Source organism: Fibrobacter sp. UWB5 (assembly GCF_002210295.1).
In the GTDB taxonomy this organism is placed as follows: Bacteria; Fibrobacterota; Fibrobacteria; order Fibrobacterales; family Fibrobacteraceae; genus Fibrobacter.
In genome coordinates this window covers 230687-275760 of the sequence record NZ_MWQH01000005.1, presented here as the reverse complement: position 1 = coordinate 275760, position 45074 = coordinate 230687, and the positions used below count along the sequence as shown (strand labels likewise).

The 45074-nt window shown below is 50.3% G+C and carries 31 protein-coding genes (1 of these 31 cut by a window edge); 16 read left to right on the top strand and 15 right to left on the bottom strand.

Going from position 1 to position 45074, the window contains the following annotated elements; all coding sequences use genetic code 11:
* From B7989_RS09470 to B7989_RS09455, 4 genes are all read left to right on the top strand, one after another.
* The coding region (locus B7989_RS09470; RefSeq protein WP_304529068.1) for an FISUMP domain-containing protein at positions 1-754 on the top strand (754 nt) is incomplete at its 5' end.
* Positions 755-1261: 507 nt separating this feature from the next.
* A complete protein-coding gene (gene glyA, locus B7989_RS09465) occupies positions 1262-2545 on the top strand; it encodes a serine hydroxymethyltransferase (RefSeq protein WP_088628253.1) in 1284 nt (427 codons plus the stop codon).
* 185 nt (positions 2546-2730) lie between these two features.
* Complete coding sequence (locus B7989_RS09460) at positions 2731-4392, top strand: carbohydrate-binding protein (protein ID WP_088628252.1); 1662 nt, start codon at positions 2731-2733, stop codon at positions 4390-4392.
* Positions 4393-4473: 81 nt separating this feature from the next.
* A complete protein-coding gene (locus B7989_RS09455; protein ID WP_088628269.1) occupies positions 4474-5304 on the top strand; it encodes an ABC transporter ATP-binding protein in 831 nt (276 codons plus the stop codon).
* Here the strand turns inward: B7989_RS09455 and B7989_RS09450 are convergent.
* The 3 genes from B7989_RS09450 to B7989_RS09440 form a co-directional block, all read right to left on the bottom strand.
* Positions 5301-7211, bottom strand: coding sequence for a BamA/TamA family outer membrane protein (locus B7989_RS09450; protein WP_088628251.1), 1911 nt, complete (start codon positions 7209-7211; stop codon positions 5301-5303). The two genes, B7989_RS09455 and B7989_RS09450, sit on opposite strands and share 4 nt — an antisense overlap.
* On the bottom strand, positions 7208-11092 hold the full coding sequence (locus tag B7989_RS09445) for a hypothetical protein (protein ID WP_088628250.1): 3885 nt from the start codon (positions 11090-11092) through the stop codon (positions 7208-7210). The genes B7989_RS09450 and B7989_RS09445 overlap by 4 nt, the downstream gene beginning before the upstream one ends.
* 150 nt (positions 11093-11242) lie before the next feature.
* Positions 11243-12808, bottom strand: coding sequence for a right-handed parallel beta-helix repeat-containing protein (locus B7989_RS09440; protein ID WP_088628249.1), 1566 nt, complete (start codon positions 12806-12808; stop codon positions 11243-11245).
* A gap of 182 nt (positions 12809-12990) precedes the next feature.
* On the opposite strand from B7989_RS09440, the gene B7989_RS09435 reads away from it, so the two are divergent.
* Positions 12991-15288, top strand: a complete 2298-nt coding sequence (locus B7989_RS09435; protein WP_088628248.1) for an ATP-dependent helicase — start codon at positions 12991-12993, stop codon at positions 15286-15288.
* Positions 15289-15363: 75 nt separating this feature from the next.
* On the top strand, positions 15364-16758 hold the full coding sequence (gene radA, locus B7989_RS09430) for a DNA repair protein RadA (protein WP_088628247.1): 1395 nt from the start codon (positions 15364-15366) through the stop codon (positions 16756-16758).
* 62 nt (positions 16759-16820) lie between these two features.
* On the opposite strand, the gene B7989_RS09425 is transcribed toward radA, so the two are convergent.
* The gene (locus B7989_RS09425) at positions 16821-18215 is read right to left on the bottom strand and encodes a pentapeptide repeat-containing protein (RefSeq protein WP_088628246.1); all 1395 of its coding nucleotides are present in this window, start codon (positions 18213-18215) and stop codon (positions 16821-16823) included.
* Between the two features lie 119 nt (positions 18216-18334).
* Here B7989_RS09425 and B7989_RS09420 point away from each other — a divergent pair, with 119 nt between their 5' ends.
* Genes B7989_RS09420 through B7989_RS09410 form a run of 3 tightly spaced genes read left to right on the top strand, consistent with a single transcriptional unit; the run spans position 18335 to position 20600 of the window.
* The gene (locus B7989_RS09420) at positions 18335-19528 is read left to right on the top strand and encodes an NAD(P)/FAD-dependent oxidoreductase (protein WP_088628268.1); all 1194 of its coding nucleotides are present in this window, start codon (positions 18335-18337) and stop codon (positions 19526-19528) included.
* Positions 19529-19532: 4 nt separating this feature from the next.
* Complete coding sequence (locus B7989_RS09415) at positions 19533-19979, top strand: SufE family protein (protein WP_088628245.1); 447 nt, start codon at positions 19533-19535, stop codon at positions 19977-19979.
* Positions 19980-20000: 21 nt separating this feature from the next.
* Complete coding sequence (locus B7989_RS09410; RefSeq protein WP_088628244.1) at positions 20001-20600, top strand: hypothetical protein; 600 nt, start codon at positions 20001-20003, stop codon at positions 20598-20600.
* 52 nt (positions 20601-20652) lie between these two features.
* Here B7989_RS09410 and tsaE read toward each other — a convergent pair whose 3' ends face one another.
* Both tsaE and nspC read right to left on the bottom strand, forming a co-directional pair.
* A complete protein-coding gene (tsaE, locus tag B7989_RS09405; protein ID WP_088628243.1) occupies positions 20653-21060 on the bottom strand; it encodes a tRNA (adenosine(37)-N6)-threonylcarbamoyltransferase complex ATPase subunit type 1 TsaE in 408 nt (135 codons plus the stop codon).
* Positions 21060-22199 (bottom strand): carboxynorspermidine decarboxylase, encoded by a 1140-nt coding sequence (gene nspC / locus B7989_RS09400; RefSeq protein ID WP_088628242.1) that lies wholly within the window; start codon positions 22197-22199, stop codon positions 21060-21062. The genes tsaE and nspC overlap by 1 nt, the downstream gene beginning before the upstream one ends.
* 82 nt (positions 22200-22281) lie before the next feature.
* Here nspC and B7989_RS09395 point away from each other — a divergent pair, with 82 nt between their 5' ends.
* Genes B7989_RS09395 through B7989_RS09385 form a run of 3 tightly spaced genes read left to right on the top strand, consistent with a single transcriptional unit; the run spans position 22282 to position 24808 of the window.
* Complete coding sequence (locus tag B7989_RS09395; RefSeq protein WP_144265013.1) at positions 22282-23070, top strand: hypothetical protein; 789 nt, start codon at positions 22282-22284, stop codon at positions 23068-23070.
* Positions 23071-23090: 20 nt separating this feature from the next.
* Positions 23091-24068 carry an iron ABC transporter permease gene (locus B7989_RS09390; RefSeq protein WP_088628240.1) on the top strand — a complete coding sequence of 326 codons (978 nt, stop codon included), beginning with the start codon at positions 23091-23093 and terminating at the stop codon, positions 24066-24068.
* A complete protein-coding gene (locus B7989_RS09385) occupies positions 24065-24808 on the top strand; it encodes an ABC transporter ATP-binding protein (protein ID WP_088628239.1) in 744 nt (247 codons plus the stop codon). Before B7989_RS09390 ends, B7989_RS09385 begins: the two co-directional genes overlap by 4 nt.
* Here the strand turns inward: B7989_RS09385 and B7989_RS09380 are convergent, their stop codons facing one another.
* The 3 genes from B7989_RS09380 to rho all read right to left on the bottom strand — a co-directional run bounded on the left by B7989_RS09380 (position 24809) and on the right by rho (position 29037).
* Complete coding sequence (locus tag B7989_RS09380; protein ID WP_088628238.1) at positions 24809-26173, bottom strand: sigma-54-dependent Fis family transcriptional regulator; 1365 nt, start codon at positions 26171-26173, stop codon at positions 24809-24811.
* A gap of 86 nt (positions 26174-26259) precedes the next feature.
* A complete protein-coding gene (gene proC / locus B7989_RS09375; RefSeq protein WP_072800764.1) occupies positions 26260-27066 on the bottom strand; it encodes a pyrroline-5-carboxylate reductase in 807 nt (268 codons plus the stop codon).
* Between the two features lie 15 nt (positions 27067-27081).
* Positions 27082-29037, bottom strand: coding sequence for a transcription termination factor Rho (gene rho, locus B7989_RS09370; RefSeq protein WP_233144345.1), 1956 nt, complete (start codon positions 29035-29037; stop codon positions 27082-27084).
* A 283-nt stretch (positions 29038-29320) separates the two neighbouring features.
* Between rho and folK the strand changes: the two genes are divergently transcribed.
* The 3 genes from folK to panC are packed head-to-tail and all read left to right on the top strand — an operon-like array spanning position 29321 to position 31333.
* Positions 29321-29830, top strand: a complete 510-nt coding sequence (folK, locus tag B7989_RS09365) for a 2-amino-4-hydroxy-6-hydroxymethyldihydropteridine diphosphokinase (RefSeq protein WP_088628237.1) — start codon at positions 29321-29323, stop codon at positions 29828-29830.
* Between the two features lies 1 nt (position 29831).
* Positions 29832-30482, top strand: a complete 651-nt coding sequence (locus tag B7989_RS09360) for a deoxynucleoside kinase (protein WP_088628236.1) — start codon at positions 29832-29834, stop codon at positions 30480-30482.
* Entirely contained in the window at positions 30482-31333 is an 852-nt protein-coding gene (gene panC / locus B7989_RS09355; protein WP_088628235.1) for a pantoate--beta-alanine ligase, read from the top strand. The genes B7989_RS09360 and panC overlap by 1 nt, the downstream gene beginning before the upstream one ends.
* A 58-nt stretch (positions 31334-31391) precedes the next feature.
* Here panC and B7989_RS09350 read toward each other — a convergent pair whose 3' ends face one another.
* Complete coding sequence (locus B7989_RS09350) at positions 31392-34469, bottom strand: CHASE2 domain-containing protein (protein WP_233144344.1); 3078 nt, start codon at positions 34467-34469, stop codon at positions 31392-31394.
* A 159-nt stretch (positions 34470-34628) separates the two neighbouring features.
* Here B7989_RS09350 and B7989_RS09345 point away from each other — a divergent pair, with 159 nt between their 5' ends.
* The gene (locus tag B7989_RS09345) at positions 34629-37658 is read left to right on the top strand and encodes a DNA translocase FtsK (RefSeq protein WP_233144343.1); all 3030 of its coding nucleotides are present in this window, start codon (positions 34629-34631) and stop codon (positions 37656-37658) included.
* 14 nt (positions 37659-37672) lie between these two features.
* On the opposite strand, the gene B7989_RS09340 is transcribed toward B7989_RS09345, so the two are convergent.
* The 5 genes in view from B7989_RS09340 to B7989_RS09320 are tightly spaced (at most 41 nt apart) and all read right to left on the bottom strand, a layout consistent with a single transcriptional unit that may run on beyond the window.
* Complete coding sequence (locus tag B7989_RS09340) at positions 37673-39133, bottom strand: PP2C family protein-serine/threonine phosphatase (protein ID WP_088628232.1); 1461 nt, start codon at positions 39131-39133, stop codon at positions 37673-37675.
* A gap of 2 nt (positions 39134-39135) precedes the next feature.
* Positions 39136-40857 carry an MATE family efflux transporter gene (locus B7989_RS09335; protein WP_088628231.1) on the bottom strand — a complete coding sequence of 574 codons (1722 nt, stop codon included), beginning with the start codon at positions 40855-40857 and terminating at the stop codon, positions 39136-39138.
* Between the two features lie 41 nt (positions 40858-40898).
* Entirely contained in the window at positions 40899-43910 is a 3012-nt protein-coding gene (locus B7989_RS09330) for an amino acid adenylation domain-containing protein (RefSeq protein ID WP_088628230.1), read from the bottom strand.
* Positions 43910-45043, bottom strand: a complete 1134-nt coding sequence (locus B7989_RS09325) for a hypothetical protein (RefSeq protein WP_088628229.1) — start codon at positions 45041-45043, stop codon at positions 43910-43912. Before B7989_RS09325 ends, B7989_RS09330 begins: the two co-directional genes overlap by 1 nt.
* Positions 45044-45074, bottom strand: partial view of an STAS domain-containing protein gene (locus B7989_RS09320; RefSeq protein ID WP_088628228.1) — the end only. Its footprint extends 269 nt past the window's final position; only the last 31 of its 300 coding nucleotides appear in the window; its start codon lies beyond the right edge, outside the window — the gene reads right to left on this strand; it ends in the stop codon at positions 45044-45046.

The following is a 45074-nucleotide window of genomic DNA, read 5'->3' as shown; positions in this document are numbered from 1 at the left end:
GCGCAATGAATATAGTAGCTTATGCTACCCTCTTATTAAACTCCTGCATAGTCCAACCATAAAGCCCTATGTGCCGCACCCCAATATGGAAAAACAGTTTGCATCAAATATTGATTATGAAACATTTGTCGATGAACGCGATGGTCAGGAATATAAGATTGTTACAATTACAATTGATAATGGTCTTGCCAAGACCCGTACATTCTTTGCAGAAAACCTGAATTTGGGAAAGCAAATTATGGCAAATGCGACTGAGTTCAGTGACTCGGTGGTGGAAAAGGTCTGCTACAACGATGATGAGTGGTATTGCGACAATGGTTTTGGAGGTCTCTATACGTGGAGCGAGGCCATGAACATCCCTAAAAAGTATGATACAGTTGCCGTTGAAAAACTCGATACAACGTATTTTGATAATGGTGAATACATTAATCAATACATTCAGGGAATATGCCCGAAGGGTTGGCATATCATGACGGAAGATGAATGGCGCCTTATTGGAGGGGGTGGCAGAGTTAATTCCAGGGCTGTATGGGGTGGGTATGACCTTTACGGTTTCTCGCTTCTTCCGGTAGGAGTTGCTATTGAGGGAGGGTTTTATTCATATGGTGAATTTGCTTATATGTGGCTCCCTGAATTGTGTAAAGAGCGAGATGATTGGGGTAAAGCATCTAGGTTAAGTAAACAAGGTATTGTGTGGGATTCTGGGTCGGAACGGTATAATTATTTATCGGTTCGCTGTACGAAGGACTATTAAACAAATAGTCTTCTAAAATGCCCTAAGGCGGAAGAAGATAAGTCGTCGAGCGAACATTCGTCGGCCGAAGGCCGAATCCATGTGAGCTTAAAGCCCCATGCGTTAAGCTGGGGCTGTAGCGAGAGTGAGGCGTAAGACGAACGGTCGTGTAAGAGTGAGACGAGCACATTTCTGGAGCCGTGGGCAGCGGTAGGCAGATTAAAGCCAGGGGTTTTAGGGGGCAGAGCCCCTTAGGCGAGGGGGTGCTGGAAGACCCGGCTATAGGTATGCTTGTATTTGGCCGAAGCGAATGTTGTTAGCAAGCGAACGAGCCACGGAATTTTCCGTGATAGTGAGCGGGTAACAACATCGCGAAGGCCATGCACATATGCCGGGGCTGCAAGCAGGGGGATTCCTCCCCCAAATAATGCCCCTTTAAGCTTGTTTTTAGAAAAATCTTTAGTCTCTCGTCTTGGGTCTCTCGTCTAAAAAGCTATATTTGCGCCGTACAAATCAAGGAGTAGCTAAATGCTCAAATCTACACTGCAACAGACCGATCCGGAAATCTACAACATCATCCAGGAAGAAGCCGAACGCCAGGAATATGGCATCGAACTCATCGCTTCCGAAAACTACACCTCCAAGGCCGTCATGGAAGCCATGGGCTCCGTGCTGACCAACAAGTACAGCGAAGGCTACGTGGGCAAGCGCTACTACGGTGGTAACGAAGTGATCGACAAGATGGAAGCTTTGGCCATCGAACGTTGCAAGAAGCTCTTTGGTTGCGACCACGTGAACATCCAGCCGCTGTCCGGTTCTCCGGCCAACGCCGCTGTCTATTTCGCCGTCCTCAAACCGGGCGACAAGGTCCTCGGCCTCAAGCTCGACCACGGTGGACACCTTTCTCACGGCCATCCGGTGAACTTCTCCGGCATGCTCTACAACTTCGTGCAGTACGAAGTCGATAAGGAAACGGGCCGCATCGACATGGACAAGGTCCGCGAAATCGCTCTCCGCGAAAAGCCGAAGATGATCCTCGCCGGTTTCTCTGCCTACAGCCGCAACCTCGACTGGAAGCGCTTCAAGGAAATCGCCGACGAAGTGGGCGCGCTCACCATGGCTGACATTTCTCACATTGCCGGTCTCATTGCCGGTAAGGCTATCGAATCTCCGGTGCCGTACTTCGACATCGTGACGACCACCACCCACAAGACTCTCCGTGGCCCGCGCTCTGCTATCATCATGTGCAAGGACCGCACCATCCAGAAGATGGTGAAGGGCGAACTCAAGGAAGTTTCTTTGGCCAAGGAAATCGACAAGGGCGTGTTCCCGGGCATGCAGGGTGGTCCGCATGACCACGTGAACGCTGGTAAGGCCGTTGCATTCCTCGAAGCTCTGCAGCCGGAATTCCAGACCTACGCCAAGAACGTCATCAAGAACGCTCAGGCTCTCTGCGCCGAAATGCAGAAGCTCGGCTACAAGGTGATTAGCGATGGTACCGACAACCACCTCATCGTGGTCGACATGACCTCCAAGGGCGTTTCCGGTAAGGAAGCTGAAGTGGCTATGGAAAAGGTCGGCATCTCCTGCAGCCGTTCTACCATCCCGTTCGATCCGCGCAAGCCGATGGATCCGTCCGGTGTCCGTCTCGGTACTGCCGCTATCACGACTCGTGGCTTCGATGAAGAAGACTCCCGCGAAGTGGCTCGCATCATCGACCGCTGCGTGAAGGCTAAGGACGACGATGCCGCTCTCGCCAAGATCCGCGAAGAAATCGTGGCTCTCTGCAAGAAGCACCCCTTGTATAAGTAATGTGTAGCGGGGCAAACGCTCCGCGCCTACTTAAGAAATTGCCCTCGGTTCAAAGCCGAGGGCTTTTTGTATGGTTTGCCGATGCGACGCTCGCTTGCGAGCTTTGTATTTATGTCCATATTTTTTTTACGGAAGGGCGTGGATTTTTGTGGCGAAATAGGTTAAATTACAAATAAGGAGTTTTTATGGAATGTTTGAAAGTTTCGCTTGGTGCGGCGTTGTCGTTTGCTGCCGTTTCTGCATTTGCAGGTCCCATCACCACGGTACCTTGGAACGGTCACCCCGGTGCAGCCACTTTCACCTTTGACGACGGTTTGCATTCGCAGACAACGAACCTGACCTTCTTGGACAATATGCCCGATGTGTCGGTGACGTTCTTTGTCTGCACGAACACGATGGACTTTTCGACCAATTCGCAGCCGCACTTGAATTATGCGAAGAAGGGTCACGAAATCGGCAACCATACGATGAACCATAAGGATTTGACCAAGGAAGGCAACCCGGGTTCTGAAATTAGCGGGGCTGCCCAGAAGTTGCGTAGCATGGGCCTTGAAGCGACCTCTTTGGCGACGCCGTATTGTGCCCAGAACGCGACGGTCAAGAATGCGATTAACCAGGAACATTTTATTAGCCGCGGTTGCGGTGGTGGCGGCCTTACGAGCTGGGACACCGAACCGGATTGGATGCAGATTGATTCTCATTACTGGCAAGGAAACGGCAGTACGGTCAACGGCTTTAAAGGAAGCCTGGACCAGGCGGCCAGCGGTAGCAAGTGGCATGTGCAGCTGAACCATGGTGTCGCTGCCAACTGGGATATTATTTCTGCAGCCGACATCAAGACGCTGATTGAATACGCCGTGCAGAAGAATCTGTGGGTGGCAAGTTTCTCGACGGTGGGCGCTTACTTGCGCGCACACTTCACTATCGATAAGGCGACCTCGACGAACACTTCGACCGGGTTTACGGTCAAGTGGACTTCTCCGCATGCGCACATGCCCAAGAGCGTGCCGCTGCGCGTCAAGATTCAGGGTGCCCAGGGCAAGACCGTGAGCCAGAAGGGCAAAGAAGTCAAGCCGAATTCCGATGGCACGTATACCATTGAATTTATGGCTCTCGAACTTGAAGTTTCTGGTGAACCGATTGAAGTCAAGCCGTTCAAGGGCGCGATTGAAATCCCGGGAACGGTCGAAGCCGAAAATTACGATACTTACGCTTACAGCGATGCTGATGGCAAGAGTGACGAAACAGGCTACCGCAGCGATGATGCTGGCATTGTGAAGGCGGGTGACGGCTACGCTCTCGGCTATACCACTGCAGACGATTACTTTGAATACACCCTCGACGTGAAGGCTGCCGGCAAGTACAAGGTGGTCATCAACGGTGCGACGGGCAATTCGACGGCATCTAGCGTGACGGTTTCCGTGGGCGACAAGAAGGTTCAAACCGAAATTCCTTCGCAAGGCGACTGGAACACTTATTCCGAAGTCGAAGCGGGCGAATTGGAACTGGCCGCAGGCAAGCAGACGCTCCGCCTGACCATCAATACCGATTACGTTAACGTGGACTGGATCAAGTTCGTGAGTGTTACGGCAACGGAATCTTCTAGCTCCGAGACACCGGAATCAAGTTCTTCGAGTACAACCGGTTTGTTGCAGAATGTGGTCTTTGCCGCGGGCCCCGCAATGGTTCGCTGCCAGGTGTTCGACATGAACGGCAAGCTGATCAAGTCCGCAAATGTAATGGCTAGCTCTACAAGCGAAGCCTGGAATAGCATGAAGGCTGGTCTCCGCGATGGCGCTTACATGATGCGCGTCGGCGACAGGGTCGTGTTCCAAGTGCGCAAATAAATAGATCAAAGAAAGAATTTTGCTCCCGAGATTAGATGACTCGGGAGCATTTTTTGATGGCTATAATTCTATATTGTGAATATGTTCGCAATCAAGGCGTGTGACATCTCGTTTACTTACCCCGGCGCGCAGGCGAAGGCGCTTGCTTCGGTGATTCTTGAAATTCCCGAAGGCAGTTTCTTTGCGCTCCTGGGCCCGAATGGGGCGGGCAAGACCACGTTTTTGCGACTCTTGTGCGGGCGATTCTCAAAGTTTTCGGGCTCGCTTGAAATTGCAGACGGTTTGCGCGGCAAGAACGGTTTTCTTGACCCTTGCGCCTGCGGAATCTTGCTTGAAAATCCGGGCGTTTACCCCAAGCTTTCGATTGCGGAATACGTGGACTATTTCGTGGGCTTTTATGCGGCGCGCAATCCCGAGTGGAATGAATCCGCTGCCCGCGAGCGAATCGCGACTCTTGCAAAAAAGCTGGAATTGCCGAGTCTTGAAACTCGCATGGGCAAGCTTTCGCTGGGTAACCGTCAGAAGGTGCAATTGCTGCGTGCCATGGCACCGTCTCCCAAGCTCTTGATTCTCGATGAACCGGTTGCAAACCTAGACCCGATGGCCCGCGAAACTGTGTGGAGCCTGCTTGCTGACTGGCGCAAAAACGAAGGCGGTACCGCTATCGTTTGCTCGCATATTCTGGCTGAAATGGAAGAAGAAGCGACCGATTTTGCCATCATCGACCGCGGACAACTTTTGAAGAGCGGGCGAGTCGCCGACCTTGCCGGCGAATCCGCGACTTTCAAAGTAGATTCTGCAGCTTCGTTAGAGCAAATCCATGCAGCCCTCGCTGCGGCTGGAATTAATGCGAATATTACGCCTGCCGCATCGAATCTCGCGAATGTCTATCGCGAAACGGTCGGCGCCTAGAACGTTTGCGACAGGTCGAAGGCGAATCGGCCGGAAGCGAAGTGTTCCAAGTTCCAATTGCTCAAATCCTTCTTGAATGCATAATCCAGGCGGAACGTCAAGAACTGCCAGCGGTAACGAATGCCGAATCCCAAGCTTTCGTCTTCTTCGGCGGCGTACTTGCCGCTTTCGCTGTCGGTTACGCGGGCCCAGTCGTAGAACTGCACAATCTGCCAGCGCTGCCAAGACTTCCACGGGAATGTCCAGCGCACTTCTTGGTTGAATCTAAAGTAAAGCGGTGTAAGGCCCGTGTGAATGTCGGTAACCTCTTTTTCTTCGCCGGTGTCTTCGTCGCGCACGGTGTATGTGCTGTCGTAGCTTGCGTAAATACTGCGGAATCGGTAACCGCGTACAGAACGCGTACCGCCCTGGTAAAAGATTCGGGCATCGTCTTCAAGGGCCTTGGCAAAGAATCTACCGACGCTTCCGCTAACGGCTCCGTAAAAGGTCCAGAATAGCGGGTGGTAAAGGTTCACCGTCATTTCGCCATAGGTGTAGGGGTCGCCTACCATGGTCGGGTTTTGAAGGTCGGCTTTCCAGTTAGAACCCGCGCCAAGTGTGGGAGCAAGTCGTATACCCTTTGTCGGGTTGAAGTAGTCGTCGGTGTAGTCAAAGGTGAGCGCTGTTTCGCCTTTCAGCTTGAAGAGCTTGTCTTCGTTCTTGTTCACGTAACGGGTATCGAATGTGCCGCGGAAACGAATGCGCTTCGTAATACCGAAGGTCAAGTCTGCGCGGTTGATGATTTCGTAACGTTCTTCCAAGCTGTCGGGGTATGCCGGCGGGTTGATTTTTTCGTGGTTCAAAGTAATGCGGTCTTCAAAGCGGATGGCCGTCGGAATAAAGCTGAACGAGGTTCCGAATAAGAGCGGGTTGGCGTAACCGACAGAGGCTTCTTGCTTGTGCTGTGCAATTTGAGCGCTTGTCGAAAATTCGTGGAAGTGACCAAAGAAATTCTTGTGCTTTGCCGAGGCGAGTGCTCCGAACCCGTAAATTTCTTCGAAGAAGAACCCGTAGCGGGTTTCGCCGGGCACGCGTTCGGTCACGTTCAGGTAAACGTCTGAAAGGCCGTCTTCCCTGAGCGAGTCGCTCATCTTGATTTGAGTAAACAGCTGGGTCGAGAAAAGCTTGTTTCTAAAGGTGTAGTACTGGTTACCATCAATGATTTCGCCTTCGGGAATGCGCCATAGGCTAGAGAGCCATGCCGTATCGGTAAGGCCTGTTTCCGAAGTGACCAAGTTCGGGTTGCGCCTGTCTTTAGTACGGCGGCTAGAAGAGGCGATGTTTCCCATCATGACTTTTGCGCCCGGATCAACGGTAATCTGCACCAGAATCTTTTTGCGCGTCGTGTCAATCATTTCGATAGAAGAAAGCGTAGAATGCAGGTAACCTTCGCGGCGGTAGGCCTTTTGAATGTCTTCCAAGTCTTCGGCAATATCGTCTTGGTTGTAAAGGTGGTCTTGGGCGATATTCAATTTCGATTCGTCAATTTCAACCCTGCGGTCTTCGGGAACAATCAACTTGACTCCGCTAAAGCGGTAACGCTCGCCATCGCGAATGGTAATGAAGTAACCGCGAATGCTGCTGTCTGCTGAAACGATGTCGCGCTGGATATCCATTGACAAATCGAGACTGTAATAACCGCGAGAATAGTAGAGCGCCTTGATGTTTTCAAGTGAAAGACGCATCATGAAGTCTTGCTTGGTCGTATCCATCTTGCCGAATTCTTCGGGAATGTCAAGCTGTTCTTCAAGCTGGAAGGTCGAGAAGGCCTTGTTACCCTTGATGTTTACGTACCACGGGTGCTTATCGTCATCGGCTGCTAGGCATACGAAGGTGAATGCTAAAAGAAGGAATAGGATCTTTTTCATTTTGAATCCTCCTTTTGCTTAGAGGGCGATTCGATGGCTTCGCAGCGTCCAAGGCCAAGAATACACGGGTTCCAGAATCGGTACATGTAGTTGATACCGACGTCTTTTTCGAGTCGGTCGTTACTTCCGGCACCGGTATTGGTCAAATACTGCTTAGATGTCAGCATACCGTTCAGGTACAAGGTTGGCGACAAATGGTTCTCGTGCGAGTAAATGTCTTCTTGGAATACGGGCAACGTGTAGTTGATGCCGAATTGGAACGACTGGTCGTAAGTGGGGCTTACGCTCTGGTCTTGAGTGTAGCCAAAGATCAAACTCAAGTCCTTAACCCAGCGGTCCAGCGAAATCGGAATCTTGAAGTAGCTGGAGTCCTTATCGCCGGTGGTGTTGTTTTCAAAGAACATCACCTTCATTTCGATATCACCAATGTAGTCGCCGCCCAAGGTCTTGTTGGCCGTTGTCGAAATCACCTTACCGATTGCCTTACCGGCAAGTTTGTTCCAGTCGGTTTCTTCGCCGTTGTCGTTTGCAATACAGCCTAGCAAAATGTTGTAGTAAATTGATGCCGCCGAGGCGTCGGTGCCGCAGTTAGACGAGGGAACCGCCTGCAGGTTCGAAATAGTTCCTTGCAAGTCTAGGTTAATCGGACAAGTCTCTTTTTCGGTCTCGTTCGTTTCGGCTGAACAGTAGGGGAGTTCCTGACTGCTGCTCACGTCGACAACGCCCTTTTGCCACGGAACATCGTTCCAAGAAATCATGAACGAATTCAAGTCGAATTCATAGATGTCCTTAACACCGATAAATCCGCTGTTCGTGTTCGTTATGTCGCCGCGTAACAGCGGACGCACCGTATTGCCAAGCACCCAAATATCCACTGTAAGCGGGAAGGTTGCAAATGGTGTTACGACAGCCATGGAATCTGTCTGAGAGTCGCTGATATGCACCGCAAGGTTAATGGGGCTTGATACAGAAATCTTTTCTTCTTTTGCGCCTTCCTTGCGCATCTTGGCGACAAAGTTGTTGAACATGGTCAAGTACTTGTCGAGAGCTGCAGGCGTAATGTCAATGTCAAAGTCGCGGTAGAACACCATCTTGTCAATTGTAATATCGCCTGTAATGGTACTGTTCTTGATGATGCCTTCTTGACTATGCGGAATCGCGAAACCGATATTTCCGCGGGCAATGGCTTCTGCATCGCCGTAAATTACGTTGTTAAACTTGTAAGAAATCTTCGGAATGTTCGCGGTCACGCGCAACTCTTCTTCGCTGTCGGTCATGGTAGAATTGATGTCTTCAAGCACAAGGTAGTGCGACTCGGTCTTGATTGAATAACGGTCGGAATGCACGTTGATAGAATCAATCTTCATGCTGTCGAGGTTGAACTGCAGCGTTCCCGAAATGACTTCGTCGTTTTCATTCTTGGTTCTTGCTTCGTAAATGTTCAAGAGACCGTCTTCCACATGGCCGCGCATGTAAATCGGGAACTGCACCTTTGTTCTAGGCGGTTCGTATATGGTGGAATCCAAGCTCATGTCTGCGGTAATTCCGGTAAGTCCCTTTCGCAGATCGGCCGCAATGTCCACATGCAAGTCGGTATTCTTGATTTCGCTGACCGTTCCCGGAATGAACCAAGAACCGTTTGCGTCTACAGTTCCCTTGAATAACAGGTCGTTGTCAATAAAGCCTTCGGCCCAAACCGTGCCGCCGTTGTCACTGCCATGCGAGAAACTGACGTGACGCTTGTCGCTAAACACGTTGTTGATAATCACCTGCGTGTTGCCGGTCCAGCCGCCGCCACCGATGTCCAGGTATGCGTTCAGTTCAACCTTGTCGTTTTCGGCAAACACGTTCAGCTTTCGAATGTTGAACAGGTCGGGCGGAATCTTTCGGAATTTGATGTCGGCAAAACTCAGGTTTCCAATGAGCTTGTTGCCTTGGTTGTATGTGAGGTCACCGTTCAGCATGCCTGAGGTGAGCGTGCTGTCGTTAAAGCTTTCAAGCAGTAGCGGAATACTGAAGTCGTGCGAAGAAATGTTTGCGAATAGCACTTCTACAGGTAGGAAGGTCGTGGGCTTGAAGTCCGGGTTCGAATCGTTAGGCAACACGAATACGGTTGTTGCAGTAACGGAGTTTCGGTTATGGATGGCCTTGAAGTGGTCGATGAACAGCGTGTCTCCGTTGGCGCGGAGAGATGTTTCGAGCCCGACGTTGAAAGCGTCCAAACCGCCATCCACGGACACGTCCATTTGTCCGAATCGGTTGTCGAAGTCGTGGTGCCATTCGCCGCTTACCTTGCCTCGAATGTTTCGTCCGAGTTTGATATCTGAGAACGGAATCGTTTCAAAAACCACCTTGTCGGCCAGAACGTCGAGCGCAATCGAATCTCCGATGTGCACGTACGCGCTTGCGCTGCCGCCGTGCTGCTGTCTTACGTTCCAAGAGGTGTGCGGGTGTTCGTCATTCCATTTCACGTCGCCGTCAAAGTCAAATGTTTCGTTCGGAGTGTAAATGACACCGTTCGTAAAGTCGATTCCCTTCTTGTTGAGGGCGAGCGTCACCTGCAGAGAGTCTGCCGTTATGTGGTAGGCGTTGATAATCGAATTGACCTTCGCGAGAATTTTCAGGTAATGTCCGTCAAAGGATCCGTATGCCTTCGTTCGCGCGCCCAAGGTCAGGTTGCCTTGCGTCCAGTCTAGTGCCCACGGTTCGTAAGGGGAAATGTCACCGGTAAAGGTGAGCGAAAGCGAATCCTTGAGATGAACTTCAGCGTCGACAAGTGATCCGTGCCGGGTTTCGATTGAAACGGTCAGCTCGTTGTCGATTAGTTCGCCCGATTTGATTTCCATGTCAAGCGGCATCATCTGTGGACCGAACATCGCGTTCATGCGGTCGACGCGCCCCGTGAAGAACACGTTCCTTTCTTTATCGACGTTTCCGTTCAGTACGATCGTTCCGCCTTCGTCGTTCCTGAGAACCACATCGGCATCGATGTTTTCCATGTCGCCCGAAAGGTTTACGGTCACGTTTTCGGCAAGCAGCGGCCAGAAAGCGCCCACTCTCGTTTCAATCGTGGCGTCGTATGAGGTGCGGTTCTTTTGCAAGTCGACGTTGGCCGTAGCGGATACCTTGACCTTGCCGAGTTCGGGTACTGCCGGCGGCAGCTCCACCGGAATCCAGTCTTCGGGATTGGTGATGGTTAGGTCTGTGCTAGTCTTGATTTTTCCGAGGTTGTCCTTGGGCGCTTCGACATTCAAGGCGATAGAATCTTTCTTCGTCTTGATCTTGCCGTCAAGCTTCAATTTGTCGCTGCTGAAATCTGCGTTCAGGGTAACGCTTGCCGGCGCCGAGATATAGTCGCCTTTAATGTTTCTTGCGCTGATGGAAAGAGCCTTTTGCCCGCGGCTTTCTACAGAAATATTGCTTGCTTGCCAGCTCTTGCCGTCCGAAAGGTTAACGCGCGCCTCCTTGACGTCGACTTGCGCCGGGATGTGAATTTTCAGTTTTTCCGGGAATTTGGGAATGCTGTCGTTTTTCTTCGACTTTTTCTCGTCATTTTCCTTGGGAACGTCAATGTCTGCAATCACCGAATCCATGGCGAGTCGAATGCCCTTGGGTTCGCCAAGCAAGGTGATTTCCAAATTGGGGTTGGCTACCTTGATATCGGTCCCGTCCATTGAAACCCGGATCGAATCGAAATGGTGGGTCAAAAGGTCGTCCATACGGTGCCCGTGAGGGCTAATCGTAATACCCGCGACCGTGTGCGGAGTCGACAGGAATCGTTCCACGAGCGCATGCAGGAACCAGACGCCAAGGGCAATGGCGCCAACAACAGCCGTGGCGAAGGCGGCTGTTCCTAGAAATGTCGTCGGTCTCCTGATCAACTTGATTCCAAGTATAGAAAATACGCGAAATCCGGTCTTCGGATTCCGCGGAAAAGCGGTCCTAAATCGTTGTCTGTCAACGAGTTAGACGTCTCTTTTGTTTCGGTTTGCTTACAAAGGCGTGAAAACGCAATCGGGAGGTGATTTTTGTTACTTTGTTATGAAATAACGGGGCGCTTTGTTGCGCCTGGAATTGCCCAAGTAGCGGCCTTGTAAATCAAATGTCTTCGCGGGGGCTCTGGGGGCCATGAGTGGGTTCGTTGGATTCCGGAATTTTTTGGCTATCGGGGTTATAGAATAGCTGTATTGATACGCTCCCAAGCCTAATTCTAGGGCGCGGCTCCCTTCCTTGAGTTTCAAGAAGTCCACATCGGGCAGGCTGCCGTCGGCATTACGCGGGCCCAAGATTCCCGGAATCGTCGAGAGGTCCTTGCCGGTCACGGTCATGCTCGGGTCATCGAGACTCACAAAGTCGTCTTCGGTCAAATCGAGATTTAAATTCCAAGTGTTGTTTTCACCCGCCGGGCAATCCACGTAGTGGTCGATGTTCTGGCTCGAAATCTTTTCCCAGCAGGTTCCGATTTGCGAAAGCTTATTCGGAAAGGCGATATTGTTCTTCATAACATGCGCGTTGTCGCCCGTAAGCGGGGCCACCTCGGCAAGGCGAGTTTTGCCGTCTTCGGCGTAGAGCGTCGATGCCATGCTAAAAGAACGGTCCTTGTTCATGTAGGCCGTGTTGTTGAGCCACTGGCTGCCGGCATTGGTGTAGTTCGCGTAAAAGCCCGAAGATTTATTATTCCAAGCGACGCAATACTTAATGATATGATGTCCGGTGCCATACGTGCTCTGGCCCATCTTGATTCCGTAACCGTTTCCATTTTTCGGGTTCCCGCGCCCGTAATCGCTGTAGCCATTCCCCATGGCATAGCAGTTCTCCAGAACCACCGGGAATTCCTGGTTGATAAAATCGAAACCGTCGTCGCTGTTCCACCAGGCGCGACACCCAATAAACTTGGTGGTATCGCCCTCGCCCGGCCTCTGGTAATGCGCACCGAAACCGTCCGCATTTTCGCCATCGCCCTGCCAACCCGTAGGGTCGTAATTGTCGTGGGCATCGCAATTCAAAAAAATGTGCCCGCCGCCATCTGCAGCACCGTCGTTCGCAAAGAACCCCGGGCCCGCATTGTGGTGGCTATCCATCTCTTCTAGAAAAATGTGCTTGCTCGCATACAGAAACACACCCGAATTTGAATTATGCTTCATGGGCGTATTGCGAACCTCAAACCCCTTCAAATGCAGGAACTTCGCCGAAATCACGATAGGCGACGTGTACATCGCACCCGCAGGCGTGCCATCGCTATACTCCCTGCCGATAGCCACCGGAAGGTTCGCCCCGTCAAAAACCGGACGCTCTCCCGGATAGGCAAGATAATGAATGCGGTTATCGTCGCTCTCGCCGCTCGCTGTCAAGAGAATGCCCGCCGTCATTTGATAGCGCGCAAAAAACACCGTATCGTGCAGGTCGTACACGCCACCGCGAATCCAGACGGTATCGCCTGCGGTCACCACCTTGTTTGCCTTGTTGAGGGTTGCGAAGGGCTTCTCCTTTGTGCCCGCCGCATTGTCATTGCCGTCGGTTGCCACGTAATACACGGCACCGAACGCTTGAGCCGCCGACAGGGCTAGCCCTAAAGACAATAAGAACTTTGCTCCCATATACACCTCGAGTGTTTGCTTAAAATATACTCTATTTTGGGGAATGTTGTGTTCTTTTTTGATTTTGGCTCTGATTGTAGCTATTTCTTGTGCTTAGATTTCAGGGGGCTATAACACTATTGTCCTAAAAATACTATATTTTTGTGCAGTAAAACAAATGTTCACTATGTAACGAGGTGCACATGGCCCTAGAAAATATGGATTTGGAGCAGCGGGAAGCGGTAGAAACCACCGAGGGTTTTGTGCGTGTGGTGGCAGGAGCGGGCTCCGGTAAGACCCGGACACTGACCCAGCGTTACCTGTACCTGGTGAAAGAGATGGGCATTTCGCCGTCGAACATCCTTTGCGTCACGTTTACCAACAAGGCCGCGAACGAAATGAAAAAGCGTATTCGCACGGTGTTGGGCGGCGATGATAGCGGCTACATTTCTACGTTCCACGGCTTTTGCGTGCGGTTTTTGCGCGAAGAAATCCATGTGCTGAACTACCCGAAAGAATTCATGATTCTGGACGAAGACGACCAGAAGTCCCTTTTGCACAAGGCTTACGCCGATTTGGGTTACTCGCTTAAAGACTTGAAAATCAGCAGCGTCATCGACTACATTGGGGGCCGTAAGGCGGCCGACATCAATTACGTCTCGCTGTTTGCGGAACTGCCGTCAGAAGGCTTGACTACTAAAGATCATTTGCTCGCGCTTTCGGAAGCGGCCGATGACAAGTGGATGCGGGTTTATTACCGCTACCTTTACGAGCAGAAAAAGAATTACGCGCTGGACTTTGACGACCTGATTCTTTCGACGCTGTACATTCTCGAAAATTTTCCGGAACAGCTCGACAAGTGGCGCAAGCGCATGATGTACATCATGGTCGACGAATACCAGGATATCGACGGTCAGCAGTACCAGCTGGCGGATTTGCTGGCGAGCTACCACAAGAACCTTTTTGTGGTAGGCGACCCGGACCAGACTATTTACGGCTGGCGCGGAGCCGATGTCAATCGCATTCTGGAATTTGACAAGACTCACGAAAACACCAAGACGATTTTGCTGCAAAACAATTACCGTTCTACGCCCAGCATTTTGAAGGTGCCGGATGCGGTCATCAAGAACAACAAGTTCCGAATCGAAAAAGTCTTAAGGCCAAAGCGTGTCGGCGGCAAGACGCCTGTCTTTTACCACGCCAAGAACACCCGCGAAGAGGCCAAATGGATTGTAGAACAAATCCAGAATGCCGTGCAAAGCGCAGCCCATTACAAGGATATTGCGGTACTTTATCGCATGCACTCGCAGTCGCGCTCTGTAGAAGAAGCCTTGATGGCCGAAAACATCCCTTACAAGGTTTACAGCGGCGTCGGCTTTTACCAGCGCAAAGAAATCAAGGATGTCATTTGCTACTTGCGAATGCTGGTGTACGCCGATGATTTGTCGTTTGTACGTACGGTGAATACGCCCAAGCGCCAGTTCGGCCCGAAGAAAATTGCGACATTGCAGGCCTTTGCCGATGCCCGCGGAGTCGGGCTTTACGAGGCTCTGCTTGAAATCGTTTCGGAGGCGGGCCTTTTGAACAATGTGGCGGCCGATGTATCGTCGCAGGCGGAACTTTCTTCTGTCGGCGATGAAAATCAAAAAATCGATTTCGACTGCAAGGGATTCCTGGCCCGGAGCAATGTGGTCGAATACGTGAAGCTGATTGAAAAGTACCGTTCCCGCTACAAGGACATGAGCGTCTCCGAAGTCCTCGCGAAAATCCTGCGCGAAACCAAGTACGAAGAAATGTTGCGTCTAGACGGCGACGAAGACCGCCTGGACAATCTGGCGGAACTCAAGCAGGGCATTCTGGAATTCGAGAATTACTACGAAGAAGACGCCTCGCTAGATGAATACTTGCAGAACATCGTGCTGTTCACGAACACCGACGAAGACACGGAAGAAAAAGACCGCGTGCAACTCATGACGATTCACAACGCGAAGGGCTTGGAATTCCCGTATGTATTCGTATGCGGCTTAAACGAAGGCTTCTTTCCGGTCAAGCGCGTACAGAACAAAATCCAGCTGGAAGAAGAACGCCGCCTGGCCTATGTAGCATTTACCCGCGCCGAGAATGTACTTTGTTTAAGCGATGCCGAAGATGGCGTTGCGGGCGAAAGTGGAACCCGCTACCCGTCCAGATTCCTGCTCGAAATGGATATGGGCGGTTTGAACATCGCCCGCGGCATTTCAGAAGATTTTCTCGAGGCCGCGAAAGCCTACATCGCAAACATCGATCGCGACCGCGAATTTTTGAGCGACGAAAGCCTTGGACTTGTAAAGAAGGCTCCTTCAGCCGAGTTTGACGAGGGCGACCGCGTGGTGCATAAAATCTTTGGCATGGGAATCGTGAAGGCGGTAGACGAAAAGAACTTCTGTTACGAAATCGCTTTCGAAAAATTTGCGACCCCGCGCTCTATCCAGTTTGACTTTCCTTTGACGAAAATACCGTAATTACTTTAGTGCTTTTTTGTGCATTTGCGTGCGTTTGACAATTTGTGTCAGACGCATTTTGTTATATTAGTGCACATGGTAGCACTAAATAAGTCGAAAGCGAAAAAAGAAATTGAGTTCCTTTGCACCGAATGCGGCAACACCACGCCTAAGTGGGCGGGCAAGTGCCCGTTCTGCGGTGCATGGAGCAGCCTCAAGGAACACGTGGTCGAAAATATTCTCGAGGGCGGTCGAGCCTCTCGCGGCTTGGGTGGCCCGGTGCACAAGGTGGTTCCGCTCAAGGATGTCGCGACCGAGGATACGCGGCGGCTGAGCTCCGCCAATGCCGAATTTGACCGCGTGCTGGGGGGCGGGCTTGCACCAGGTTCCCTGGTGCTCATTGGTGGCGATCCGGGCATCGGTAAGTCCACGCTTGTGTTATCGACACTCGCCACCATGACAGCCGCCGGCGTCAAGACGCTTTATGTAAGCGGCGAAGAGAGCGCGGTTCAGGTCAAGCTCCGCAGTGAACGCTTGAATGTCGCGGGCTCCGACATGCTTTTACTCTGCGAAACTAGCCTCGAAAAAATCTTGCAGCAGGCGCAGGAACTCAAGCCGCAAGTGCTCGTAATTGATTCTATCCAGACGGTCTACAAGAGTGACTTGTCGGGCACTCCGGGCTGCGCCACGCAGCTGCGCGAATGTACGCTCGACCTGATGGTCTTTGCCAAGAATACGGGCTGCATCACGATTCTGATCGGGCATGTGACCAAGGATGGCCAGATCGCGGGCCCGCGCATTTTGGAACACATGGTCGACACCGTCGTGTATTTTGAAGGTGACCGCAATCATCAGTACCGCATTCTCCGCACCATCAAGAACCGCTTTGGCGCGACCGATGAAATCGGCGTGTTCGAGATGACCGGGCACGGGCTTTCTCCGGTGGAAAACCCGAGCCGGGTGTTCTTGCAAGAAAACGTTCCGCCGACGCCCGGGAGTGTGGTCTGCTGTACGCTTGAAGGCACGCGCGCCATGCTTTTTGAAACGCAGGCACTCGTGAGTTCGACCACGTTTGCCGTTCCCCAGCGCGTGGCGGCAGGAATCGACCCGAAGAGGCTTACGATTATCCTTGCCTTGCTCGAAAAATTCGGCGGGGTAGTGGTCGGAGCCTCAGACGTTTTTGCTTCCATTGCCGGCGGGCTGAAGGTCTCCGACACTTCATCGGACCTCGCCCTGGCTCTTGCTATTGCCAGCAACCACCTCGCGATTCCGCTAGGCCGCCAGTGCATTGTCATCGGTGAATTGGGACTGTCCGGCGAGGTCCGCTCCGTGAGCCTGCTGGAACAGCGGCTCAAGGAAGCCCGCCGCCTGGGAATCACCGAGGCCGTAGTGCCTGCGGGCGGTCGCCTGCCCGAAAACACCTCCGGCATGAAGATTGTTCAGGTCCACACCCTCTCCGAAGCCGTGAACTGGCTGATGGACCGCAAGTAACCAACCCACTAAAAGAAGCCTCGGTTTTCACCGAGGCTTCTTAAATCCGTTAAGGTTCTAGACTAGTCTTCGTCGTCAGCGGCTTTTTTCTTTCTCTTCTTCTTCGGAGAAGAACCACTGCCTTCGACCTTGATGTCGGCGGCCTTTTCACCACGCTTGGTGAAGCCGTACTGACGCGGGTCAAAGCCGGACGGGAACTGGGTCTTGTTGTCGTAGATTACCTTCTTGGCGGTGAACTTTTCGATCTTGGCGCCTTCGAGGTTTGCACCGGAGAAGTCTACGTCTTCCATCTTGGTGTCGGCGTCAATCTTGATGCCCTGCATGTTGGCGTTGGTGAAGTTCACCTTGATGAGCTTAGCACCGGCAAAGCTTACACCGTTGAGCTGGGCGAGAATGAAGTCGGAACGTTCGATGGTGGAGTTGGCGAAGTTGGCCTTGGTGAGGTCAGCCTTGTCGAAGATGTTCTTACGAACGTAGGCACCGTCGAACACAGCCTTCAGAAGTTCTGCGTTCTGGAAAGCGTTCTTGCTCACTTCGGTATCGTAGAAGGATGCCTTGGAAAGCTTGGTCTTTGCGAACGAGCTCTTGGAGACGGAGCCCTTGTCGAAGATCACGCCGGTCAGGTCCTGACCGTCGAACTTCATGTTCTTCACGGTGGACTGGGCGAACTTGGCCTTCTGGAGCTGAGTCTTGGAAAGGTCGACGTCATTGAAGGTCGTCAAGGAAAGGTCAGCGTCCTGCAGGTTCACGTTCTTGAATTCTGCACCGCTGAAGTTGGCCTGGGAAAGACCAGCCTTGGCAAAGTTCACGTCGACGAGGTCGACGCCCTTGAAGTTGGCGGCAATCAGGTTACAAGCGGTAAAGTCGGTCTTCACGATGGTGGCCTTGCGGAGGTCGCTGTTAGCCATCAAGGAACGGGAGAAGTTTGCACGGGTCAGGTTGGCCTTGCTGAAGTCTGCAGCGGTAAGGTCCACATCCATGACGGACGCCTGGGTGAGGTCGGACTTGCTGAAGTCAGCGTTGTCGGACACCTTCATAGCGTCGAGACGTGCGTTCTTGAAATTCACTTTCGGGAAGTTACTGTCGAGAAGCGTTGCACGGTAGAGGTTGGCTTCTTCCATGTTGGCGCCATCGAACGAAGAGCTACGGATGTCGGCACCACTAATGGTTGCCTTGGTAAGGTCGGCACCTTCGAAGTTTGCTCCGCTAATCACGGCGTTCTGGAAAGACACTTCGTTGAGCTTTGCGCCCTGGAAGGTCGGACCTTCACCGGTAGCACGACGGAAGTCGGTAGTATGGGCGACGGCTTTCGCATTCTTGAAGTTGAAACCGTCAATACGCTTGTTACTGAAAGAAACGTTCAGGTCCTTACCAGCCCAGTTGTCTTGGGCATAAACGTTGAGGGCAAGTGCGCTCAACAGGCACAGGCCGAACTTCGATACACTCTTCATATTCATATACATTCCCTTTTAAGGATAAACCAAATAACGGATAGCTCTAAAATAACTAAAAAAATTGCCAATTAACAATAAAAAAGAAAAAAACTTTATAAATAAATGCTAATTTGTTCCCCGAAATGGCAAATTTTACCTCAAATCGATACGATGTGGTGGTTTGCGGGGCCGGTCCTGCCGGTCTCATGGCTGCCTGTACCCTTGGTCGCTTGACCTCCGGTACCAGACGGATTTTGCTTTTGGACAAAAAAGAGCCCTGGAAAGAACCTATTTTCTGTGCCGAAGCGGTATCCAAGGATCGCTTGAATTCCCTTTGGCCGGTCGATGATTCCTTTGTCCGCGGGACTCTTTCTGGAATTTATTTTACCTCGCCCAAGCGTTACCGTGCTGAATTTTATAGCAAGGACTGCGGCTTGATTCTGGACCGCGCCCGGTTCCACCATTCCATTTCGGATGGTTGCGTGTCTGCAGGCGTGGAATGCCACTACGACACGGTTATCAAGAAACTTGAAAAGACCGAAGAAGGCTGGAATATTACGGTGTCGGTCGGCGGCGAAATCGAAACCTTGTTTGCCGAGGCCGTTGTCGATGCGACTGGCCCGAGCTGCAGGCTGACTCGCAATATTGATTGCCTTAAGGGCATTGAATCGGGCGATACCGATTTGGAACCCGCCATTTTTGCGGTGGCCGAAGGCATTGAACACAGCAAGGAACATATCGAGCTCTTTTTCGGTTCCGAATTTGAATCGGGCTACGGCTGGATTTTCCCGCGCGACGGCGTCGAGGTGAATATCGGCTTTGTGCTCGGCAAGGATGTGGATCACAAGGTCCCCCTGCGTCAGAAACTGTTGGATTTTATTGCCCGCGATTACCCGAAGGCAAAGGTCAAGGCCGTGTATGGCGGCATGATCGCTTGTGGCCAGTCTACAAAGCCCATGGCCAAGTGCGGCCTCTTTAAGGCGGGCGATGCGGCTAGCTGCGTGAACCCCATTAGCCGTTCGGGCATTGTCGAATCGCTTTTGTGCGGCAAGATTGTCGCGGAATCGGTCAAGGAATGGCTCGGCGAACCGAACGAAAACCGTAGTGCCGTTGAATCCAAGGTTCTTGACCGCTGGATGGCTGCCCTCGGCAAAAAACACCTGCAGGTGGCTCGCGCCAAGGTCGGTTTCAATAAAATCAGCGACAAGCAGTTTGACCGCGCGGCTTTCAAGCTTTCGAAGCTCCCACGCGAAAAGCAGACTCTGTTCCGTATTTTCTTTAATGTTTTGTGGGCTGCACCTTCCTTGATTTGGAAGATGCGTTCCTTCTTGCGGTAGGTTTATGAGCGAATTAATGGATGCGCGTTTGAGCGAAGTTCGCGAAAAGTTTGCAAGCTTTAGCGACCCCGATGACAAGTGGAAATTCCTCTTGGATTTGGCTCGCGCCCACAAGGGTATGGACACTGCCTTGAAGGCGGAAAAGTTCATTATTCAGGGTTGTGCATCGACCATGTACCTGGTTCCGAGTTTTGATGGCGCAAAGATTCACTTTGAAATGGATGTGGAAGGCGGTACCACGAATCCGCTGATTAGCCGCGGGCTCGGTGCCTTGGCGCTCAAGATTTATAACGACATGGCTCCTGCAGACATTCTCGCAGTGGACCCGAAGTTCTTTCAGGATATTGGCCTGAATGTGGGACTTTCGCCGACGCGCTCGAATGGTTTTGCAAGCTTGGTCAAGCAGATTTATTTATATGCACGGGTCTTTGCGGCCCTCACCAAAAAATAGGTATAAAAAAGTAGGTAGAACATGTTCAGTTTCTTGAATGGAAAAAGCCCCTTTGACGAAGCCGAAGAACGCCTGGAAGCGGGCGATACCGTCAACGGAAAGCCGAGACTCCCGTCGGGCCCAATCATGGGCTGGCAAGACGGTGTATTCCTTTTGGTCATTATCGGCCTGATTGTGGGCGGCTATCATTATTATCAGTACGTGAAGCGCAACTGCGCCGAAACGTTTGCCAAGTGCGACGCCTTGTACGCTGCCGCAGCCGAAGACGCTTCCAAGTTCGCCGAAGTGGAATCCTGCTACGAGGCTACCTGGGATCTCGCTTTCGTGAGCGATACCTTGGAGGTGCTCCGTCAGAACCGTCTGGGAGAAATCGAGGACATGCGCAATGTCCAGAAAGACTTGCTCACTAGCGCCAATGACGCTTTGGACAAGGGCGATACCGCCGCTGCCGCAAAGATCGTGACGGAATACAAGGGCGCCATGCTCCTTTACACCGGCGACAAGAGCGAATGGGACGAAATCGTGAAGATTGCCGAAGTCCAGGCCGCAAAGGAAGCTGCCAAGGTTGCCGCTGCAGCTGCTGCAGAACCGGTTGCCGATACCGCCGCTGCCAAGAAGTAAGCTCCTTTTGCAGAAACAATGAAAAACCCGCCGTTCAGGCGGGTTTTCTTTTTTAAAGGTTTGTGACTTCGATTTCCCTCTCGGTTTCCGAGAGGATTTTTATTTCAATCTTGTGCGTGAGACCGGGGTCGTTGTCTTCGAGGCGTTCTGGCCATTCGATCAAGCTGATTCCTTTTTCCAGATAATCGGGGTCGAGGCCGACTTCGTTCAAGTCGGCGCCGCCGTCCAGGCGGTAAAGGTCGAAGTGGAAAATCGGCGGGTTGTTAGGGTATTCGTGCAGAATGGTGTAGGTGGGGGAGCAGACGGATCCCGTGAAACCGAGACCTTTGCAGACCCCGCGACTGATGACCGTCTTGCCGGCGCCCAGGTTGCCGTAAAGAGCCACCTTGTCGCCCGGCTTCAGGCTGCGTCCGAATTCAACCGCCCAGTTGTAAGTTTCTTCTTCGCTGTGGAAAAGCATTACAGCTTCTCCTTGAACTGCTCGTAAGTAAACTTGTGGAGCAAATGGAATTTGCCCTGTTCGTCGAACTTGCCGATACTCGGGTGACGCACCCCGTTGAAGAACGTGGTCTTGACCATTGTATAATGGATCATGTCTTCAAAGATGATCTTGTCGCCCACCTTGAGCGGTTCGACAAAGGAAAAGTCCCCGAGCTGGTCGCCGGCGAGGCAGGAATTTCCTGCTAGTTTGTATGTAAATCTCTTTTCTCCCGGCATGCCTGCACCCGTCACGGTGGGGCGGTACGGCATTTCGAGGCAGTCCGGCATGTGTGCGCTGATCGATACGTTCAGTACGACAATGTCCATTTCGTTGTGGACAATGTCTCCGACTGAGGCGACCAGTTCGCCCGTCTGCCACCCGACGGCTTCACCCGGTTCCATGATAACGGAGAGGTGCGGATAGCGGCTGTGGAAGTCGTTCAAAATGCGCACGAGCTCTTCGCGGTGGTAATCCTTGCGGGTAATGTGGTGGCCGCCGCCAAAATTCACCCATTTCATTTGCGGCAGGTACTTGCCGAAATGTTGCTCGAAGGCCTTCAGCACGCCTTCCAGGGCGTCGGCGTCCTGTTCGCAGAGAGCGTGGAAATGGAGCCCTTCGATGCCGTCCAAGAGTTCCGGTTTGAACTCCGCTTCGGTGACGCCGAGTCTCGAAAACTTGCCGCACGGGTTGTACAGGTCGGTCTCGACGGTCGAAAATTGCGGATTTACGCGAATTCCTGCGCTCACACCTGCGGCGAGAGTCTTGCCTTTAAAACGCTGCCACTGGCTAAAGCTGTTGAAGGTAATGTGGCCTGCGCAGGCGAGAATCTGGTCGATTTCGTCGTCGTCATAGACGGGGGCGAACACGTGGACTTCTTTACCCATTTCCTCCTTGGCGAGTCTTGCTTCGTTCAGACTGGAGGCGGTGGCACCGGCTAGGTACTGGCCGATGAGGGGGAAAGAGCGCCAAAAACTGTAACCTTTTAAGGCGCAAATGATTTTTACGTTTCCCCGCTTCTGGATATCGTCCAGAATTTCCATATTACGGCGCAGTCTGGCCTCATCAAGAACAAAACAGGGGGAAGGAACTTGGGAATAGTCGAGTGTTTTTTCAAACATAGTCCAAAGATAGCCTTTTTTTGTATGTTATCCTTACCTTTTTTATATCGCTTTAACTACATTTACGATGATGAGTGTATCTATGTATAAGCATATTATTATTTCTTTATTGTCTTTGGCTTTCGTAGGAATGCCTTTGGCACAGACGGCTCCTGCCGCAACTCAACCTGCAAACCTCGTTAAAGTAGAATCCCAGGTGGTGGCCACACCGCGTGGAGCTACGGCAACGCTCGACGAAATGATTCAGGCTAAGCTTGATTCGATGAACCATGTGGCACCGGCGGTCGGTCCTCGTAACGCAGATAGCCTTGCGAAAGTTCAGGCCGACAGCGTCCGCAAGTTGGTCCAGACGGGTAAGTACGTGCAGCGCGCTCGCTACGACAAGAGCAACTTCGACCACTGGCGCATTGACACTGTGCTCCAGAAGCGCATGAAAGACCAGGTGGTGGGCGTCTGGCGCACTCCGATCATCGCTCACGGTCATGCTTTCCGCGATGCTGAACTCCGCTTCGGCGCAAACGATACGCTAATCGGTATTACTCGCACTTACTCCGATTCCGGTCGCTACCAGATGACGGGTGAATACACGTTCAAGGCCCGCTACCGTTTCGATTCCGACCAGTCTCTCGTGAGCCGCGAAGTCTTTAAGGATCGTCAGGTGGTTCGTTGGGACTACATCACGTTCGATATCGTGAATGACTCTCTGCGTTATAACTTGAACAAGTTGGAATTCCGCGACCTGAACGATAACTGGCTCAATGCCCTGCAGGGATTCGACAATATCCCGCCTGAACTCTATATCCGCGATCCGAAGCAGACTGCGGAATTGAAGCAGGCTGCGGCACAGCCCCAGAACAAGAAGAAAAAGTAAGGTCTTCTTGGGGGCTTGCGATGCGCAGCATCGATCAAAGAATCCTTGTTGGATTTGCGCTGCTCATCGCCCTGATTGCCATCCTTTCTTATTTGACTCTATTTTCTGGAGCGGTCGGACTGTCGTGGTCTGACCTTTCTTTTAAGGGCGCTCATTACGATTCCGTAGAAGCCCGCATTTTTTGGCAGATTCGGGTGCCCCGACTAGTGGCGGCGGTTCTCTCTGGAATTTCTCTGGCGGTGGCGGGTCTTTCGTTGCAGACCCTGTTTAGGAACCCACTGGCGGGCCCGTTTGTGCTTGGCATCAGCAGTGGAGCAAGCCTTGGCGTTGCGCTTTCGCTGTTGGCCGGATTCACCTTCGGTCATTTCGGAGTCTTGTCGGGGGCGGCCATCGGTGCGCTGGTGGTGACCGCGATTGTGATGTTTGTGGCTTCGAGGTTTGAAAATTCTACAATCCTTTTGATTGTGGGCCTCCTGATGGGCTACTTTATTGACGCCCTGGTGAGCCTTTTGATTATGGGGAGCGACGCGGAATCTTTGCGTGTGTATGTGTCCTGGGGCATGGGTAGCTTTGGCCGCCTGACCTTCGATGGCATCTGGATTTTTGCGCTGTGTACGGTTGTCGGCCTTGTGCTTGTGACGCTGTCGATTCGTTATTTGAATGCCGCCAGAATGGGCGACGATTTTGCAAAGGGCTTGGGCGTGAACGTGCGCCAGGGTCGCGTGATGGTGCTGTTGGGGGCTTCGCTTTTGGCGGCGGCATCGACAGCGTTCTGCGGCCCGGTTGCGTTTGTCGGAATTGCGGTTCCGCACCTTTCGTTTATGTTGTTCAAAACGAGCAACCATCGTGTTTTGATGCCGGCATCGGCTTTGTGCGGCGTCGTGCTTTGCTTGGCGGCTTCGCAGTTTTCGAAATTCCCGTTGAATGCGGTGCTTAGCCTGGTGGGCGTTCCCGTGGTGCTCTGGGTGATTGTTCGCGGTGGAGGACTTCGCCGATGAATGAATCTATGAATACGGTGCTTCTCCAGTGTGAAAACCTGGTAATCGGCTACAGGCAAGACAAGCGTTTCGATGCAGTCGGGCTTGTGACTCCGGTGAATTTTGAACTGAAGGCGGGCGAGGTGATTGCCTTGCTGGGCGAAAACGGCTCGGGCAAAAGTACCTTCCTCAAGACTTTATGCGGACTTTTGCAGCCGGTGTCGGGCACGGTTTTACTGCAGGGAAAATCGCAGTGGACGGCCCGCGAACGCGCCAAGTTCATAACGCTGGTGCGCATGGGCGGTATCGTTTGCGACCGCATGACGGTGCGCGAATTCGTGGGTCTTGGCCGCATGCCTTACGCAGGCCTTTTCGACGGGCGCAGTCAAGAAGATGAACGCTTTGTCAACGAATCCCTCGCCTTGCTGGAGGTTGAAAAATTCAAAGACCGCTGGCTCACGGAATTGAGTGATGGCGAACGGAGCCGCGTATATTTGGCGCAGGCGGTGGCCCAGCAGGTAAACGTGCTGCTGCTCGATGAACCGAATGCCTTTATGGATATTCCCCGCAGCCGCAAGCTGTTTACGCTTTTGCAAAAACTGGCGAAAGAACGTGGCATGGGAATTCTGGTGTCGACCCATTCTGTGGAATATGCCGAAAAGTACTGTGACCGGATCATGGTCATCGAAAAAGGAATCGCCCGTTGTGAGCGGGCGAGCGATGCAAGGGCTAAAGGTCTGCTAGACTGGACCGAAGCTTGATTATAAATCTTTAACGTTTACACCTAAATGGTTCAGGCGATTGTAGAGGGCGGTGCGGAACAGCCCGAGTTTTTGTGCGGCTTCGCGGACGGAACCATTGCATTCTCGGATTTTCTTGATCAAGAAATCGCGCTCCTGCGCCAGCTGCATTTGCCTGAAGTTTTCGTATGCGGAGATGGTTTCTGCAGGATTCTCGGAAACGTCGCTTGCATGCGGGTTGGTTGAATTCGGCTTGGTGGCGCTTGTAGAGGAAACCGGGCTTACGGTATCGATGTGAAGGTCTTCGGGCTGCAGGGCGCCTGCGCTTGTAAAGCAGAGCGCACGCTGGATGACGTTCTCCAGTTCGCGGATGTTGCCCGGCCAGTCGTATTCTTGGAGCTTGCGGAGGGCGGCGTTTGAAAGCGTGAACTTTTCGCCGGAGCCTTGGTAAATCTGGATGAAGTAATTCGCCAAGTCTTCGATGTCTTCTTTGCGGTCGCGGAGCGGCGAGATTTGCATGGGAATCACGTTCAGACGGTAATAGAGGTCTTCGCGGAAACGTTTTTCGGCAATCTCTTGCTGCAAGTTCCTGTTCGTTGCCGCAATGATGCGAACATCGATGTGCTTGGTGGTGTTGGAACCGAGCGGGCGGATTTCCTTGTTCTGCAAAACGCGCAGGAGCTTGACTTGGGCATGCAAGGGCATATCGCCAATTTCGTCGAGGAAGATGGCGCCGCCGTCGGCTGCCTCAAAAAGACCGATGCGTTCGTTTTGAGCACCCGTGAATGCTCCACGGGTGTGTCCGAAAAGTTCGCTTTCGAACAGGTTTTCGGGAATGGCGCTGCAGTTGACCGTGATGAACTTTTCGTACATGCAGCCGACGGCGCGAGCGATTAGCTCTTTACCGACACCGGTTTCGCCTTCAATGAGTACGGGGCCTGTATGCACGATAGCGCGTTCTACGGTTTTGCGAAGCTGTTGCATGGCCGGGCTTTTACCTACCAGGTGGCTCATGCGCTCCCTGAAAATCTGGCGCGCGGTATGAATATCCTTAAGCTTTGCGATTTGCGACATCAAGTGGAGCTTTAGGGATTCCACCGAAAGAATGCTGTCGTAAAGCTTGTTGGATATTTCTCCGAATTGCTCGGGGGCTTCGGCGTAAACAAGAATCAAGGTGTCCGGAGATTTTTCGCGGAGCGCCTTGAGCATTTGCAAGTTATGCGTCGAAAAAGAATCTAGATCCCAAATGACAAGCGGGACTTGTGGAATCGCGCCCGCTGTCGGGATTTCGCGGAAAGTGTCAACCGGATAATCTACCGACGAAAGAACGTCCTGTATAAACGAGGACGTTGCATTTTCTTTTGCGTATAGACTGATGGTCGCCATTGTTAGAACTTAGAACTTAGAAGTTAGAACTTAGAAAAAAATCTCTAAGTTCTGCCAACTAAGTTCTACCGACTGCGGCGAAGCCGCTATTTTCCCAGTTCCTTGCTGCGGTCGGTGCCTGCAACGACAGCCTTGATGAGCGTGCTGCGGAAGGCGCCTTCTTCGAGGGCGTTGATGCCTGCAATGGTGGTGCCAGCAGGAGAGCAGACCATGGCGCAGAGGTCGCTGGGGCTCTTGCCGGACTGCTTCACGAGTTCAACACTGCCTTCGATGGTACCGAGAGCCAGCTTGAGAGCGACATCGCGGGTAAGGCCCGCTTTCACGCCGCCGCGGGTAAGGCCTTCGATGAATTCGAAGACGTAGGCGGGAGCGCTGCCCGAAAGACCGGTGACGGCATCCATCAGGGATTCTGCCACGCGGCAGGTCACGCCGATGTTGCCAAAGATCTTTTCGGCGATGGCGAGCGTTTCTTCAGTAACGCCGTCCGTAGCGAGGCCCACGGAGCCCTTGCCGACGGTCAGCGGCAGGTTCGGCATCACGCGGAGAATCTGGTTCTTTTCGCCAAGGACTTCGATGAGGGCCTTGCGGGTAACGCCGGCCATGATGCTCACGAAAGTCTTGGTGGACTTTTCTGCAGCGGCAGCAGCCTTCCATTCGGCGGCAACCAGCTTGAAAATCTGCGGCTTCACGCAAAGGAAGGTGACGTCTGCCTTGGCGAGGCCTTCGGCAAAGCTTGCCACGCGAACGCAGCCGAGAGCAGAGACTTCTGCAGCGGCCTTGTCGGAGGGGTCAAAGAAGAAAATGGTGGAGGCGTCCGTGCCGGCCTTCAAAAGACCGCGGAGGATTGCACCACCCATGTTTCCTGTTCCTGCGAAAAAGATTTTTTCTGACATAGAATATCCTTTTGTTTAGCGAAGGCTGTCCTTTGCTTTTTTCATAAATTCTAGTAATTCGGCATTGGTCTTGTTTTGTTTCATGAGCTTAATGAGCTTGTCCATAATGCCGTTTTCGGTATCGTTCTGGGCTCCCTGACGGAATTTCCAGATGATATCCTGTTCGTAAAGGCTGAGAAGGCGGTCTTCTTTGCGGGTGCCCGATTTGAAGATGTCAATGGCGGGCCAGGTACGCTTTTCAGCTAGACGGCGGTCAAGCACCAGTTCCATGTTACCCGTACCCTTGAATTCTTCGAAGATTACTTCGTCCATGCGGCTGCCGGTTTCAATCAAGGCGGTACCGATGATGGTGAGAGAGCCGTTCTTCTGAATGATTTCGCGGACCGGTTCGCCCGTAATTGTCTGGACAATCTGGCCGTTGGAATCCTTCTGGAAATCGCCGAGCTTGTCGGCAATCTTACGGGCGGCACCGAAGAACTTTTTCGGGAACTGCATGGCGTTGGCGTCCACACCGCCCGAAAGGATCTTGCCGGAGTGCGGAATCACCACGTTGTTGGCGCGGGCAAAGCGGGTAATGGAGTCAAGCAAGACAACCACGTCCTTCTGCTGTTCTACGAGGCGCTTGGCCTTTTCGAGCACCATGGTGGCCACGCGGGCGTGGTGATCTGGCGGTTCATCGAAGGTGGAGGCCACCACTTCGGCGCGCAGGTTCGGGTTCGCTTCTACCAGCTTGCCGATAATTTCTCGCATTTCGGTCACTTCTTCAGGACGTTCGTCAATCAGAAGCACCATGATGATGATTTCAGGGTGGTTCTTGGCGATAGCGCGAGTCATGTTCTGCAACAGGATTGTCTTACCGGTGCGCGGGGGAGCGAGAATGATGCTACGCTGGCCCTTACCGATGGGGGAGAACAAGTCCATGACGCGGGTGCTCAGTTCTTCGGGGTCCCATTCGAGCTGAATCTTTTCGTTCGGGTGAATCGGGGTTAGGTATTCGAATGCGACGCGGCGCTTGATCTTTTCGGGGTCTTCGAAGTTGACCTTGTCTACGCGGCGGAGCGCATAGTACTTGTCGTTCTGATCGCGCGGCGGGCGAGCAAGGCCTGCGACGGTATCGCCAATTTTGAGGCCCAGCTTGCGGATTAAATTCTGGCTGACGTAAACGTCGTCCGGGCCCTGCTGGTAGTTGAATTCCGTGTTGCGCAGGAACCCGTGACCTTGCGGGGTGACTTCGAGAAGTCCTTCGGCGTAAACGATGTTGTTTTCGTTTTCGAGGCTCTGCAAGAGAAGTCCCAAGGACTGCTTGCGGTAACGTCTAAAGTCTACGTTTTCTTTTTGAGCGGCAAGTTCCTGCAAGTCGCTCATGGTCATCTTGCGGTACTTGCTCCAGCATTCGCGAGCCTTGTTCCAAGCTTCGGAATCCGGTTCCGGAAGCGGGGTGGTATCTTCTTCTTCGGGCTGGAAATTGCGATTCTGGCGATTGTTCTTGTCGAAACGACGGTTGTTCTTGTTAAACTTGTCAAAGCGGCGATTCTGCTGGTTTTGCTGCTGACCGTTGTTGTCGTTTTGATTGGCGTTCTGTTCGCCTTGTTCGTTCGGGTTTGCCTGTCCCGGGTTTTCAGCAGCAGGTGCTTCTGCAGCAGGAGCTTCAGCGACGGGCGCTTCGGCGGCCGGTGCGGCTGCAACCGGTTCGTTGACGACAGGTGCTTCAGCTACGTTGTTTGTAACATTCTTTTCAAAAGATTTCTGTTCTTTAACTTCGGCGACTTTTTCTTTTGCGGTATGTTCTTTTGCGCTTGTTTCTTTTTCGGCTTTGGCTTCTTTAACTTCGGCCTTTGCATCGACAGCATCTTCTTTAGCTCTCTTGGTGCGTCCGCGGCGCTTGGGGGAAGAATCTTTATCTCCGGTGTTTGAAAAATCCATGTTCAATTCAGGGGGAATTTCTGCGCCAGTAGGTTCTTGATCTGCCAAATAGGCATTTTTAGAATTCTTTTTAGTTGGAGCCACGATGGTGTCCTATTGAATTAATAAATGAAAATGATGTTGGTTAATAATGTTTGATGTAGGTAAAAATGCCCTGGTCGAATCATTTGATCGAAAAAATATGGTGGGCTCCGATAAAATAACTAAAAAAAACGAATTTGTCACGAGAAAACGCCTTTTTTTTGAAAAAATTTTTTGAATCCACCTGTGGCGGTTGAGTTTGCTTTTTTTCGTCGGAAAAATGACAATTTGAATATCTATATTTATTTCCGTGGATTCTTTAGAAAGAGTTTTTGTCGCCTTGGGCTCGAACCTCCCCGATCGCTCCAAACATTTGGATGAAGGTCGTGAGATGCTCCGCAAGATTTCTGCGGGCGGGTGGCTAGAAAGTCCCATTTACGAAACTCCACCGGTAGGACCGGCGGGCCAGGGTCCCTATTTCAATCAAGTCGTGAGTTTCTGGTATTCAGGAACGTCGACGCGCCTGTTGCATTACTTGAAAGGTGCTGAATTTGTATTGGGTCGCAAACCCCGTGGTCATTGGAATTCCCGCGAAATCGATTTGGACTTGCTGTACTTCGGTAAAGAAGTCCACCAGGGCAGGCCGAATCTTCCGCACCCCCAGATTGTGAACCGCCAGTTTGTACTGGTGCCCTTGAACGATATTGCTCCAGAATGGGAAGATCCCCAGCTGGGAATGAAGGTGAAGGAAATTTATTCCAACCTTTTGCAGAAAGAAGAAAAAATCCCGTTCCGCGTCATTACCTCGGAGGAACCCTAATATGCTGACAGAAAAAGGCGTCCATTTTTTGGCCATTGAAGGGGCTATCGGTGTAGGGAAGACTTCTCTTGCAGAAATTATCGCCAATCGTTGGAAGGCGACTTTGATCGAAGAAAATTTCAGGGAAAACCCGTTCCTTGAAAAGTTCTACCAGAACAAAGAAGCTTATGCTTTCCAGACGCAGTTGTTCTTTTTGCTCGACCGTTTAAAGCAGTTGCAGAATTCGGCGCTCCAAAGCGACTTGTTCCGTGATCTTTTAATTAGCGACTATACATACGACAAAGACCAAATTTTTGCAGCCCAGAACCTGACCGAGAGCGAATACGCCATGTATGATCAGGTGGCCAAGGCCTTGAATCATGATATCCCGAGGCCTGATCTGGTTGTTTACTTGCAAGCATCGGTTCCGACTCTCTTGAAGCGTATTCACGGCCGCGGCCGTGCCATGGAAAAGACCATCGAAGGTTCTTACCTGAATGGCCTTCTGGAACGCTTCGACAATTATTTCTGGAACTATCCGTACGCTCCGGTGCTTATCATCAATACCGACAATATCGATTTTGTCCACAACGAAAATCATCTGCAGCTGGTGCTCGACGCGATTGCCGCATGCCCCAAGCAGACGACTTATTTTGTACCAGAAGGTAAATAATGCAAATCGTAACTACTGTTGATTCTCTTCGTCAAGTCATCAAGCCGCTCGCCAAGCAGGGCAAAACCATCGGGCTTGTTCCCACGATGGGTGCTTTGCACGCCGGGCATGGTGCGCTGATCAAGGAATCTGTCAAGGAATGTGATGTAACTGTTGTCAGCGTGTTCCTGAATCCGATCCAGTTCGGCAAGAACGAAGATTTGGATAAGTACCCCAAGCGCCTGGAAGCCGACGCGAAACTTGCCGAATCGCTGGGTGCCGATTTCGTATTTGCTCCGAGTGTTGCTGAAATGTACCCCGATGGCGACCCGCTGACCATGGTTCGCGACGAAACCTTGGAAGGCATGTATTGCGGAGCCTACCGCCCCGGCCATTTCCGCGGCGTCCTTACGGTTGTCTCTAAGTTGTTCCTGATTTCGGGCTGTAATCACGCTTACTTCGGCGAAAAGGATTACCAGCAGGTGTTCCTGATTGAACGCATGGTGAAGGATTTGAATTTCGACATCCAGATTCACCGTGTGAAGATTGTCCGCGAAGAATCGGGCCTTGCCCTTTCGAGCCGTAACGAATACCTGACCGACGAAGAACGTGCAAATGCCTTGTCCATTAGCGCAGGCCTGAAGCAGGCTAAGGAAACCTACGAAAAGGGCGAACGCGCCGTGAGCAAGATTCGCGATGTCGTGTTGAAGTCCATTTTGGGTGCGCACGGTATTGTGCAGTTCGTTGAACTCGTAAACCAGAAGAACCTCCAGAAGTTCGCTGGCATCCTGGGCCCCGAAGACAAAGTCGTGATTCTGGTGGCCGCCTTCTTTGGAAAGACGCGCCTGATCGACAACATCGAATTGAATTAGAACTTAGATCTTAGAACTTAGACATTTTTCTCTAAGTTCTACAACTAAGTTCTGCCAACTATTTTTCAGTAGCGGTGAATACGCCGTCCCAAACCTCGCCTTCTGCAACGGGCGGGGTAATTTTGTAGGCTTCGCAGCGCTTGATGTAAACATGCGAAGGCGTGGTCTTGCTGCCCGGATCGCGGTCGGGGTGGTGGGGCTCCAGCTCAAGGCACTGCTTGAACAGCTCGATAGCATCGTCCCATTGCATGTTCAGGTAGCAGGCGCGGGCCTTTTCCCAAATGCCCACGAGTTCCTTGAGAGAATCCTGGTTCTTGCAGTCGGCCTTTTCCAGAATTTCGTATGTCTTGACCGGTTGGCTCTTGCCAATCACGCGGATGGTGTCAAGGGAACGGTAGATGAAGTCGCCTTCGACCAGATTTTTTTGCGTGTCTTCGCTAATCTGGATGTAGGCGCCGTACTGCTTGGCGGCACTTTCAAGACGGGCGGCGAGGTTCACGGCATCACCCATCATGGTGTAGTTCTTACGCATCGAAGAACCCATGTTGCCCGTCACGATATCGCCGGAGTTGATACCGATTCGCATGTGCATGTTGTGCACGACGGTGGGCCACTTGTCGTCTTCGGAAATCCATTTCTTGCGCAGTGCAATCAGCTTTCGCTGCATTTCGACAGCGGTTTCGCAGGCACTCTGGGCGTGGTTCGGGAGAGGCATCGGCGCGCCGAAGAATGCGATAATGGCATCACCTTCGTACTTGTCAAGAGTTCCCTTGTTTTCGAGCAAGGTGTCTGTCATTGCGGTCAGGTATTCATTCAACAGGTCAACGAGTTTACTCGGGTCGCCAATCTTTTCGGAGAAGGTGGAGAAACTTGCAATGTCGGTAAAGTAGGCTGTGATGTACGATTTTTCACCACCCAGAGTCGGCATGATTTCGTTTTCCACCATGGCGGTGATCAGTTCGGGAGAAATGTACTGTTTGAACGCGTTGTTGATGAAGTTCTTTTCTTTGTTTTCAAAGTAGAACTGCACGACCAATGCCGTAATACTGGTCAACAGCATCGCCAGCAACTGCTTGGAGGCTCCAATGTAGAGTCCGCCCTGGAAATACTTGTAAGCAATAAAGGTGTAAACGCCCATCAATATAAGGGATAACGCCACAGAAATCGAACTCGTAAAGTAGAGGCCAAGAATAAGGCACAGGAGCGCGAGCATGATGACGATGATTTCTTGTTTCTTTTCGCTTAAGGTGACCAGGTAGTCGTCGGCCAGAATATTCTTGATAATGGTGGCGTGGATCAATACGGCGGGGTAGTTTTCTTCGTGGGGGCCTGGCACAAAGTCGAATAGGGCAGCCGCAGCCGAACCGAGAATGAAAATCTTGCCTTGATAGAACAGGTTGTCGACACGTCCCTTGTAAACGTCGTAATAGGACAGGTGCTGGAATCGTCTGTTGTTGATTTCGTTGTAACGACCTTTGTACTTGACTTGGTATCGGCCCGTTTGGTCAATAGGAATGCGCTTGACTTTGCCGAAGCGGAGTTCTTCGCCAGGTTTCAAATTGTTGATGGCGTCATCGCTGGCGGCCTGAATGTCGCGGATCACGGCGTCCGAAAGAATGGCCTGGTTCGAATTCCATTTCTTGGTTGCCTTATTGTAGTGGATTTGCAAGTCAAGCGAAAGAATCATCTTCTGGCCAATGGGCATGTGCTTGAGGGTGTCTTTATAGAAGTGTAAAGTCTTGATGGCGCTTCGGGTAAAGTCGATAGATTCATCATCGTCTTCTTCCTCGTCCTCATCCTCGTTATCTTCGTTCTTGCTTGCGGAGGCGGGCTTTCTTACAATCTGGTAGAAACCGTCTTCGTCTTCGTCCTTGCGGATGATGTAGTCTCGGTTGAGTTTTACGGATTCCTGTTCTTCGAGAGCGTCTAGCTGGTCGGTGTTTACCATCATCAAGAGCTTGGACTCGTTTTCGTCAAGAATGCTGCTGGTTCCGCCGTTCGAAAGTTCCAAGATGATTTTGCCGTTATCGTTTTTGCTGGCAAAAACCTTGTGAGAAATTTCAAGAATGCCGTCGCTGGCCTTGGATTGGATTTTCTTTTCGGCGAGAGTTTCGCGGAGCAGCAAGAACATGTGATAGCTGAAATTCGGGTAGGTCGTGTGGTAGGTGCCAGCCGAGTCGCGGTAAATGCCGAAGGGCTTGCCTACATCGATGTATTTGCCCATCTTGACCGTGATGTCCTTGGGGTCTTTGTGGAACAGGTGCAAGATCGTCATGAGCGACATGGTGGAGTACACGTAGTTCTTGTCGCCACCATTGATGATTGCTTCGTATTTCTGCTTGTCGCCTTCGCTAGTGGTGTCCAAAAGCGGAATGACATCGAGCGTGGGGTTCGGGAATCGGTAAAGCATTGAAACCTTGCGGACCACGCCATCGTTGTCCGGGTAGGCGTTTACAGAACCGAATTTGGCACCGGCCTGCGCCAGTTCCGGGAAAATATTGTCTAGCAAGTCCTTGGGCTCGACGTTTTCAATTTTGTCGACCTGGGTCGTGTCCAGAGTAGAGCTGTAGCCAATGGCGTCGGCACGTTCCAGGGTGCTCAGGGGAATCCATTGTGAGGGGTGCTTGTACGATTTGCGGTCGTCAAACATGTAGCAGACAATGGCGTTTCCGCTTTCTCTGACGGAATTCACCAACATGGAGTCAAAGTTGTAATTGGCGAGTAGCGAGGGGTAAAGGGAATCGACTTCGGCTTCGGGCGCGATTTTCTTGAGTACGCTCGCCGCCTGGTCGGTCTTTTGCTTACCGAAATCGGCGCTCTTGAACAGAATATCGAAGCTAATTGCCGCTGCACCGCCTTCGCTCAAGTTCTGGATCACCTTGGCGTGAATGGAACGGTCCCATTCGTTATAGTTACCGAGTTTGGTCAGGGAAGCTTCGTCAATATCGACAATGTAAATGTTCTGGTCAAGGCTGTCGCTAATGGAAACACGTTGGTGGGTATTGTTGTCGTCTTCGTCCGCTTTTTCGGAATGGGTAGAGGTTTTGAAAAATAGATCGTAAAAAATGTTTTCGAGTGCTTCGGCGCCATTGCGCTGAGTTTTTCCGATGACGGACTCTTCAAGGGCTTCTGGCAAAAAACTGCTTTGCGTGCTTCCAAAAACAAGAATTAAAAAAACAATAAGGGCTGAAACCAAGAAGCCTGATAAAACTTTCTTAATCTTTTTAGAAAACTTTATTTGCATAAGAAAAAGATAATATAATGCTATATTTAGGGTGTACTTGCGGAGGCATTTTTGGCTACTCAAAAGAAATCAACATCGAAAAAAGCGGGAAAATCGACGAAATCTTCTAAAAAAGATGATTTTCAAACCTCAGAACAGGGTTTTGGAGCCATTCTTGGTGGCTGGGCCTTGGTCGGGTTCGGCACTATATTGATGGTTGGCTGTATTTGTTCTGCCTATAGCGGCGTGCGCGAAAACGTTTTGGGCCCCTACTTGGGCAAAATGTTCCCCGATGCGTTGGCATTTGTGTTTGGCAGGGTCGCTTCGCTGTTTGTGTCGTCGGCTCTGGTTTTGTGGGGCGCTGCCCTGGTGTCTGTTTCGAGGCGTACCCGCTTTATCCGCTATGCGGTGGGGCTTACGCTTTTGACGGTGATCATTTCGTTCCTTTGCTCGCTTAGAAACTATGGCGAAACGAAGGTCGCGAAAGACATGCTGATTCAGGGCGGCGGTGCGTTCGGTCAGTTCTTTAACCAGTTCGTGGCTGTCCCCATTTTTGGCAAGGCATCTTTGTTGATGCCGCTGAGCATTTCGCTGGTGGGAATCGCCTTGATTCTGGTGATTGCGTTTGGCCTCCGTCCGAGACATTTCAAGTTTGTGGTGCAGACGACTGCCTGGCTCAAGTCGGTGTTCAAGAAAAAGGAACCGATCGAAGACGATGTCTATGAACCGGTCGATACCCGCCGTATGCCCCAGGTACAGACGAACATGGACTTACAGGGGGCGCTTCCGCGCGGTGTGTACATGGACGACAACACCGTGAATATCCAACCGGACGGCTTCAAGATTCGTCGCAAGAACAAGGTGACGCCTTTCAGTGGTCGCAATAGCTGGATGGACGATGAATTCAGCTTGAACGGAACGGCGGACGAAGTGCCGAACCTTCCGGATGAAGTTTTGCAGACGTTGACGCCTCGCCGTGCGAAAGAGATGGAACCGCAGGCGGATTCTACGAATAATGTGGTTGGCGGATACAATCTGGACGAAGATCCTGAAATTCGCAGACTTGAAGATTACTTGCGCCAGAATGGCGGCAAGATGAATGCTCTTGAAATTGTGGAAGTCAAGGACAAGATTGCCGCCCTCAAGCGTGCCCGCGATTTGATTGCTTGGGAAAAGGACCACCGCGGTCGTATGCAGGTCAAGGGCGATGTGCGTCGCGACGGTGCCGTGACGGGGGCTATGACGACCCGGACTGAGGAGTCCGCGATGCCGACGGGAACGATGCCAGCCGCAAAGGGGGCAACGCAGAGAAGCATGACGCAGGTTCCTGCAGACGAACGCACGATGATGGCGGGTGAGCCGACTGTTGGCAATGAGGCTCCGTTTAATGCTGAAGACTTGCTCGGTGGCGATGGCGCCCAGACGATGGATGTGCCCGCCTCTGATGACGATACGTTTGTGCCCGAAGTTTACGGTGCCGACGATGTGGGCGATGTTCCCGAAATGCCGGAAGAAACGTTTGGTGCCTCGATTGGTGCTGCTTCTGGCGGAACTTCGACTTCGGGAATGAAGGCTGCGACCATTCCGCAACGTGACCCGACGACGGTTTACGACGAATACAAGGTGCCTGCGATTAACGATATCCTGGAAGAACATGAGCCGCAGACGGCCGATTACAGCGAAGAAGAATTGAACGCCATCGGCAAGATGCTCGAAGAAAAGCTTGAAAATTTCAAGGTGAAGGGTCGCGTAATCGGTTGCGAAACAGGCCCCATGATTACCCGCTTTGAAGTGGAACCGGGTCCGGGCATGAAGGTGAGCCGATTCTCTGCTTTACAAGAAGACTTGGCGCTTCCGCTCAAGGTTTCTTCTGTTCGCATTCTGGCCCCGATTCCGGGCAAGGCGGCTGTCGGTATCGAAATTCCGAACCGCAAATTCCAGACGGTGTACAGCCTTGACGTGTTCCAGAGCGAAAAGTTCAAGCCGTCGCCCGAAAAGATTCTGGTGGCTCTCGGTAAGGACATTACCGGCGAAGCGTTCACCATGGACTTGGCGAAGGCTCCGCACTTGCTGATTGCCGGTCAGACGGGTTCCGGTAAGTCTGTCTGCATTAACGCGCTCATGGCTTCGATGCTCTTCAGTAAGACCCCTGACGAACTCCGCATGATTCTGGTGGACCCGAAGGCGGTGGAACTCAAGATGTACGAAAACATCCCGCACCTCTTGGCGCCTGTCATTACCAAGCCCGAAATTGCGATTCAGGCATTGCAGTGGCTGTGCTATGAAATGGATCGCAGAACTGAAGTCCTGGCGGCGGCGAAGGTGCGTAATATTGGTGGCTTTAACGCCAAGTTCGAAGCGGGCGAGTTGCCCGACGAAGTGCCCGAAGAAGACCGCAGCCATCGCATGGCGTTCATCGTGGTGATTATCGATGAAATGGCGGACCTGATGATGGTCGCTGGCAAGGAAATCGAAAAGAACGTGGCGCGCCTTGCTGCAAAGGCTCGTGCCGTGGGCATTCACCTTGTGCTTGCAACGCAGCGCCCCTCTGTGAAGGTGATTACAGGTATCATCAAGGCGAACTTGCCGACTCGTATTAGCTTCAAGGTGGCATCGCAGATTGACGCCCGCACGGTCATGGACCATGCCGGCGCCGAAAAGCTCCTGGGCCGCGGCGACATGCTTTACAAGGCCGTGAACGATCCGGAACCGGTTCGTGTTCATGGCGCCTTCCTCAGCGATGAAGAAGCGGAAAAACTTGCCGATGCCTGCTCCGACCAGAACGTATTCTATCCGCAGGTAGAATCGTTCGACGTTAGCGACGGCGAAGGCGACGAAGACGGCGAGGGCGGAGGCAAGGACTTGGGCAAGCTTGACAAACTGCTCTACGATGTGGCCGTTTGGGCTGTCGAATGCCGCGGGCTTTCGACCTCGGCGGTGCAGCGCCACTTTAGCGTGGGATTCAGCCGAGCCGGTAAAATTGTGGACCAACTTTACAGCCTCGGCGTGTGTGGCCCTGCCAAGGGCAACTCCAAACCCCGCGCCATGCTGCTTGGCATCGAAGAAATTCAGAGCATGCAGCGCTCCGGAAAATTCGGGTAAATTTGCGGCTTTGTCTACCTGAGAGAAATGGACAACATGGTAATGTCGTCGAATTGTTCGGCATTTCCCACAAAAGCTTGCAGATCTTCCTTGATCTGAGTCAAGAATGCTTTGCCGCCACGGACATCGGCCGAATTGAGTTTTTTCAGCAGTCTCTCTTCGCCATAAAGTTCCCCTGAGCCGTTGTGCGCTTCGGTTAATCCGTCGGTATAGATTAAAAGGCTGTCGCCATCCTGTAATTGAATCTCGGATTCCTTGTACTGTGTATCGTCCATGCCTGCAAGGAATAACCCATGTTTGTTCTTCAAAAATTCAAAATTTTCGCCCTTTCTTGCAAAACAGGGGGCGTTGTGGCCTGCATTTGTGAATTTCATGATGCGTGTCGTGGTGTCTAGAATGCCAATCCATGCTGTGGCAAACATTTCTTCGGGGTTGCTTTCACACAGGATTCGGTTGACATCGGTAGAGATCTGAGCCGTGGACAGTTTCATCGAAGCATGGTCTTTGATCATCGTCTTCACGGTCATCGAGAAGAGGGCCGCGGGAACACCTTTGCCCGAAATATCGGCGATGACAAATGCAATATGCGTGTCGTCGATTTCAAAGAAATCGTAAAAATCTCCGCCGACCTCCTTGGCAGTATCCATGGTTGCGTAGATGATTATGTCGGGGTGGTTGACAAGAGCGCCCTCTGCGGAAGGAAGAGAACCTGTTTGAATGTTTGCGGCGAGGTTCAGGTCGGTTTCGACGGCCACTATTTTCTCGCGATTCTTGACGAATCTATTCGTGTTCACGTTTGTTGTAAAGAAGGTGAGCGCGATGGCGGATGAAAGACTGGTTTCTAGATAATTTTCATCAAGTTCCAAGATGAATAGCTGAATAAACTCAATTCCTGCAATCAATAAGGAGGTTATCAAAATACATTGAGCGTAGAATTTCTTTTCCGCATTTGATTTTCGGCGTCGGATTAAGTAATAGATGGACTGTAACAATGGTGAACTTGCGTACATGAAAGCAATCGGTACCAAGCAATAATCAAAGATGATGCCGTATTGAATTTCTCCATGTTCGTTGATGGAATATACTAGGCCGGTCCAAGGTGTCGTTAGGCATAAAATAACGGTAAGAACGGTGGGTGCGATAAATAGCGCGTAGTGCAGTTTTTTTGAACTCATCTTGAGTCCAAATTGATTCAACGAGAATCGCGTAAACATCGATGTTCCAAGCATCATTGCAATTGCAAAAATATAGGCACAGGCATAATTAAGGATCTTGTATGTAAGATTCCCATCTACAAAATGCCAGATTCCGTCAAAAGCAGACAAGACCGTTGCCGACACAAGCATAATGGAAAGCTTGTCCTTGAAACTCATCTTGTACAGTACGATGTTGTTGTACAACATGAATGCGGTTAGCAAGGTCGTGAAAACGGATATTTCTACAAACAGGGTATCTGCAATTTCTTCATAGGTCATATTTATGCCTCGAATTTTACCTTGAATGTGTTACGGTTGTAACTCATGGTCGTGAGGTACATCTTGTTATTTTTCATTTTTTCCATGTAGCCCGAAACCATGAACTCGGTTATGGAACCCGCGATGACATCATCGCTTGATAAGTCGAATAAAACTCCATCGTCCTTGGTGATAATCTGTATTCCATCTTCTCGAATAAAGACGGAACATTCCGCATAGGTAGTCGCATTCCCGTTTTTCTCGTAAATAAGCATAAAAAGCTCTTCAATGAGCAATTTGACTTTGGCTATGATTTTTTTGCTGATGCCATTTTCCTGAAGGTATCGTTCTACCTGCTTTTGAATATCAATAATCAATTCCGGTTCCAGCTTAAGTTCGTAAAAGCGGTAGTTCAGTTGTTTTTCTTTATCTGCAAGTAGCAGAGGGTAGTTTTCTTTGCCGTATTTGGTGCGGATGAATAGCGTCGAGAAGATGTAGGCGAGAATAGTCGAAAGGGCTATCCCGACAAAGAATCCGTAAATTCCAAATTTTTCGCCGAGAATGAATAGGAGGGGTGCGGCGACAATCACGTCGCGTAATCCGCAGAGAAGCGCCCCAAGAAAAATCTTGTCGATGAGCAGATAATACGAAGACAGCAAGTAGAGAAGACTGGTTCCGGTGAGCCCAAGTGCAATAATGCGGGCGCCGTTGATGGCATCTTTGGCGATTTCTGGATTCTCGATGCCGTAAATTTTTACGATGAGTGGAGCCGCAGCCGCTATGATGGCGGTCATTAAGACTCCTTCGACAACAGCCGCTTTCTGCGCAATCTTGTAGCAATTTTTAATGCCGCGGTAGGATTCTTCGCCTAGATAGATGTTGATGAGGGGGGTAATGGCCTCTCCGATGCCGTCAAAAATAATCTGAAACTCTTTTGCAAAGAAAATAACGGAGGCAATAATCAGCATTTCAGAACCGAATGCGAATGTGATGTATTTTTCGACAATCACGGCAAAGCAGGCGAAAAATAGATAGGTACTCGCATCGATCGTACTGTATTTCGCTATGTGAAAAATTTTTGCAATTGAAAAGTGAAATCCGATTTTTAGCGAGTTTCCTTTCTTGAATAAGTGGAGACTAGTCACTAAAAGTGCAAGTGCGGTACCGATAAACGAACCCAGGGCGATTCCTTCGATGCCCATGGATTTTGCTAGGACGATGGAGAGGGCTATGTTGACAACTAGCTGTACGATGCCTGCGATTGTGCTAATCGTGTCGTCTCCATCTGAAAATACGGCTTCGCACATCAGTAGGAATAAAGGCAAAATCAGAATGGTTAGCTTGTACCAAAAGAAATACTGCTTGGCCTGTTCAAAAACAGCGGGGGTCGCTTCAAAAAAATGGAGATAGGTATCGCCCAACAGCGTAAAGGCTAAGAACAAGAGTACGCCTATGCTAACAGCAGCGGTCAATCCGACCCTGAAATACTGGGTTGCTTTCGCTTGATCAAATTCTCCCATGGCGCGGTTGTACAAGATGGGAACGCCAATCGAAAGGATTCCGCCAAAAAAGGCGGCTAGGGAATATGCGGGGGTTACAAGGCTGATGCCGGCGACGCTCGTTTCTCCTAAGACAAGGCCTGCAATCACGGAATCCGACAGCAACAGGATTGGAACGACAATCATGTAGACTGTTCCCGAAACCAGTAGCGAAAGAAACTTTTTAGACAGAAATGTCTTGCTCATTCATTTAAATATAATAATAGGTTGAAAAAATGGTAATTTGATTAGGTACTCATCAAAAGGTTCAAATTCTTTTTTAACAGTTCCGCATACTGTAACGCCTGTTTTGGAGTGTATAGATTTTCCGCATACTCAATAAACAGGGATAGGCTCGAAGGATTTTCGCGGACCTCTATTTCGAAAGGCATTGCCGCATTGCGGTTCAAACCCACTTCTTCGATTTGAACTTCCGGCGGAATCAGGTTCAGCATGGTGTTTTCATGGACTTGTTTTTGATAGATGATTTCCAAGGTGTATGTGTCCAGTTCGTCATTGTAGAAAATATCCCCTAGGCATTCCGAATAGAAAATGCCCTTTAGGATTTGTTCTGAAATCTCGGAAAGAACTTTTGAGGGAGAATCCGTTTTTTCAAGATCGATAAAGATGGGTAGATTTTCTTCGAAACTGCCGATTGTTTCTAGGTATTTGCCTTCTTTCCGGTTGTCGTAAGTCCAGGTGTAGCAGATTTTCTTTTTTCCTGTCATCTCGGAAAGGGCAAGTATTGCCGCCGCGATAGAAAGTTCATTTCTAGATGTAGAACGTCTTTTTTCGGCTTGGTTCATTTGATCTAGGGTAATTCCTAAATCGTAATCCAAATAAGCACTTTTTCCGAAAGATTTTGTATGGTCATATTCAAGTACGCAACACCATTTGAAATCGCCCTTTAGGGATTCGTAATATCTTTTTGCCTCAGCATATTTAGTGGACTTCTTGGTGTTTTCTAGGTCTTGTAAGTACGAATAATAAAAGTCATCTCCTGATTTTTCTTGGTAATATTCGTTGAAGGTCTGTACGGCGAATATAAAACACGAGTAATAGTCTCCTAGAGAATGATGGACTTCCACAAAGAGGTACTTGTTTTTCTCTGTTACAATGACTTTGGTTCTATACAGATGTTCTCCGAATAAATTGAATGGACGCTCCGGCTTTTCTTTAAACTTGTTGAATTCTTTTTCGGAGGTGTGCCACAATTCTGTTTTTTTTATCAATTCAGGGCGGTATGAGACGGAATATTTTCCCGTTTCATCTTTCGAAAAAACAGACATCATCATCGGATGTTTTTGAAGTGTCTTGTCAACGGCTTCGCATAGTTTTTTTTCATCGTATTGATTTCCGAGTGTGACAACGTACGAAAAGTTGTAAACGTAATTACTGCCGGATTTTTGTTCTTCTTCAGATAGGAAAAATTCTTGCTCTGCCTTTATGTCGAATGTTTTTTTTCGGCATTGTTCTTCATATTTTTCATTGTCATCTGTGTTCTTGTTTGATTGTATTTTTTTTGCAATTCGATCGATTGTCTTTCCGTAGTAGATATCTGAAACCGTCAGCGTTAAATGATGCTTTTCTATCTCGATGATTAGCTCAACGGCTGATATAGAGGATCCGCCTAGCTCAAAGAAATTATCTTCTTTGGAAGGGTCTCTTTTTAGATCAAGAACTTTTTTGACCGCTGAACATAAGATGTTTTCGATGCCAATTTCTGAAGAATCCTCGTTTAAATGCTTAAACGAAATATCCATTGTTTTTAGGCTTTGCTTGTCAATTTTCCCGTGTTTATTTAAGGGCATCTTGTCAAGCGTTACAAAAACCGAAGGAATCATATAAGGTGGAAGAATCCTTGATAGTTCTTCCTTGATAGCCTTTGTAGATATGTCTGTGTCTGCAACAATGAACGCGACTAGGAAATTCTCTTTTTCGTTGGTCTTTAAAATAACAGAAGTTTGTTTAATGGCTTCAATTTTTAGGATGGATTGTTCTATTTCTTGGAGTTCGATTCGTTGTCCGTTTAACTTTACCATATCGTCGGCTCGCCCGCAGATCACAATTTCTCCGCTATCGGTCCTATAGGCAAGATCCCCAGATTTGTATGTTCTTTCGCCTCTGTATTCTATAAAGCTCTTTGCCGTATCATCGGGACGATTCAAGTATCCGCAAGAAAGGGTCTTGCCCTGTATTAAAAGTTCTCCCTTTTGGTTTGGTCCAAGTTCGTTTCCTTCTTCATCTACGATGAAGACTTTTGTCTGGTATGGAATTCCATTTGTGAAGGAACTTGTTGTATTTTGCAATACCTTGCACACAGCCATGGAGCAAGTTTCTGTCGTACCGTACCCATTGATGATTTTTACGGTAGGGAGTTTGCTGAAGATTTTTGCGGCATGCTCCGGAGAGAGCGGCTCTCCGCCCATGTAAAGGCCAATAATGCTTTCAAAATTTTCTTTGTCTGCCGCAGAAAGTAGAATTTCTATGAATGAAGGTATTCCGATTACGGAATCCAGTTGATACTTCTTAATCTGTTCTGAAAAATTTGTTAAATCTTTAAGCTCATTTTCTTTGTTAAGGTAAAATAGAGCGCCTGCATAAATGCAATAAAAGAATCCTGTATAAAAAAGGATGAACGTGAATGGGGATATGTCGGCCAATCGATGAATTTGATATTGGGCAATGGCAATCCATTGTTCTGGAAAGAATTCTTCGTAAATGGCCCTGTGATTAAGCGTGACCCCTTTGGGATTTCCTGTAGAACCTGAGGTGTAAATGCACATTGCCATGTCATCGGGGTTTACATGAACAACTTGTTTTTTTAAATGTTCTTTTTTCGCTTTAGCAAGGAGTTCTTCTAGTGTGAAAATCTTGCAAGTGCATTTGCCTATTTCTAGAAGTTCCGCCTTGATTTTTGCGGTTGTAATGATGGCTTTCGATTTGGAATCGTTGGTGCTGTATGCAATTCTTTCAGGAGGCGTGTCGAGTGTAAGTGGGATAAAGGCCGCACCCGTTTTTAAAACGCCCATGATGGCGATATGAATAGAGAAAGACCTGTCCAATACAAGAGTGATGAAATCCCCTTGTCTGATTTCTGGGATCAGGGCGAAAAGCGATGCCGCCAAGTAATCTGATTCCTGATCAAGTTCCTTGTACGAAAGTTCCTTGTCTGCGCAGATAACGGCGATGGCGTCGGGCGTCTTTTGAGCGTGTTCGGTAAGCTTGTCATGTACGGCGATAAATTTTTCTTTAGCCATTATGCATTCTCGATAAATTTGCCCATGTAGTCAAGAACTGAAATAAGTCCTTTTTCCAAATCCGCCTTGTTCAAGAGCAGGTTGATTCTAAAACAGAAGTGCTTGCTTATGTCAAAACCATGCATGATGCCCGGGAAAATTAAATATCCCTTTTCCTGGATTAGTTTTTTTATGGCGAAAATAAAATTTTCAGTTCCTATACACCCATCAAGAAAAATCATGGCATAATGACCGAAAATATCAGGTGATACATGGGCGAAACAGTAATTTGCTAGAATCTGATGAACTCGTTTGTAATTGTCGCTCCAAAATTGATTGTAAAAACGAAGGCATTCGTCGTAATTTTGGGAGATGAAATGACGTGCACCCAGTTGACTTAGATAATTTAGGGAGCCTCCGTAACAATCTTTAAGCCTATCAATTTCGTCAGAGAACTTTTTATGTGTGACAATGACAGAAAATTTAATCCCCTGAATTCCTAGAGCCTTATGCGGGCTATAGATGTACATTAGTTTTTCTTGTATTCCTAATGTTCTTGAAAGTTCCTTTCCGTTTACGCATAAGGCCTCGTCCAATATAACCCATTTTCCTGCATCTAGAAGTTCTTGAATGCCGTTTATGACATTTTGATTGAAATAAACGCTTGTCGAGTTGATGGGAGAGGTGAACCAGAATGCTTCGCAGTCCGAATTTATAAGGGGACTGATGTCAAAATTTTGATTGAAGTCGGGAATGAATTCGTTAAAAACGTGGTAGGCGACTTTTAAATCGTCTAGGCAGGTCTGTGCCGTAAAGTATGCTGGCGCAATGATTCCTGTTTTTAAATTTCTTTGTGAAAGGAATACTGCGATTGTTACAATCGAATGGGTGCTTTGCGAAAAGGCAAAACCTTGGGATTCATAGAAATCTTCGCTTGAAAAGCCTAATTTGGTTGCAATGTTTTTTTTGATGGATTCAGGAAGATAATATTGATAGTCAAAAATATCCTGTACGGATTCGTATTTGAGGATATCTTTGAGCTGAGCCTTGTATTCGGAACCGGCATTCCAGTAAGATAGATTTATAGATTGCGTTTCTTTTGACAGGGCTTTTGAAGCTTTGTCAAGTTCCATCTCTATTTCGTAGTTAGTCATTTAAATTAAACCGAAAACGGCGTCGAGTCCG

Bases quoted from the DNA above. Each gene is read 5' to 3' on its own strand.
- glyA (WP_088628253.1), top strand. From the start codon at position 1,262: ATGCTCAAATCTACACTGCAACAGACCGATCCGGAAATCTACAACATC.
- B7989_RS09460 (WP_088628252.1), top strand. From the start codon at position 2,731: ATGGAATGTTTGAAAGTTTCGCTTGGTGCGGCGTTGTCGTTTGCTGCC.
- B7989_RS09455 (WP_088628269.1), top strand. From the start codon at position 4,474: ATGTTCGCAATCAAGGCGTGTGACATCTCGTTTACTTACCCCGGCGCG.
- B7989_RS09450 (WP_088628251.1), bottom strand. From the start codon at position 7,211: ATGAAAAAGATCCTATTCCTTCTTTTAGCATTCACCTTCGTATGCCTA.
- B7989_RS09440 (WP_088628249.1), bottom strand. From the start codon at position 12,808: ATGGGAGCAAAGTTCTTATTGTCTTTAGGGCTAGCCCTGTCGGCGGCT.
- B7989_RS09435 (WP_088628248.1), top strand. From the start codon at position 12,991: ATGGCCCTAGAAAATATGGATTTGGAGCAGCGGGAAGCGGTAGAAACC.
- radA (WP_088628247.1), top strand. From the start codon at position 15,364: ATGGTAGCACTAAATAAGTCGAAAGCGAAAAAAGAAATTGAGTTCCTT.
- B7989_RS09425 (WP_088628246.1), bottom strand. From the start codon at position 18,215: ATGAATATGAAGAGTGTATCGAAGTTCGGCCTGTGCCTGTTGAGCGCA.
- B7989_RS09420 (WP_088628268.1), top strand. From the start codon at position 18,335: ATGGCAAATTTTACCTCAAATCGATACGATGTGGTGGTTTGCGGGGCC.
- B7989_RS09415 (WP_088628245.1), top strand. From the start codon at position 19,533: ATGAGCGAATTAATGGATGCGCGTTTGAGCGAAGTTCGCGAAAAGTTT.
- B7989_RS09410 (WP_088628244.1), top strand. From the start codon at position 20,001: ATGTTCAGTTTCTTGAATGGAAAAAGCCCCTTTGACGAAGCCGAAGAA.
- tsaE (WP_088628243.1), bottom strand. From the start codon at position 21,060: ATGCTTTTCCACAGCGAAGAAGAAACTTACAACTGGGCGGTTGAATTC.
- nspC (WP_088628242.1), bottom strand. From the start codon at position 22,199: ATGTTTGAAAAAACACTCGACTATTCCCAAGTTCCTTCCCCCTGTTTT.
- B7989_RS09395 (WP_144265013.1), top strand. From the start codon at position 22,282: ATGTATAAGCATATTATTATTTCTTTATTGTCTTTGGCTTTCGTAGGA.
- B7989_RS09390 (WP_088628240.1), top strand. From the start codon at position 23,091: ATGCGCAGCATCGATCAAAGAATCCTTGTTGGATTTGCGCTGCTCATC.
- B7989_RS09385 (WP_088628239.1), top strand. From the start codon at position 24,065: ATGAATGAATCTATGAATACGGTGCTTCTCCAGTGTGAAAACCTGGTA.
- B7989_RS09380 (WP_088628238.1), bottom strand. From the start codon at position 26,173: ATGGCGACCATCAGTCTATACGCAAAAGAAAATGCAACGTCCTCGTTT.
- proC (WP_072800764.1), bottom strand. From the start codon at position 27,066: ATGTCAGAAAAAATCTTTTTCGCAGGAACAGGAAACATGGGTGGTGCA.
- B7989_RS09360 (WP_088628236.1), top strand. From the start codon at position 29,832: ATGCTGACAGAAAAAGGCGTCCATTTTTTGGCCATTGAAGGGGCTATC.
- panC (WP_088628235.1), top strand. From the start codon at position 30,482: ATGCAAATCGTAACTACTGTTGATTCTCTTCGTCAAGTCATCAAGCCG.
- B7989_RS09340 (WP_088628232.1), bottom strand. From the start codon at position 39,133: ATGACCTATGAAGAAATTGCAGATACCCTGTTTGTAGAAATATCCGTT.
- B7989_RS09335 (WP_088628231.1), bottom strand. From the start codon at position 40,857: ATGAGCAAGACATTTCTGTCTAAAAAGTTTCTTTCGCTACTGGTTTCG.
- B7989_RS09330 (WP_088628230.1), bottom strand. From the start codon at position 43,910: ATGGCTAAAGAAAAATTTATCGCCGTACATGACAAGCTTACCGAACAC.
- B7989_RS09325 (WP_088628229.1), bottom strand. From the start codon at position 45,043: ATGACTAACTACGAAATAGAGATGGAACTTGACAAAGCTTCAAAAGCC.